This is a genomic window from Halanaerobium salsuginis, assembly GCF_900114545.1.
Lineage (GTDB): Bacteria > Bacillota > Halanaerobiia > Halanaerobiales > Halanaerobiaceae > Halanaerobium > Halanaerobium salsuginis.
The window spans coordinates 1-57,671 of the sequence record NZ_FOTI01000016.1 but is presented as its reverse complement, the minus strand read 5'-3'; the positions used below and the strand labels follow the sequence as shown (position 1 = coordinate 57,671).

Sequence of the window (57,671 nt, the reverse complement as noted above, 5' to 3'; positions counted from 1 at the left end):
TTCCAGGCACGTACCTTATCTTGCTGCCAACCTAGAGCAAAATTTTTATAATCACTGTGAATTAAATTATTTTCAGAATCATAAACTGCTAGCGAAAATCTATTCCTATTAATTACTAGTTTTAATTTACTACTTTTAATCGTAATTAATTTTTTATTTACTACCATTTCTAATTGTTTATACTTATTATTATGTGCAACTATTGCTGGTGTAGTTGTTAAATTAAAATTCTTTTTATCTGGAGTCATAGTTAACCTAAATAGATCTGTCTTTAAAAAACTAATAACTATCTGAGCTTGTTTAAAATAAAGTTTTAATTGATGCTCAACTAATTCAAAATCTATAACTTTAGCTAATTTATGATATTTTGAACTATCATCTTCATTGAGATTATTTAATAATGTTTCACTATTTTCCAAATTTATCATCCTCTCTTCTAATCAAAATTTATTCTAGTTTGTGCAAACGATTGCGCAAATAATAAAAAAATAATTATCTGTTAATTATATCTTAATATATCAACTTTATTATTGCAAGAAAATTTATTTTTTTCCTGAAATATAAATCTTTTTTTGTTATACTATTATACTATAAGAATAAATATCTAGTTAAGTAGTTAAGGAGTTGAGAAAATGAATAAAGAAAAAATTTATTTGTCATTAAGAGAAGTCAAGGAGCTTATTTTATTTAAAAAATTAAAAGAAAGTCCATTTGTAGGAGATCTTTTATTAAATATTGCTCAAAAAGATCGTTCTGCATTTAATAATCAGCTTTATCAATTAATTGATTTTGCTGAAGCTAATCAGCTAACTGGTGATATTTTACAGTCTTATTTAAAATTTCTACTGATCAGTGATGAAAATCCTTTCACTCAGGCAGCTGAAAAAAATGTTTTAACTGTTGAGAGCAGTCTTTATCAACTAGCTTATAAAGAACTTACTTTAATTAATAAATTGTTGAAAATTAAATTAGCTGATCTATTAGATTATTTCAATCAAAGTGAATTTAATTTCCTAACTAATTATTCTCCACAAAAAAGTAAGAATAATAGAATCGATTATAATGAAATAATTAAAGTTGACTCTTCAGTAACAGAACAGTTAATTCAGTTAAATCAATTCTTTTATCAGTCTGGAGTAGGTATTTTAAATCAAAGCTCTGCCTTCTACTGGCAAAATAATAATCTGCAAAAAATAAATAATCCTGATCAGATCAGCTTTAAGCAATTAATTTCTTATTCCAAGCAGCAGCAGCTTTTAATTGAAAATACCCAAAATTTTCTAAATGATAAAAGAGCTCACAATGTTTTATTATATGGTGATAGCGGTACTGGCAAGTCATCATCTGTTAAAGCTCTTTTAAATAAATTTGCCAGCCAGGGATTGCGATTGGTAGAAATTAATAATCAGCAAATTAAAGAGCTACCTGTTATTTTAAAACTGCTCAGTCAGCGAGGCCTTTATTTCATTATTTTTATGGATGATCTTTCTTTTGAAGAATTTGAAACTGATTATAAGTATTTGAAAGCTATTATGGAAGGTGGAATTGAAGCACGTCCCCAAAATGTCTTATTTTATGCAACTAGTAATCGTCGTCATTTAGTTAGAGAAAAATGGCAGGATCGCCAATCTGAAGTACATAAAAATGATATTTTAAATGAAAAGTTGTCTTTAGCTGAAAGATTTGGTTTAACTATTATGTTTAATACACCTGAACAGGAAAAATATCTAGAGATTGTGCATGAGCTTGCTCAACAGGAAGAAATTGAGTTAACAGCTGAACTTTTAGATAAAAAAGCACTTCGCTGGAGCAAATGGAATAATGGGCGCTCGGGCAGAAGTGCTCGTCAATTTATTGATCAACTTTTAGCAGAAAAAACTAATTAAATTATTTAGTCAGGAATTGGATATAACTGACCCCCATAGTCATTAATCATTTCTTTTAATTGGTCTAATTCACTCTGGCTAATCTGGAGTCTTTTTTGATTTTCTTTGTATAAAGAAAGAGCCAGTCTTAGCATTCGACTATCACCAGGACTAACAGCAGTTGCGACTGGTTGGGAAAGTGTAAATTTTAGAGCTAACTCAGCCAGTTCTGGATTATCATAGATTGGTTTATACCAGGTATGATAATTTTCTTTTTTTCCCTCCTGCCAGCGTCGTTGGGCTAGTGATTTAATTGCAATAATTCCCATTTCTTTAAGTTGAGCTTTTTTAATAACTTCTGCTCCTTGTTGATAACTAAGCCAGTAATTCCAATTGATTGGAAACATCACAGTAGCAAAATCATAACTATCCATCAACTGAAGAGCTGCCCATTCTTGATGAGCAGAAAATCCAATGTTTTTTATTAGTCCTTCCTGCTGTGCTTCTTGAATTGCTTCTAAGGCTCCTCCAGGTGAGAGAGCTTTGTTAAGAGATTTTCTGTCTGTTACTTCATGTAGTTGATAAAGGTCAAAGTAATCAGTTTTTAATAATTTGAGCGAATTTTCTATATCTTTTCTAACCTGTTTTTTGTTTTGCCCAGGTTCAGTTTTATTGGCCAAAATAATTTGCTTTCTATAGGGACTTAAGACAGATCCTAGAACTTGTTGAGCATTACCATAAGTTGGTCCAACATCGAAAAAGTTAATACCTGCTTCAATTGATTCTGCTACTATTTGTTCGGCTTGTTTACGTTCATTATCCATAAGCATAATTCCACCAAAAGCAAGTTCAGAAACTTTTAAACCTGTTTTACCAAGTTTTCTGTATCTCATAAAAATTCCTCCTTTTTAAAAGTCAGACCAACGATCAGTAGGCTAAAATTATCAGTATTTAATTAATTTTATTTTACTAAAATAATTATATAATTTATTCTGCTAATTGTATTTCTGCAGAAACTACTTTTCTATCATCGACTCTTAAACCTGGATAAGCAAAGTAAGGTTTACCATTTTTCTGCCAGAAGAGCTCCTGAATTCTACCATGACGATTAGGATCATAGAGTGGATTGCCTTCAATTTTTTTATATGGTCGAGCATGATATACTAAAAGATCTGTTATTCCATCCTCACTTTTGGTAAATGAGTTATGGCCCGGGCCATAAAGTGAAGTAAGCTCTGAACTACTAAAAACAGGTTGTTCTGATTTATGCCATGAGTTTTTATCAAGTAGATTACTTTCCTGATCAGCTTCCAATAATCCCATACAGTAGTTAGCACTTGTTTCACTAGCAGAAAAAGAAATAAATATTTTACCGTTACGTTTTAAAACTGCTGCCCCTTCATTTACATCAAAACCAATAGTTTCCCAGTCATATTCTGGCTTTGATAACAAAAATTGTTTATCCTTTAATTGCCAGGGATTTGCTAGTTCTCCAATATATAAATTCGAAATGGTATTATTATTAACTTTTTGTGCCCAGACTAAATATCTTTTATTCTGATGAGTAAAGGTAGTAGCATCAAGGCTAAAACTTTTAAAATTTAAATCTATTTCTCCTTTTTCTACCCATTTTCCCTGCAATGGATCAGCAGCTGAACACTCAAGAACATATGGCCTCAATGCCCAGATATCATCTGTTTTGCTGGCTGCAAAATAAATATACCATTTATCATTAATAAAATGTATTTCTGGTGCCCAAATATGCTGGCTCATTTTTCCAGCAGCATGTTTCTGCCAGATAACTGTTTCAGCAGCATCTTTCAGGCCAGCAATTGTTTGCGACCGCCGCAGTACAATTTGATCATAATCAGGATGTGAGCCAGTAAAATAATAATAACCATCCTGATGTCGATAAATATAAGGATCAGCTCTTTGCTCAACTAATGGTTCAGGATAATCAAGTTGATGTAAATCTCCCTTCAAACGATAATTACCAGTTTCTGTTAACTGTTGGTAATCAATTGCTTCCCAGTCAACACCACGATAACTATAAATTTCGTCAGTCAGATATATTTTTACTTTTTCTGGTAATTTAGCTCTTTCACCTGGTTTTAATTTAATTTTGATTTGATCTATTTTTTTGATTTCAGCATTATATTTTTTCTTTGCCATTAAAAATATAACCTCCTTTTAATTAAAATTAATTTTAACTAAGTGTAATTACAGAAACAGAAGCAGCTGGTAGTTCTACTATAAAATTATTTTCATTTAATATTAAATTTTGATAAGCAGCAGGCTTTATTTTTTCGGGTTCAGCAAATGTATTATGATCATCAAGCTGATCTGCGGTCAGATATCTGCCATTAATTTTAGTTAATTTTTCTTCCTGATCAAATAAATCAACCCTAATTTTAATTTTATCTTGATGATTTAAATTACAAATAGTTAAATTAATTTCTCCAGAATTATTTCTGGAAACTGAAGCATTTAAAGCTGGCATTTCACTATTTTTAAACTTATAATCCTCTGTTTCTAAATTAAATTCTAATAAATTGGCATTTTGATGTACTTTATACATCTCAAATACATGATAGCTAGGTGTTAAAATCATTTTTTCCTGATCAGTTAAGACCATTGCCTGGAGTACATTAGCAGTTTGAGCAATATTAGCCATTTTAACCCGCTCTGCATATTGATTAAATATATTTAAACTAACTCCAGCAACTAGAGCATCACGTAAAGTGTTCTGCTGATAAAGAAAGCCAGGATTGGTCCCTGGTTCAACGTCATACCAACTGCCCCATTCATCAACAATTAGAGCAACTCTTTTTTCAGGATCATACTGATCCATAATACTGCTGTGCCGTTTGATTAATTCTTCAATTCTTAGAGCTTTTTTTAAGGTGATTGCCCATTCTTCTGTTGGAAAACCAGTTGCTGCTCCTTTACCAGTATCAAAATCTCCCGGTATTGTATAATAGTGCAAACTTAAGCCATCCATTAAATCAGCTGCTTTTTTCATTAGTACTTCTGTCCAATTATAATCATCAATATTTGCTCCACAGGCAATTTTAAATATTTTATTTTCACCATGATTTCTTACATAAGTTTGATAATTTCGATACTGGTCAGCATAATATTCTGGTTCCATGTTACCACCACAACCCCAGTTTTCATTACCAACTCCAAAATATTTTAAATGCCATGGTTCAGTTTGGCCATTTTCTCGCCGCCAATCTGCCATAGGTGATTCTCCAGGAAAAGTTATATAATCAACCCAATCCTGCATTTCTTTAATTGTACCACTGCCTAGATTGCCAGAGATATATGGTTCAGCTTCTAAAAGTTCACATAACTGCATAAATTCATGGGTACCAAAATGATTATTTTCAGTTACCCCACCCCAATGAGTATTGACCATTTTCATTCTTTCAGAACGAGGTCCAACTCCATCCTGCCAGTGATATTCATCAGCAAAGCAACCTCCCGGCCAGCGTAAAACTGGAATTTTTATTTTACGTAGTGCATCTACTACATTTTTTCTAATTCCCTGATAATTAGGAATATCTGAGTTTTCTCCTACCCAGAAACCTCCGTAAATACATCTGCCTAAATGCTCAGCGAAATGTCCATATATTTCGGGATTTATTTTGGCTTTTTTTTGTTTAAGATTAATAGTTAAATTATTAATTTTAAATTCCTCCTCAAAAATATTATATTTAAGTAATAAATTTTTTATATTTCAAACTACACCATATTAAATTGATTATTTACTAAGGCGGATTACATTCCAGGATAGTTTAGGTAGTTCAGCAGTTAAGATATCATCTTCCAGACTAGCATTACCATTTGAATGAGGTTTAACATTTTCTGGATCATTTTCTGTATTAACTGCTTTAATATCTTCATGTTCCAGCACAATATGTTCAATAACTTTGTAGTCATTAAAGCCATTAAGTTTACTTTCCAGATTTAAATTTTCTTCTGAATTTCTATTTACTGCAAAAATTGTTATTTGAGCTTGATCCTGATTATAAACTACAACTGATTCTAAGTAATTAACATTTTTAAAATCTTTGCAGTCATATTGTGGTGATTCAATTTTGCAATCTAAAACAGTTCCTCTTCCAAAACGAGAAGCATGGTAATAGGGATAAAAAATAGTTTGTCTCCAGGCACCACCATTTTTGCTGGTCATTATGGGAGCAATAACATTAACCAGCTGAGCTTGATTAGCTATTTTAACTCGATCAGCATTCTTTAGAAGAGTAATCAAAGTTAAACCGACAACTAAAGCATCTTCGAAGTTATAAATATCCTCTAATTGGGGAGGGGCGACTGTCCAGGGTTCCAATTCTTTATCTGCCTGATCTGAATGATACCAGACATTCCATTCATCAAAAGAAAGATTGATAACTTTATTACTATTCTTTTTAGCTTTAATATAGTCACATATTGCGGCTACAGAATTGATAAAATCATTAAGACCATCAGTTTGAGCTAGAAAGTTAGCCAGATTATTGCTGTCATTTCTAAAATATTGGTGCAGAGAAACATAATCAACATATTCATAGCTTTCTTCTAAAACGGCAGCTTCCCATTCGGCAAAAGTTTTCATCTGACGATTTGAACTGCCAGAAACAACTAGTTCTATATCTGGATCAACAAGTTTCATTACTTTGGCAGTTTCCCGGGCTAGCCTTCCATATTCTGTAGCATCTTTATGACCAATTTGCCAGGGACCATCCATTTCATTTCCTAAACACCATGTTTTAATATTATAGGGCTCTTTGCGGCCGTGCTTCTTTCTTAAATCACTATAATAACTTCCACCTGGATGATTACAATATTCAATAAAATTACGTGCTGCATCAATGCCTCTACTGCCTAAATTTACTGCCATCATAACTTCTGTTCCTGCTTTTTCTGCCCACTGCATAAATTCGTTAGTACCAACTTCATTTGTTTCTATGGTGCGCCAGGCTAATTCAAGTCGATTTGGTCTTGCTTCAACTGGTCCGACTCCATCTTCCCAATTATAACCAGAAACAAAGTTCCCACCTGGATAACGAATTATAGGTGGATCAATTTCTTTAATTAATTCTAAAACATCTTTTCGAAATCCATTTTCATCAGCTGTAGGATGGTCAGGCTGATAAATCCCGGTATAAACAGCTCTGCCAAGATGTTCAATAAAAGAACCATAGATTCTCTTATCTACCTCACTAATAGTAAAATTTTTATCAATATATAATTTTGCTTTTCTGTTCATCTTTAAAAGCTCCTCTCTGCTTTCAAATTTATTTTTTAATTTCTTTATTTAATTAATATTTTATTTAATATCTAAACTATTTTAGTTAATATTAAAATAAAACTTAAAAAAACAGCAAAAATAAAACATTTATAAATTTAATAAAATTATATATGCTTTGAATAAATTAGTCAAATTATTTAATAAATTCTAGTTATTAGCTAATTTGCTGCCCCAGATGGCTTTATTACCACTTTTTGCTATTGCAGTAAATGAGATAACTTTTTTTTGCAAGCTGCTATCCCATGTTTTTATTAAAATACCATTATAATTATCTCCTGCAATTGTCAAATTTATTCCATATTGAGCAGTTTTCTGCCATGACCCGTTTAAAGAACCAGTAATACTGCCATCTGAATTAAGTTTAATTAAACTAGAATTTTTAATTTGCGAGCTGATTTTTTGACCATGATTGATAAAAGCATACTGACCAACAATATCTGCCTTAGAATATTTTTTAATAGTTTCTCCATGATAACGATGTGGCGCAATTACCGGCCATCCCTGCTGATTAAAAAACATTTGGTGTACCCGGAGTTCATGATATTCTCCCCGGCCAGGAAATCTTGTATGAAAAAAAATAAAATATTTATCTTTTTCTTTATCATAATAAACTGAATTGTGTCCAGGAGAGACATACCCAATCCCTGCTGCTTTTTTATTTTTATTATAAAATTGAAAATTACCAAGCAATTTAACTCCATATGGTTCGATAGCCTTATCATCAAAAAATTTTTCGGCTGAGCCATGGGCATTTATCATATTATGGCCAAGATTATCATAATAAGGACCAGTAACTTTTTTAGAACGAGCAACCCTGATATTATAACCTCCATTTGCACTAAGTCCTCCATAGCTTAAAAATAAATAATAATATTCTGTCTCAGGATTATAAATTATATAAGGTCCTTCAATACGACTGTGATTACCACCTAATAATTTTTTGCCATAACCTTGTCCAGGTTCTGGTTTTCCAGTTTGCGAATTCATTTTTAGTAGAAAAATGCCACCTGAATAAGAACCATATACCATCCATAATCTACTATTATGATCAAAAAATAGATTTGGATCAACTGTATTAGGATGTTTAGTAGCATCATAAATAGTCCCATCTTCACTTGCTTTATCCCACATACCAGATTTTAAGAACATTCCCTGGTTATGATATGGACCTTCAATTTTATCTGAAGTTGCGATTCCAATATCTGCTCTGGGAGAACTTCCCTCACAATTGCAGTAGTATAAATAAAATTTATTGTTTAACTTAATTATATCAGGTGCCCAGAAAGTATCGGTTTGCGCCCACTTTAATGCTTCAGAAAATTCTCGGGTTGGATTAGGAACTAATTTATTGCCTTTCGTTGGAGCGGTTGATATCTGAATCCAATTTATTAAGTCATTACTTTTGGCAGCTGCTAAATGTGAGCCAAAAACATAATATGTCTTATTGACTTTTATGACTGAAGGGTCATGAACACTAACATTATTGGGTTTTTGATCTACTTGACTGTATGTTATAGCTGGCTTAAATAAAATGCTGACTAATAATATTAAAAAAATATATTTTTTCACAAATACCACCCTCTTTTTAAATAAAATTTTAAAGAAGTTTTTATAAAATACTATTATTAAGTATTATTTTATTAGTTATTCAAGTTATTTAATCATAAATAAAATTATAGCATAAAAAAAATTAGGATTCAAATAAGTTTTCTTAATTTTTTGAATTAACTAAAGGCAGCTTATTAATAAATTACAGTCACTTATATTTTCTAATTATTATCTTGCTTTATTATTCAAAAATCGGTATTTGCTTTTTTAAAACTTTTGTTTTATAATTGACTAAAATAAAGTTTTCTTGTTAATTAAGGAGGAGCAGATTTGATCTTAATAGATGATCTCCGGGAAGGTCTTAAAACATTTAAAGCACTAAGTTCTGAATCCAGAATAAAAATTTTAGAATTATTATCTGTTTATCATAAATTAAATATGAATGAACTGGCAGAAAAGCTTGATTTAACCAATGGAGCAATTACTTCTCATGTTAAAAAACTAGAAGAATGCGGCTTAATTAAAGTCTCAACTGAAGCAGCCAGTCGGGGTAATCAAAAACTATGCTATTTACATGAAGATAAGTTGATTTTTAATTTAAAGAAAAAAACTGAAGAAAAATTTTATCAATCAGAAATCGCTGTTGGTCATTTTTCTGATTATGATATTTATCCTACCTGTGGTCTGGCAAATAAAGAACATATAATTGGTGAATTTGATGACCCTAGCTACTTTGCTGATCCAGCTAGAATAAATAGTCAAATTCTCTGGTTTAGCAAAGGATTTATCGAGTATAGATTGCCTAATTATTTAAAACCAGGTCAGGAATTAATTGAACTTCAGATTTCAATGGAAATTAGTTCAGAAGCACCAGGTGTTTGCAGTGAATGGCCTTCTGATATTTTCTTTTATTTAAATGAACTTAAATTAGGCAGTTGGACAAGCCCGGGAGATTTTGGTGAAACTAAAGGTATTTTTACTCCTAGTTGGTGGTACCCAAATTGGAATCAATATGGATTATTAAAACTTTTATCTGTTAATAAGTACGGAACTTTTATTGATGGTTCCAAAATTTCAGAAATGAATTTAACTGATCTAAATATTGATCATAAAAGCAAATTAAAGTTTAAATTAGTTGTTCCTGAAATGAAAGATCATCTGGGTGGCTTAACAATTTTTGGTAAAAACTTTGGTAATTATAATCAAAATATTTATATGCGTTTAATTTATAAATAAATTTTGAGGTGTTAAATTAATGCTATATAATCAAGATCAATATTTAATTAATTTAGGTCGCAAAGCAACTACTAGTGCTCTGATTGGATTATTATTAGCTGTCATTTTAACTTTTTATTTTAGCTTAAGTAAAATTATCACTTTTTTTATTATAATTTTATTTATCTATATTTTTGGAACAGCTTTTTGGGGAATTAATAAATTAAAAATGTGGTTTAATAAATATCGTTATCGTCTTCCCAGTTATATCTGGTATCCAGCTCATTTAATAATCTATCTAGTTGGTTTTTTGCTGGGGATTATCGGTTATGGATTTATTGAACACTTTTTATTATTATTGGCAATGGAACAAAATAAAAGAGGGGCTGGTTTTATTGGCTCTCAAATAATATTACTTCCTTATTTAGGTAATTTATATGCTAAAAAAATAAATTATTAAACTTCAGATATGTTTCAGCTAACTAAGTACTTATTATAGTAAAAAATCCCCTTCTAAATTAGAAGGGGATTTCATTATTTGCTATTTTTTTTATAATATAATTCTTTTGTAATCTGGTAAATAGAATCAAACTTAGTTAATTTACTTAACCATCTATCAGGAATATCTGAATAACCATAAAAAGCCCCTGCAAGCTGACCAGTTACAGCTGCAACTGTATCAGTATCTTCACCTAAATTAACTGCTTTAATTAGAGCTTCAGCAAAACTATCACTATTAGTAAATGCCCAAACAGCAGCTTCTAGAGTATGAATTACAAAACCATCAGATCTTATGTCGGCTCTTTCCCAATTCAGACCATTTTCAACTGCTTTTTTTACATCTGGCTCAAGTTTTAAATCAGCGGCAGTATCAAGCAAAACTTTTTCTTTAAATACAGGTAATTTAAGCCTTGCATTAATAAACTGCTGCAAAACTCCCCCCAGATAACGACAGCTATCTATAGAGAGCTGATTATTATGAGTAGTTAAAGAGCTTTTACCGGCATAATTAACTGCCCTTGCAAAATTATCTTTATAATAAATTGCCACTGGTGCCAATCTCATAAGAGCACCATTTCCCGCAGCTCTTACAGATTTTGGCGGCAATTCATTTTCAGCCGCAAAATATTGTAGTGATTTTAAAGTGTTTTGACCAACTCCAAAACTCTTTCCTGTTGAACTTAAATAACCAGTTTGGTACCAGTTAAGATATTTATTTAACTGATCTTTTAAATCAAAACCAGCTTCAATTAAGCTCTGAGCTAGACAGAGTGCCATTGCAGTATCATCAGTCCAGTCACCAGCTTTTAAGTTAAAAGGACCGCCAGCTTGCATTTCGGTTATCTTAGCAAAACTATCCCGCTTTTGCTGTTCTACTGAAGCACCTAAAGCATCTCCGATTGCAAGTCCAAAAATAGCAGCAAAAGCTTTGCCTTTGCTTCTTACTTCAATTTCCTGCATTAATTCTTGATCATCAGATGGAGTAGAACGCATTTTATTCACCTCTACAAAATTTAATTATTTATCAAGTATCTTTTTGATCTTATTTGTAGCATCTAAAAGTGGACTTACTGAATCATCATAGTTGACAGTATCAATTAAAAGTGAAACCATTTTAGACATATCAACTTCCTGGAACCATTCTGCCTGTTTGAATTTATCTGGAATATAAGTTAGATTAGTTGAGAATAATTTTTTAATATAGCCTTTTTGATAAAATTCATTCATCTTCTCAATCCCATTTGTAAAGAAAGTGAAAGTAACTGCAACATAAACATTTCTAGCATTTTTACTTTTTAATTCAGCAGCAATATCAAAAATAGAACCTCCAGAAGCAATCATATCATCAACAATTAAAATATCTTTGCCTTCTACATCTGCTCCCATATATTCATGCTGAATAATTGGGTTTTTCCCATCAACTATTTTTTTGTAATCACGCCTTTTATAAAATAAACCTACATCAAGGCCTAAAATACTGGCATAAAAAATTGCTCTATCCATAGCTCCTGTGTCAGGTGAGATAACCATTAGCTGTTCTTTATCAAAACAGATCTTATCTTCTACTTTATTGATAGCTTTTATGATTTGATAAGTAGAGTGCAGGCTCTCAAATCCTGTCTGGGGAATTGCATTTTGAACTCTTGTTTCATGAGCATCAAAAGTAAAAATGTTCTCTACTCCCATATTTTCTAGTTCCTGAAGAGCAATTGCACAATCAAGTGATTCTCTGCTATTACGTTTATCCTGACGGCTTTCGTAAAGCAGAGGCATAATTAAATGAATTCGCCGTGCCTTACCAGCAATAGCTGAAATAAGTCTTTTTACATCCTGAAAATGATCATCAGGGCTCATTCCATTTTCACGCCCAAACATATTATATGTAACACTATAATTTCCAATATCAGCTAAAACAAAAATATCTTTTCCCCTAATTGTTTCTTTCAAATGGCCCTTTGCTTCACCATTGGCAAATCTAATTATCTCGCTATCAATAATATAACTATCTTTTAGTTCTTCGACATGATATTCACTACAGTTTTTAGCAAACTCCTCTTTTCTCCTTTTTACAATATAGTCGTCTACTTTTTTCCCGAGATCTCTGCAGCTCTCATGAACGATGATTCCCAGTTTACCAAATGGTATTTTTGTGATTTTTTGTTCTTCCACTTTTATTATAGCACCTCATTTATTAAATTATTTAAATCCCTATTATTAATTCAAGGTTTATTTTTAAAATCCTTTTTAATTTGAGCAATAAATAGAATTCTTTATTTTTCTTCAATTCAAACATTTAATTTAAATTTCAAACAAAAGCGAAAAGCTAGATTAAAAATGGCAAAAATAATTTTGCCAGACCTAGAAAAACGAAAAAGCCAAAAACATCTGTTACTGTAGTTAAAAAGATTGCAGAAGCCAGGGCTGGATCAATACCAACTAATTTTAAGCCCAGAGGAATTAGAAAACCAAATAGCCCAGCTGCAAACAAATTCAATATCATAGCGAGAAAGATAATTAAGCCAAGATAATAATTCCCATACATTAAATATAAAATAATACCTGTTACTAAACCAGTTGCAGCTCCGTTAATAATTCCAATTAAAGCCTCTTTAAATAATAGTTTCCAATTGTCTTGAAAATCAATTTCTCCCAGAGCTATTCCCCGAATTACAATTGAGAGTGTTTGACTGCCAGCATTCCCCCCCATTCCAGATACAATTGGCATTGCTGCTGCTAAAGCAACTACTTTAGCAATTGTACTTTCGAATAAATTAACCGTAAAAGTAGCTAGAAAAGCAGTAGCTAAATTAATATACATCCAGGGTAATCTGCTTTTTATTGATTTCCAGAGAGGAGAGTCTATACTTTCTTCTTCGTGAACACCAACCATTTTAAACATATCTTCTGTATTTTCTGCTTCAATTACATCAATAATGTCATCAACTGTAATAATTCCAATTAAAATATCATTTTTATTTATAACTGGAATTACTGTTAAATCATATTTAGAAACAAGCTGAGCTACAATTTCCTGATCAACATCTGCTGCAACTTTAATTAAATTATCATCCATAATTTCTGCCAGCTTTATATTATCTGCTGAGCTCAAAATATTTCTGAGATCAACTATACCAACTAATTTTTTTTGATTATCTGAAACAAAGATTGTATCAATTATTTCAGTATCAGGAGCAATATTTTTTAATTTTGTTAAAGCTTCTGTAGTAGTCAAGTTTTTATTTAAAAGTAGATATTCGGTTGTCATAATACCTCCGGCTGAATCTTTATCATAACCGAGTAAATTTCTAACAATTAAAGCATCATCCTGCTTCATTTGCCGGAGCAGCTCTTTGCGCTTTTGAATCGGTAAAAGACCTAAAATATCTGTAATATCATCAGCTGCCATATGTGAAAAAATCTCAATAATTTCATGAGCAGATTTATATTTTAGGATATCTATTTGCAGTTCTTCTTCTGCCTCTTCAAAAATATCAGCTAATTCTTCTGTATCTAATAGATTAGTAAAATTATTAATTTCAACTGCCTCTAAATCTGAAAGAGCTTCTGCTATATCAATGGGATGGTTTTCTATTAACCACTTATCTTCTGGTGTTTTTTCCTGTTCTAGATATTTATCAATATCTAGTTTAATTTCATTAATATTTTTTTCCATAAACATCACCTCTTTACTAAAAATATAATATTCTATATTAATTAACTAAAAATAAGTTATTTGTTTAGTTAAATTAATCAAATAAACTCAGCTTTGAATTTTAAAATTGTTTATTTCAGGTAATCCTCTTTTATTATAACAATATTATCTACAAGATAAAAGCTAGTACTAAACAATTAGCACTATTTAACGCTTAATTGATGAATTGAGGATTAACCAGCTGTTGTGTTATAATTAATTTAAATAACTAATTAATCTGTGTAAATCTTATAAATTAGGAAGGGTTGTTTTTAGTGAAAGAAAAAATAAAATTGAAAGATTTGTTAGCTGAATACGGGGAATTAAAAGAATTTGCTGCTGGCAGTATGATTTTTAACTATAATGAACCAGCAGATAAAATTTACTTTATTTTAAAAGGGCTGGTTAGAATTTATTTAACAACACCAGCTGAGGAAATTGAAGTTTATCGTTCTCAGGCAGGCAGTTTTGTTGGCAAAACAGCTCTAGTTGCGGAAAATTATTCTTCTCAAGCTTTGGCACATTTTGACACTAAAGTACTTGCTTTTAAAATTAGTGATTTTAAATTAATAATAAAACAAGATAATAATTTTGCTAATAAATTAATTAACCAGCTTTGTCTTTATTTAAATAAGCTAGAAAATAGAGAGAACATAGTATTTCCTGAAATCCCAATTGTAAAAAATAATGCAGCAGCTAAACAAGCAAAAGATGAAGCCGCTCAAATACCTGAGAAAAAAATTATTACTCAAGCAATTAAAAATAATAAAACTGGCTTTTATTTGCCAGGTCATAAACAGTATTCAAAACAGGCTGAAAAAAATTATAATAATTATTTATACGAAAAAGAAATTAAATGTCCAGTTTGTTCTCATCAATTCAAGATTAAAAAACTTAGAAATTCAAGAATTAGAGTAGTAAAAGTTAGAACTGATTTAAGACCAATTTATCAAGAATTTGATATTTATTATTATAATATAGATTCCTGTCCCAATTGTTTGTTTTCAGCTAGAAAGAATGATTTTGAATTGTTTTCTAAATCTAAACGAAATAAAATTAAAGCTAATTTTAAAGAAATAGTTAGCAACACTCTGGGACAAGAATTTAAAATAAATTATAGTGAGCCAAGACAAATTAACGAAGTACTTGATGCTCACTACTTAGCAATTAAAATGTATAATTATATAGATTTTGATCTTGATAAAAAGGCTTTTCTCTGGCGTGAATTAAGCTGGATTTATGAAGATCTTGCTGAAAATGATCTCGCCTCTCGGGCAAGTCAAAAAGCCCTATCCTGTTTAGAAGAATTTTATTTCTTAACTAATAATTCTAATTCTAAAACAGAAGCAGCTAATTTAGAATTGCTGCTGGCTGTGTTATATTCTAAACATGGACAAAAAGATAAGGCTTTAACTTTACTTGATGATCTGGTTAGAGATCAGAACATTAATAATCGCCAGAAAAATAAAGCGCGAGATCTTTTTCTGGATCTTAAAACAGAATTAAAAAATAATTAATCTGAATAACTAAGATGCTTAATCAATGCTTCAGGCTTACTTAAATTAAATTGGCCTTTTTCTAACTGCCAGTACTGAACTTGATTAGTTATTTTTTGAATAAATTTTATTAAATGAGGATGACAGGTTAAAATAAATATTTGATGATCTACTGCTAATTCACTAATGATTTCCGCTGTGTGATAAAGGTGACTCCGGTCAAAGTTAACAAAAGAATCATCCAAGATTATTGGTAAAGCAGGGCTAATTTCTTTAATTCTGCTGATACGAACAGCTAGAAAAAGCTGTTCTAAAGTTCCCCGACTGAGATTATTAACACTTGCCTGGACTGTACCATCTGCTAGAGTAGTTTTAAACTCTGTTGCATCAAGCTCAGCTCCTGTGGCAATTGCCTGATATTCATTATCTGTAATTCGGGCCAGGATATTTGCAGCTGGTTCTAAAAGCTCTTTTTCTGCTTTAGTAATCATCTGAGAGCGTAATTTATTTAATAAAAAATAGATAGATTTATTGAGCGCATACTGTTCAGCTAATTTTTTTAAATGATTTCGAGCCTGATTCAATTCTTGCTGAGCTGTTTCAATTGCAGCAGAATCTGCTAGTTCGGTTAGTTTGTTTCTTAAAGTAGTTATTTTATCAGCTAACTCCTTTTTCTTTTGTTTACAGATAGCTAATTCTTGCGAACATTCTTCATATTTTTTATTTACAGCAGTAGCAGAAGAATAATTATAAAAAATAGCAATAAACTTTTGATATGCAGTTTCTTGACTAAATAAAAGATCTTCATCGGTTTCATTACTCTGACTGATTTGGATATCATTTAAAAAATCTTTTATTTTATCTGAAGCAGTTAGAGTATGCTCCAATTGCTGTTTTTTATGCTCATAATCAGTTTTTAGTTTAAGATATTGTTCTGTTAATTGCAAATTGAGCAGATAATTATCTAGATCTGCCTTAAGATTTTTTTTCGCTGTAGAATCGCCCAGGATTTTAACTATATCAGTAACTAAATTTTCTTTTCTAACTAAAAGCTGTTCATATTCTTCAGCCAGTAGAATTAAATCCTTACAGCTGACTGCAGCTTTATATAATTCTGTCTGCTCTTGACTTAAACTGGGCTTACGGCTGGCTGAGTAATTATCAAACAGTGAAAAATTAAGCTGCTGATCAATTTGACTAAGCTTTTTCGCAAAATCATTTAATTCAGCTGTAATTTCTGCTTTTTTTGTCCTGAGCTCCATTTTTTCTAATTTCAAATTTTTATTTTTATGTTTTAAATCCTGCAGCTGATTAAAATATTCTGGTAATAACGCAAAACTTTCGTTTTCTTTGAGTCCTAATTTTAAATTAAACTGTTCTAAATCTGCTTCAACTTTATTTATATTAGCAGTTATTTGATCAACTTCATGTTCAATCTTAGTTATGCGATGCTGTAAATCACTTTGTTCAAGTTTCCAATCAGAAATTATTTTCTCTTTATTAATAATTTCTTTATAATTGGAATTATAATAAATAAAGATTAAGAAAAATAATAGTAAAGAAAAATAACTTAACAAGTAAAAATTAGTCAAGAAGCCACCTGCTCCAATTAAAGTAGTTATTAATAAAAGCAAATAGGTATTTCTTAGAATTGATTTTTTATCCCCACCTGCAAAATCAAGCAGTTGTTTTTGCAGCACTTCCAATCTTTCTTGTTTTATGGAATTTTCTTGCTGTAGTTCTTGCAACTGGTCTGCTAAATTTTTGTGCAAAGTTAGCTTAGATTTTAACTGCTGCTGGTTTATTAAATCAAGTTCAATTTTTGTTAATTCTAAAAGTGGATCTGTCCAGTTAGTATTTAAATCCTGAAGTTTTATTTTTAAATCATTAAATTCTTGTTTTAATTTATTTTCGTTTTGTAAAATTTGACTCAACTTCTCTTCTCTTAATTCCTGTCTATTAAGAAATGATCTAACTGATGATTTATTAGTTAATAAAGTTGATTTTAATGCTGAAATATCTCCGGTAAAATTATTTAGCTGACTCTTTTTAGCAGTTAATTGCTTTTCTAAGTCAGTTAAATCTTCTTTGTAATTAATAGCTTTATTTAACTTTTCTGAACTGAAATCTTGGCTAACATCTTTTTCCTGTTGCTTTAATTTTAATTTAAGTTTTTCCAGTTCTTCTATTACTGGATAGTTATTCTTTAAAAGATCAAAAATAAATTCTTCTTTTTCAAGCTGATTAATATTTTTTTCTAAATTAATTAATTCAGTTTCATTATCAGTTAAAAGCTGCTGCTTTTCCTGAAAAGTATTTATTTCCTGTAAGGCTGTCTGCTTCTTTTTTTGAGCTGCTTTTATTGCATGGTAATACGGTTTAAAGTTGGCAACAGAAGGATCTCCCAATTTACCCCCGATGTTTTGAGCTGTTTTAAAATATTTATCAGCTAAACTAGGAACTTTTGTTAGTTCAGATAAACCAGCTCCCAGCAAAATAGAATAAAGGCGTTTACGTGTTTTTTTACCTTTAACAACTTTATCAAGCTGCTGCAGCTCATCTAAAGTAATTGTAAAGAGCTGTTGATAGCTCAATTGATCTAACCCATTATAAATATTTTCTAATTCAGCCTTTACTCCATTTTCAGTAAAAATTTCTGGTCTGGCAAAACCAGTTAAGTTTAAATTATATCCTTTACCTGTTTTAGTAACTAAATCTGCTTCTAGATAATATTGGTTTTTAGCTGGTGGGATAGAACCATCCTGTGGTAACCCATATGCTAAAAAGCGCAGCACTTTTAAAAAAGTACTTTTGCCAGCTCTGTTTTTGCCTCCAATTAAAACAATGTTTTTACTGAGTTGCTGGAGATGTTGATTATTAAAAATACCAAAATCTCTTATATATAAATTTTTTAAATACATTTAATCTCCATCCTCAAATAATTCAGAAATAATTATCTTTTCTGCCTCTGCTAATATTTCATTAATAAATTTTTCTTCTGGGTAAAAGCGATCTATTTCTCGGTCTTCTTGATCCTGGTCTCCCTGCCAGATTTTGCCCCATTCAGCCAGTAATTCATGTTTGAATTTAGTTTCATTGCCAAATTTAGCTAACATTAAATCGAGCTCTTGAAAAATATCATTATTTTGTTTTAACTTTGCTAAATTAGGTAGAGGATTAGCAGTTCTAATTGCTAATGAATCTGGCCAGATAGCTGTTTTACCATTAGAAAAATTCTTGCGCAGCTGTTCTAATAATTCTGCTTCAATTTCTAATTGATCATTTGCTAAAAATTTGTTGACAGCTGACCTACCCTTGATTAAATAACGAATAATATAAAGCTGTTCTTGATATTCATAATCTTGATCTGAACTAGTTAACTTAGTTAATAATTTTTCACTCTCATTATTTAAAAGCTGTTCTAGTTCTGATAAATTAGTTATTTGACCAGCTAATTTTTCTAAATCTAAATTAAGTTCTTGATAAACCACTGGAGCCAGCTGCCAGAACTTAGTTTTAATAGAAAAATTATCATCTACCTCGACCATAACTGCTCCTCTACTGCCGATTTCATTAGTATCTCTGCCCTGAATAGTCCCTGAATAACAAATATGAGGAGATTTATTTAACAGCTGAAAATAATGAATATGGCCTAGAGCCCAATAGTTTATCTCTTTTTTACTAATTAAATCACTCTGACTGACTGGAACATAACGTCTGCTTTCTGGATCAAGTGCTGTATGTAGTAAAGCCAGATTAAATACATTGTTATCAGCAGGAGTATAGAAATTATACATACTGCGTGATTCAAACTTCTGCCGATAAGATTGGCCAAGAATTCTGGCCAGTGTTTTACCATCTCTTTTATATTCTTTTATTTCTACCTCTTCGCTAGAAAAAAAACAAACATTTTCTGGCAGAGAAAAAGGCAGATTTATTTCAGCAGCTGGATCATGATTACCAGAAATAATATAGACTAAAATATCTTCTTCTGCCAATAATAGACACTGCTGGCGAAAAAAGCGGCTTGCCTTAATTGAATGTGTCTCTCTATCATAAAGATCACCCGCAATAACAATAAAGTCAACTTTTTCCTGAATTGCTAATTTAACTAATCTACTAAAAGCTGTCTCAACAGCAGTTGATAAGATATTACTTAATTCTGGCCCGGGCTCTCCATTATAGCTTAGCTTTTTTCCCAGATGAATATCCGCTGTATGAATAAATTTGATTAAATTAGGCATTTTAACCCCCTATTTAACTATAGTCACGTTCAGTTCTATTTTCCCATTTAACAAAAAACCAGCTAAAAACAAAAATTTGGATAGTAATTTTAACAGCAGCAATCAAATGCTGGCTTAAACTTAAATCTGTATAAATTAAGCCTTCAATTGAACCAGGAATAGGCGCAACTGAACCAATTAAAGAAAAACCCCAGATTAATAAAAATAGTTTTAGCCAGGCATAATTACTTTTAATAATTGTATTATAAAATGGAAAAAGAATTAGAGCAAAAAATGCGCCTCTAAAAATCTGAAATAAAGAAGCAAAACGTAGGATGTTTACATCTAAAAGCTGGTAATCAAGATATTTTTCAATTTGTGAAAAAGTATTAAAGTAGTTTTCTGCATTCATAAATACTACATTAATAAAAATATATGTTATTAGATGAACAATTGTAAATCTAATTAAAAAATAGGAAAATTTTTTTGACATTACACTACTCCTTAATTATTTATTCTAAATATTTACCAGATTTAAGCTTAGATTAGTTTAAAGACCTCTTTTAGTTTTATTCTCTATTTTTTAAGTTTTTCCTTTATTAAAAGAATAAAAACCCATTTATATCAAGATAAATGGGTTTTAGCTATTAAATAAAATTAAACTTACTTTAAATTTACTCTTTATTCTAGTTCTAAAATAAGTTCTCCTGCTTCTAGTTGCTGACCAGGAGTAGCAAAAATAGCAGCCACTTTACCAGCTACAGGAGCTGTTATGTTAGTTTCCATTTTCATAGCTTCCATAATTGCTAAACTTTGATTAGCAGCTACTTCTTCTCCTTCAGCAACTAAAATTTCAACAACATTTCCAGGGAGGCTGGCTCCAATTTCCAGTTCATTATCTGGATTAGCCATTTTTTTGACATTTTGATCAGCATTTTTAATGCTGGCTTTATCATAAATTTTTATTTCTCTTCTAAAGCCATTAACCTCAAAAGCTAATCTCCGATTACCCTGATCATCAACTTTAGAAACTTCAAGTAGTTTGACAACCATAGCTTTACCTTCCCCAATTTTTATTTCGCTTGTTTCTCCTTCAGCAAGAGCATGGAAGTAGACATCGCTTCCCATATAGCTAAGATCTCCATAATCCTTTTGATAATCTAGATAATCTTTAAACACTTTAGGATATAGAGCATAAGCAACTAATTCCTGCTCTGAAAAATCAAGTTCATATTCAGCTTTTAATTCTGCTTTAGCTGCTGAAAAATCATAATCTTTTAATAAGGTTCCTGGACGAACTGTAATTGCCTTTTCTCCTTTTAAAACTAACTGCTGCAATTCTTCTGGAAAGCCTCCGGGAGGCTGACCTAACATTCCTTTAAAGTAAGCTTCAACTGAATCAGGAAAAGCCATATTAGCAGCTTTACTAGTAATATTATCTGGATTTAAATCATTTTTAACCATAAATATTGCCAGATCACCTACTACTTTTGAAGAAGGAGTGACCTTAGGAATATCTCCCAGCATAAAATTAACTTTCCGATACATTTCTTTAAACTCTTTAAAGCGATGACCCAGACCAACACTTTCAACTTGAGGTTTTAAATTAGAATACTGACCACCAGGAATTTCATATTTATATATTTCAGCTGTGCCAGACTTTAATTCAGATTCAAATTGTGCATAAACCGGGCGCACTGCTCCCCAATAATTAGCTATTTGCTGAATATCAGCCAGATTAATGCCTGGATCACGATAAGTATGCTCAAGTGCAGCTACAATTGAATTTAATGGGGGCTGACTTGTTAAACCAGCCATTGTATTAAATGCTGTATCAATAATATCTACTCCTGCTTCTGCAGCCATGATTAAAGTTGCCGCACCATTACCACTTGTATCATGGGTATGCAGATGGATCGGGATAGAAATCTCTGCTTTTAAAGCTTTAATTAATTCATAAGCAGCATATGGTTTTAATAAACCTGCCATATCCTTAATGCCTAAAATATGAGCACCCATAGCTTCAATTTTTTTGGCTAAATTGAGATAATAATCAAGATCATATTTTGTTCTTTTTTGGTTAAGTATATCTCCAGTATAGCACATTGATACCTCTGCTACTTTATTTTCTTTAATTACCTGATCAAGCGCTATTTCCATACCCGGTAACCAGTTTAAGGAATCAAAAATACGAAAAATATCAATTCCTGCCCGGGCAGCTTCACTAACTAATTTTCTAATTACATTATCAGGATAATTTTTATAACCAACTCCATTAGAGCCCCGTAAAAGCATTTGAAACATAATATTTGGTATCTTTTCTCGTAAGCGCTTAAGCCTGTCCCAGGGAGATTCTTTTAAAAAACGATATGCTACATCAAAAGTAGCTCCTCCCCACATTTCCAGAGAAAATAGATCACTAGCTAAATTAGCAGTAGCTGCTGCTATTTTCTCCATATCAATAGTTCTCATTCTAGTTGCCATTAACGACTGGTGAGCATCTCTATAGGTAGTATCTGTTAATAATAATTTTTCTGTATCTTTAATCCAATCTACAACTGCTTCTGGCCCTCCGGCAGTTAAAATTTGTCTGCTGCCAGTTAAATTTTCAACTTCATTAAATTCCGGTATTTTAGGAACATCAAAATCTGGTTTTTTACCTTTAGTAGTATTAACAATTTTTTCACCCAGATAATTTAATATCTTTTGTTCCTGATTTGAACCGGGGATAATATTAAGTAAATCAGGATTATTAGCAATAAAACCAGTATCACAGCTACCTGCTTCAAACTCTTGATGATTAAGCACATTTATTAAGAAAGAAGCATTAGTTTTGACACCACGAACTTTCATTTCTTCTACAGAACGAATTGCTTTTCTAATTGCATCGGGAAAACTTCTTGACCAGGAAATTGTTTTAACAAGCAGGCTATCATAATAGGGATTAATTACAGCTCCAGTATAACCATTACCACCATCAAGTCTAATTCCAAACCCAGAACCTGTTCGATAATGATCAAGACGGCCTGTATCAGGAATAAAATTATTAGCTGGATCTTCAGTTGTTATTCTGCACTGAATTGAATAACCATTGACTTTAATACTCTGCTGGTCTGGTATATTAATTTCTGTTGAGTCAAGTCGATAACCTTCAGCAATTAAAATTTGACTCTGAACTATATCAATACCTGTTACCATTTCACTTATTGTATGTTCAACCTGAATTCTCGGATTAACTTCAATAAAATAGTGATTATTGTTTTTATCTACTAAAAATTCTACTGTCCCAGCATTTTTATAGCCAGCTCCCTTAGTCAACTTGAGTGCATCAGCTAATATCTGCTGCCTCTTTTCTTCACTTAGAGCAACTGCAGGCGTAAATTCAATTATTTTCTGATGACGTCTTTGAATAGAACAATCTCTTTCATAAAGATGAACCAAATTACCATGTTCATCTCCCAGAATCTGAACTTCAATATGTTTAGGATTTTCTAAATATCTTTCTACAAAAATATCATCATTACCAAAAGCTTTACGAGCTTCTTCACGAGCATCACGAAAAGCAGCTAGTAATTCCTTTTCTGAGCGGACAATTCTCATTCCTCTTCCGCCTCCACCAGCAGCAGCTTTAAGCATTAATGGATAGCCATTTTTAGCTGCAAATTCACTGATTTCTACTTCACTTTTAATTGGCTTTTCAAGGCCAGGAATTGTTGGAACAGAAAACTTTTGAGCTATTAATTTTGACTTTATTTTATCACCTAGTTTTGACATTACATCTGCATCTGGACCAATAAATTTAACTCCAGCTTCTTCACATTTGCGAACAAATTCTGGATTCTCTGATAAAAAACCATATCCAGGATGGATTGCATCAACATCCTTTTTTAAAGCAAGTTCTATAATTTCATTAATTGAAAGATAAGCAGCAATTGGCCCCTTGCTTTTTCCTATCTGATAAGCTTCGTCTGCTTTAGTTCTAAAAAGTGCGGTTTGGTCTTCTTCCGAATAAATTGCTACAGTCCTGATTCCTAATTCTTTGCAAGCTCTAATAACTCGAATTGCAATTTCGCCTCGATTAGCTATCAGGACACGTTTAAACTTTTTTGGCATACTCTAATCTCCCTTCTCAAAATTTTAACAATTTAATAACTTAAAGTATTTATATTTAATAAAATTCTACCCAAATTAGGTAGAAGTATTTGAATAACTTATTAGACTGCACTTATTAAGTATATCATAATTAACAGCTAATATCTAACCAGACATCTAATTGAGAATCTTTATAATTATTATACTTGCGCGAAATTATTTCTGATCAGAGCTAAAATAGAGTAAAATAATTCCTCCAATAATTAAAATAGCTGGGATCAGATAATTAAGATAGGCTAACTCTTGAAATAGGCTGCTATTCTCGAAGAATAAAAAAACTAAACCAAAAATAGCCAGAGCCAGACCAGGATAAAGTGGCCAATCCCATTTCTTGAATTTTTGTGTGTGCAGGAGTAATGATAAAAAGGCAACTCCTAACAAGATAAAAAAGATCCCTCCACCAAGTTGGTCAATCTTTTCAAATCTGTTTAAGTCATTGTTTAAAGCAATAGCAAGTAAAACTACTCCTGGTATTAAAAAGCCAATATTATGATAATGTCTGACAGAGCCTAAAATAAAGTAAACAGCAATAAAAGTAGCTGCTAATAAATATAAAAACAAATCATCATTTAGCAGATTAAGACTATTAAATAAAATAAATAATCCAGCAACAATTAAAATAATTCCTAGTTTTTTCTTAGGCATTTTTATCCTCCTTTACACTTAATTATAGCAGAAAAAAAGCCAGGAATAAATCAATAGAACAATTTCAGTGAAATTGAAGAAGGATAATTTTTTATTTTCTTGAATATAGAGTTAGGGAATATTTTTATTCTAACAGCTAAATACTTCATTAAGAAAATTTAAATTAGTTAAGGGTGACAGCAATGGAAAAGCTAGCCAACTATTTTCAGCAGCTGAAAAAGTATCCTCTACTTTATAAACTTCTTAAATTTATTGAGATTATTTATCGAGAGGCTAAGGCTAAAGAAATTTTTATTCAGGCAATGAGTATGGTCTACATTACTCTGCTTTCTTTAGTTCCTTTTCTTATTTTCTCTTTTTATATAATAACTCTTTTTAATTTTTTTGGTCGGATAGATAATATTATTAATGCTCTGGAATCTCTAATTTTAAATAATTTAGCAACTGGTGCTGGAGAAGCTCTAATTGCTTATTTGAGAATATTTATTTCTAATGTAAAACTTGAACAGTTGGGAATTATCAGTTTTGTTTCTCTGGTAATTACTATTGTTTTTCTTCTAGCTAGAATCGAAATTACTTTTAATAAGATTTGGGAAGTCAATAAAAATAGAGATTTGCTTAAAAGATTTATTTCTTTCTGGACTTTTATTACTTTAGGAACTTTTGTTATTACACTTTTTTTAACAATTATAATTTTATTTGCTGAACATTATTTTGGTAACTGGTTTAGTGGTGGACAGATTAAAGAGGAAAGTATTTTTATTAACTTTAGTTTTCTTTTTAACTTTATTGTCTTTATTCTGGCTTATTATTTTATACCAAATACAGATGTTGAATGGAAGTCTGCTTTACTGGGAGGATTTTTTAGTGGGACTCTTTTTATTTTAAGCAAAAGATTTTATGCTGTTTATACTTCTTATTTAGTTACTTACAATCAAATTTATGGTCCTTTATCAGTTATTCCAATTTTTTTAATCTGGCTGTACTTGATCTGGCTAATTATTTTATTGGGAGCTATCATAAGTTATGCTTTTCAAAACCGTCATAATTTAATTTATCTGGCCAACGCCAAAAAAGTTACTCCTGCTTTAGAAGAATTAATAGCCTTAGAAATATTATTTGAGTTAAATTCACAGCAAAAAAAAGATAATCTTTTAAGTTATTCAGAGTTAACTGATCAGATCAACCTGCCTTTTACAATTATAAATAAAAGTCTGGAATTTTTATTAAAGAATAACTTAATAGCTAAAACTGAAGGGGGTAATTATCTAGCTGTTAAAATGATTGATCAAATTAACTTTTGGGATCTATTTTCCAATAAATTTTATCAAGCTGAGCCAGCTGAACTTGATGAAAATTTGCATATTATATTTAATGATCAAAAATTAAAAACAACATATCAGAAATTAAAAGATCTCCGTCAACAGAACTTCAGTAAACTCAAATTAAGTGATTTAGCTGAATAATCGACTAAATGGCTTTAAATTTTACTTTTTTTATGTTACAATTAATGATTGTGTCAGGCATTATGTATTGAGGAGGAATTACAATGGTTAATAAAGAAAATAAGGCGAATAATTCTAACCAGACTGATAGTAATGAAGAAGAAGAGGAAGAATTAGACTTATCAATTCCCGCAGGTGCTGGTATTGATGACTCTGTTCGAGTTTATCTTAAGGAAATGGGTAAGGTTGATTTGCTTGATAAAGAAGAAGAAGTTGCTCTGGCCAAAAGAATTGAAAAAGGCGATCCAGAAGCAAGAAGAAAATTAACTGAAGCAAATTTACGCCTAGTTGTTAGTATAGCTAAAAAATATATCGGTCAAGGCATGTCTTTTCTGGACTTAATTCAAGAAGGTAACAAAGGCTTAATGAAAGCAGTTGGTAAATTTGATTATAGCAAGGGATATAAATTTAGTACTTACGCAACCTGGTGGATTAGACAGTCGATTACTAGAGCTTTAGCTGATCAGGCCAGGACAATCAGAATCCCTGTTCATATGGTAGAAACAATGAACAAGCTGCGTAGAATTGAAAAACGGCTTAAAAAAGATTTAGAAAGAGAACCAACTATAGAAGAAATTGGCCAGGAAATGAATCTTGAACCAGAAAAAGTTCTTGAAATCCAAAAACTAGCAATGAATCAGCAGCCCACCTCGCTTGATACACCGATTGGTGAAGAAAAAGATAGCCATCTTAAAGACTTTATTGAAGATCAGGATGCTCCTGCACCAGAAATTATTGCATCTTCTGAATTATTAAAAGATCAGTTAGAAACAGTTTTAAATACTTTAACTGAAAGAGAAAAAAGAATCATTAAATTACGTTATGGATTAGAAGATGGCAGACAGAGAACTCTTAAAGAAGTTGGCAGTCAGTTTGGAGTTACCAGAGAAAGAATTAGGCAAATCCAGGCAAAAGCACTGCGTAAATTACGCCATCCAACTAGAAGCAAAGAATTAAGAGGATATTTATAAAATAAAAAATTCTTAACTTATATTTAAATAAATTAAAAAACTGAGTCCTCTACTTGAGTGACTCAGCTTTTTTTTGTTTAATAATTTTTTCTTTTAAATAAGAATTAGTCAAATCATAGAGATACGTAATATTTTCCTGATCATTTTTATAATTTCTTTGTAAAATTGGGATATAAGTCTGCAGCATCGTAAATAATCTATTTAAATTAAGATCATCAATATCGAAATCAACTGCAAACTCTTTTTCAAGGTTAATAATAAATAATTTATGAATTTGATTAATTACTGTATCAGGAAATCTAATTCTATCTAATTTTTCTTTTTGTTCTTCTTCATTTAATTCTAAGTCATTCATTATATAACGAAATAATTCCCGGACTATTCCTTTCTTATCTTTCATTTCAAAATAAAAGATTTGTAAAAACCCTTTTAAATAATCTCCCTTAACATTTTTACAATTTTTTTTAAGCCGCTGATAAGTTTCCTGCCAGCTTTCTTCTAAAACTTCAATATACAATTTCCACTTATTGGGATAATAATTATAAAGAGTACCCACAGCTATCCCAACTTCTTCCGCAATTGTCCGCATTCCAACTTCTTTATAAGAATTTTTTCTAAATAGACTTAAGGATTTTTTTATAATTTTATCTTCTAAATTCTCAATTATCTTGGGCATATAAGATCTCTCCTCATCTCTTATTGATGGCTCAAAATAAAGCAATAACTATCTAAACTAATTATATATTAAATAATTGCATTAAGTAAAGATAAAAACCTGCTAATAGATTAAAATTAATTCTAATTGCAAGCTTTTTCTGCTTTATAGTCTAAATTTATTTTTTGAATTCTTTCTTCCCTCTCTAATTCTTTAATTTCTTTATAAACAAAGCTAAATAAAACTAAAGTTAAGATAAAAGTTAATAAATCAGCACTTGCCTGAGCCATAAATAATCCTTTCAAATCGAAAATACCTGGTAAAATGAAAATTGCTGGAATAAAAAATATCCCCTGTCTAGATAGAGAAAGAATTGTGGCAGGAACTCCATGTCCAAGCGCCTGAAATAAAGTATTAATTGTAATACTAAACCCAATTAAAGGTAAAACAAGGGCATAAATTTTTAAACCAAGCGCTGCAGTTTGAATAACATTTTCATCCTGAGAAAAAAACATAATTACTTCTCTATTTAAGAAGAAGAATATTATAAAAAGCGCAATTCCAAAAATAGTAGTTCGTTTTACAGTGATTTTAATCGAATCTTTTAATCTTTTAATTTGACGGGCTCCATAATTGAAACCAGCCACTGGTTGAAACCCCTGAGTAAAACCTGCTACTACAAAAAATCCCAGTGAATAAACTCTATTTATTATTCCTATTGAAGCTACGACTGTATCACCATAAGCCGCTGCAAAATTATTAAGTAGTGTCATGGCAATACTGCTCAAGAGCTGCCTGATTAAAGTTGGAACGCCAATTTTCATTATTTCACTATAAATTCCTAAATCAGGTCTAAATTTACTTAATCTAATATTGAGCACACTACGCCCAGTTTTGTAAAATCCAAATAGCATTACTGTAGAAATAGCCTGAGAAAATACAGTAGCAACTGCGGCTCCAGTAATCCCCATATTAAAAACAAAAATTAAAATTGGATCAAGAATTATATTAATTACTGCTCCAGTACTCATAGCAACCATACTCATTTTTGCACTACCTTCTGCCCTAATCATATTATTCATGTTCATATTACTCATTGTAAAAATTGAACCCATTACAATAATAGAGGTGTAGCTTATTGCATACGGCAAAATAGTATCAGTTGCGCCAAAAAGTCTGAGCAGTGGTTCTAAAAATACAATACCACTTATTGCCATGATAACACTAACTAAAAATGTTGTTACAATTGAAGTAGTAGCAACTTTGTTAGCCATCTTCTGATTATCTTCCCCTAAAAGTCGTGATATGTAAGAGGAAGAACCAATTCCAAAAGTTAATCCAATTGCTGCAATAATTGAAAACAAAGGAAAAGCAATAGTCACAGCTCCAATTGCTTCTGTTCCTATTCTACCGACGAAAACAGTATCAACTATATTATATACAGCTGAAACAATCATGCCAATTATTGCTGGAACAGACATTTCTGTCAATAATTTACCAATTGGCCAGGTAGCCAATTTTTCTGTTTTTTTATCTTTATACATATATATTCCTCCTAAAATAAAAATTCTAATCTGATTTTAATGAATGATGTTCATTAAAATATAAAAAAATAATTAATTATTTTTCTCTGTAATTTTGACCTTAATTTAAATTATAATGAATCATGTTCATAAAGTCAAGTTACTTTTTTACATTTATTATTATTTAAAAATTAAAACTGCTGTAAAAAAACAGCAGTTTTAATTAACTTCTTAAATTTAAAGATTTATAATTTATTAAATATTATTCTTAGTTTTGGGCCAGTGATCCCATAGGATCCCATGGTTTTAAGATTATAGCTTCTTTTTGATAGGCCGCTAAATCAGCTTCAGATAGATATTTCTTATTAATTACAACTTCGTAATTGAATTCTTCGAACCATTTATCACTCATTACAAAAAATCCTTCTTCTCCTACTTTATCTCCCCAACTATTTTGAACTTTCCAGCGATTAGCTGTTTCGCCATCAGTAATATTAACACCGGTAAATACCATAGCATGAGTTAAAATACTCTCAGCATACTGCAGTCTCTCTCCCTTAGTAAAAGAAATCTCTGTTTCCAGTAATTCTTGATATTTATATAGTTCAGAATCCATAATTCCAAGATTTCTGTCAGAATATTGACCTACATCACAGCCAAACCAAACTGGTTCACCATCTTTGAGCTGCATTTGAGTATATTTTTTTAATTTTTCAATAGGAAGATTTAAATAATGAATTTGCTGTCCTTCTTTAACATTACCGAGAAACTCAACTGTATAAGTTTTTTCAAAAGGTTTATCTTTAGTTGGAGCATTAATCAAACTTACATAATCAGTCATCTTTACTTTAGAATATTTTTGATAAAATTCTACCGGAGTAAGTCCACTATCGCGAGTAAAATTGCCTTCTTTATCCCGATACTCAAAATCAAATTTCTGAGGTGGCTCTCCCAGAAAATAAGCTAAAACAGCATAAATTTCAGCTAACATATCCTCTTTTTCTTCACGTAAGCTTTCTTTATCTGCTCCAAATTTAAAATCATTTCGCAATGTTTTAGCCTGATAGCGCAACTTCATATTTAAAATTTTATTTAAGCCGCTTGAATTACTACTATGATAACTTTCTGGCATAACATATTTAGGAACTATACCATACTTTTCAATTAAAGCAGTAAACATATCCCACTGACCACCATCATTAGTGGGTTCATTTAAAAGCCACATTACTTTTCTGCTGTCAATATCAAGTTCAACTGTTTCAATAATATTTTCCAGAAAAAAGTTAGCCTTTTCTAGTTTATCCCAGAACATAGTATATGATTGGGATAATTCAAAATCATGATCTTTTATATTTAGATCTTTAGAAATACTATAGCGAATATTATTTAAGGCAGCAAACATCCAGCAGCGTCCACTTTTTTTCTGATTGGTAACTTTACCAACATCAATTTCTTCGGAAAAATCATAGTGCATTTTTTTAACTGCTTCATTGTTTAAAGCTGTATTATCAATACCATTTTTAATAACTGCATTTGCAATGAGCTGACTACTATCTCTTTTTTTAAAGTCTTCTGCAAATTCGGCAAGATTACTTACTTCAATTACCTTTCTATTCATTCTTTTTCCTCCTAAATCTTTATTTTATAAACTAATTTAATTTTACCAAAAAATATTTAGTCCTGCAAAAATATTTAAATAATAGTACATTTCTCTTCGTTTTTAATTGATTTATAAGCTGGTCTGATTATTTTAGTATCACTAACTAATTGTTCTATCCGGTGAGCACACCAGCTAGCAACCCGAGCAGTAGCAAATAAAGGGGTAAAAAGTTCTTCTGGAATATTTAGTAATTGATAAACAAATCCAGAATAAAGATCAACATTTGCACAAATATTTACATCTGCTCCACGACGCTCTTTAAAAATTTCTTTAGTTAATTTTTCTATGTTATTATATAATTCAAATTCTTGCATTCTTCCTTTAGCTAAAGCTAGTTCTTTTGATTTAGACTTTAAAATAACTGCCCGGGGATCACTAATTGTATAAACAGCATGTCCCATACCATAGATTAATCCTTTTTGATCGAATACCTTTTTATCTAATATCTTTTCTAAATAAAGTTTTAATTCACTCTGATCAGAATAATCAGCTAAATTTTCTTTAATATTATCGACCATTGCTTTTACTCGTAAATTTGCTCCTCCATGCTTTGGACCTTTTAAGCTGCCTACAGCAGCTCCTACAGCTGAGTAAGTATCAGTACCACTTGAAGAAACAACATGAGTAGTAAAAGCTGAATTATTTCCTCCTCCATGTTCAGCATGTAGAATTAATAGTAAATCTAAAGTATCTCTTTCTAGATTAGTGTATTCATTATTTGATCTAATCATATGTAAAATATTAGCTGCTGTTCCAGCGCCTGGTTTTGGATTATGCAAGTATAAACTCTGGTCATCAAAATAATGTGCTTTTGCTTGATATCCATAAGAAATAATTGTTGGGAATCTAGCAATCAATTTTAAGCTCTGCAGTAAAATCCTATCTATTTCTAAACAATCAGGTTTTTCATCATATGAATATAAGACAAGAATTGCCCTTTGCAATTTATTCATAACATCCTTGCTAGGGCTTTTTAAAATAGTATTTTCAGTAAAATGAGTCGGTAATTTGCGAAATCCATCTAAAATAGAAATAAATTGCTTTAATTCTTTATCACCAGGTAATTCACCGAATAATAATAAATAAACTATTTTTTCAAAGCCAAATTCACCAGTATTTTTAACTAGAGTATCAATTTCTATATCACGATAAAATAGTTTACCTTCTATAGGAGTCTTTATACCATCACAATATGTATATCCGTGTACAGAGCCAATCTTAGTAAACCCAACTACCACTCCAGTACCATCAGAATTCCTTAAACCCTGTTTAATATCATACTGATGATAATACTCTTTATCTATTTTACCTACCTGAGCAACTTTTTTAGCTCTTTCTGCCAACCAACTTTGTTTTAAATCTCTAATTAACCATTCCCTATTTTCCATATTATCACTCCTCAATTCTACATTCATAATGGAAAACTAACTAAATAAAATTAAATATTATTTTCCACCCTAATTATGTTATTAATTTTTACCACATCTTTTAAACTTTCAATTGCTTTAAGTGACTTATTTAAATCTTTTTCTTTAACCTGATGGGTGATAAAAACAAGTGGAACAATTGGGTTATCTTTTTGTTTTTGTAGTACTGAAGCAAGACTAACATTATTGTCCCCAAATATCTTGGCTATATGAGCCATTACTCCTGGTTGATCATAAACTTCTAATCGCAAATAAAAGCTGTTTTCTATTTCATTAATATCAACCACTTGGCTATCCAAAAACTTATCAATTCTCTGAACTTCTCGTTGATTGAAATTAATATCTTTACTAACCTGCATAATATCGGAAACAACAGCACTACCGGTTGGCATTTGTCCTGCTCCCCTTGCAGTAGACATAACCTGCCCAACTGCATCGCCATGAAGATAAACACAGTTATATGTACCATTAATCATGGCTAATGGATGATCCTGAGGTACGAAAGCAGGATGTACCCTAATATCAAGTCCCTGATCAGAATTTTTAGCAATTGCTAAAAGTTTAATTATATATCCCATTTCTGCTGCTAATTTAATATCTTCACTAGCTATATTAGTAATTCCTTCAACATAAACAGAATTAACATCAACAAAGCGCTCAAATGCAAGCAGTGATAAAATAGTTATTTTATAAGCAGCATCTGCCCCCTCAATATCTGAGGCAGGATCTGCTTCAGCAAAACCAAATTTTTGAGCTTGAGCAAGGGAGTCAGCAAATTCTTTATTTTTTTTACTCATGTCAGTTAAAATGTAATTTGTGGTTCCATTTAAAATACCATATATTTTTTTGATTTTATTAGCTGCTAAAGAATTTTGTAGCGGTCTAATAATTGGTAAACCACCGGCTACACTACCTTCATAACAGACTTGCACATTATTTTCATCAGCTTTTTTAAAAATAACTTTACCATGTTTTGCAATTACTAGCTTATTAGCAGTTACGATATTTTTACCATTTTCTATTGCTTTAATGATATAATCATAAGCTGGATATTCACCACCAATTAATTCTACTACAATATCAATTTCTGGATTATCAATAATTTCTGCTGCATCATTAGTTAGTATGCCTTGAGCAAAGTTAAGTTCTCGTTTTTTATTTAAATTATTAACTAATATTTTTTCTATCTTTAATTTTGCTCCAACTTTGTTTTTAATGTTTTCCTCGTTTTTTTCTAAAATTTTAACTACTCCACTACCCACAGTACCTAATCCTAAAATTCCAATTTTAAGCAAATTTATGACCTCCTAAGTTAAATTAAACTCCTGGCTACTCTATTATTATGTATTATATCAAGGAGTTGCTAGCTTGTCGACTAGTTAATTTGTTTTTATTTAATCATTACTGCTAAGAATTTAATTACAAAGTTTACTTTAATCAATATCATATAGAAAAACTCTCCCCAGATAAATATGAGCAGAGCCTTCCCTCAAGACCAATTACAAATTGAATTTTAAATTTAGAAATTAAATAAGTTGAAAAAGGTTCTAAGTAAACTTGCTCCTCCAACAGCGGTTCCAATCATACTACCTAGATTAGCTAAAATAACTATCAAAAGAACATGGGTAACTTTATTTGTATAGATATCCTTAATGGTAATTCCTTCCGAAAGTTTTTGAAAGTCCTTAACCTGAGGCTTTTTAAAATAGGCTTCTGCTAGTCCAGCAAACCACCCAGCAGCTATGGCAGGGTTAAGAGAACTAAGTGGTGCAACAATAAAAGCTATTAAGATAGTTAAAATGTGACCTCTTCCTAATAAAACACCCAGAGCAGCTAAAGAACCATTCCAGATTATCCAGGTCTTTGTGACATCAATCCCAGTACTTAAATTATTAAAAAAACTATATAAAATAATAAATAAAATTACAATTGGAATTCCCCAAGTTATCAGTTTAGTCCACTTTGCTTTAGGAGGAAGTTTAGTTATTTCATTTAGATTTTGAGTTTTAAAAATTTCTTCTTTTACTCCTGGAACATGAGCTGCTCCAAGAACAGCAACTATTTTTTGCCCAGAAGCATTTTTTATTTTATAAGCCAGATATTGATCTCTTTCATCAAGCAAATATTTTTTTATTCCAGGAAAAGATTTACCCATTTCAGTTAACATAACATTCAGTGCATCTCCACTTTTTAATTGATCCATATCTTCCTCTGTTATTTCTTCATCAACAAAAAGCATTGAAATAATCTGGAAAATAAGTTTTAATTTCTCCCAGAGACCTAAACCGCGCCAGACTCTTTTAAATGTTATCTGAATATTTCTGTCTGCCAAAACCAATTCTGCTCCAATTTCCTGAGCAGAGGCAATTCCCTGTCTCATTTCCTGCCCTGCATTTATTCCCAGCTTTTCTGCCATTCTACTTTGAAATGAACTAATAATTAGGTTAACCAATAACAAAAGAGATTTTTTCTTTTTTATAACTTCAAAAATATTCATTTCTTCCCATTTATTTTGATCATTGATAGACTCAAATCTTTCTTGATCTAATTCAACACAAACACTATCAGGCTGTTCAGAATTAATTACTGTTTCAACTTGCTCTGCACTTTTTTTAGAAACATGAGCAGTAGGAATTAAAATTATTTCTTTGTCCTGATAATGCAATCGTTGAATATTGTCCTCGTCCATAAAAACAACTCCTTTTACAAAATCTATTACATTTATAAATTATATTATATCATTTATTATTTAATTATCAAAATTGTAAAGTTAAATTTAATCAGGAATTAATCTAACTCTGCTTCTGTTTTAATAAAAGAATTATTATCAAGTTCCCGAGAGGCAATTACCAGTTCTTCCCGACTGTTCATAACTATTGGACCTCCCCAGGCAACTGGTTCAGCTAATTTTTGCCCGGCGATTAAGAAAAAGCGTGCTTTTTCTTCAGCAGTTTTAACTTTTATTTCTGTGCCAGATTCATAAAGCACAATTGTAGGTTTTTCAACAAACTTTTCCGAATTCACTTCAAAATTTGCTTTACCTCTAATTAAAAAAGCAAAAACTTGTTGTTCAGCTGGCAGTTGATAATTAAATTCTGACTCAGCAGTTAATTCAACATCTAGAAAAGTAGGATTTGTTTTTTCTCGCTGGATAGGACCTTTCTGATTAGCAAATTCTCCTGCCAAGATATGGACTGTTTTTTTGCTATCTTGATAAGTAGTTATTTTATCTGCGCTTAAATCTCCATATTCTGGTTTAGACATTTTGTCATCTGCTGCTAAGTTAAGCCAGACTTGAACTCCCAGCATTAAGTTTGACTCTTGTGGTAATTCCTGATGAATAATTCCTGAGCCAGCCTTCATCCACTGACATTGTCCAGATTTAATGGCTCCTTTATTGCCTAAACTGTCACCATGATCTATTTCACCCTCTATTAAATAAGTAATAGTTTCTATGCCACGATGAGGATGCCAGGGAAATCCTTTTAAATAGTCAGCTGGATCTGTACTGTCGAAAAAATCAAGTAACAAAAAAGGATCAAATTCATTTAGATCATGATAACCAAACATTCTTCTTAACTTTACTCCTGCTCCATCCTGGCTTAAATTACCTTTTAAATATTTTTTTACCTTTCTTAACATTATTTATTTCCTCCTGATTATAATAAATTATTAATCATTATTAAAATATTTAATTTGTCTAATTATTAATTTAGCTTATATATAATTATTTCTTTAGTAGACAAGGTAATTCCTTTATTTATATAAAAAAACCTGGCAGCACTGCCAGGTTTGCTTTTGTTTTTATATAAATTATTTATGACCAAATGTGAACCAATAGACTTCCATACGCAGTAGCGGCACCAACAACTGCACCTGCTCCAGCAACTTTTTTCATTACTTTTCTCATAATTATCATCCCTCTCTTATTTGCTTATAAAATTATTAGATGTTTTATGTTATAATTTAATTATACAAAAGGAATGATTATTGTCAAGTAAAATATTATACAATATTTCTGGATACAGAAATTAATTTAAATATAATTAAACTGCTTTAATTGAGCAGACGAAAGATCTGTAAGAATAGATTTAGCCCATTTAATTGTGTTTTTATAATCAGGCAAAGAGGAAATACAGTAATGGGTATGAGCATAACGAACTGGAACTCCAAGCACAGCTGTGGGTACTGAATAGTTACTAAGTAAGATTCGGGCTCCGTCATTACCTCCTCCAATTCTAACTGCTTCTTGAAAAGGAATTTTATTTAGTCTGGCCGAATTTTTAGCAAATTTAACCAGAGCTGGGTTTGAAATAATTGAAATATCACGGTGCCTAATTTGTGGTCCTTTATTTAAAGCTGACTGAGAATCATAGTGGTCTCTAAAATTATCATCAGCTGGTGTCCCCTCAAATACTAAAGCAAGATCTGGCCTGATTTTGCGGGCAGTAACTTCTGCTCCTCTAGTCCCAACTTCTTCTTGAGCTGAAAGGCTCCCTACTAGATTGAAATCTAAATTTTGATTAGCAAAATAAAGCATTAATTCAATCACAATTGCAGTTCCTAGCCGATTATCAAAGGCTTTTCCAATCATAATCTGGTTAGAATCATCATATTCAAATTCTACATCTGGAATAATAGGAGCTCCAACTTCAATTCCATAATTATCAATTGTTTGCTGATAAGAAGTTGAGCCAAGATCAATAATCAATTTTTCAACTGGCAGCAGCTGTTCTCTTTCAGCTTGGCTTAAAAAATGAGGAGGAGTTGAAGCCACAATACCTTTTACATAATTACCATATCTATTTTTTATCCTAACTTTATGGGCTGGAATATTCTGAGGGGCCCAATTACCAATGGTTACAAATTTCAAACTGCCATTTTTATTGATTGATTTAACCATAAAGCCAACTTCGTCAGAATGACTATCCAGCATAACTGTAGGTTTATCTGAATTGTAATTTTTAGTATATAAATACAAATTTTGCATTGCGTCTTGTTCAAAATTTAAATTTGCAGCTGTTTCATTTTTAGCTACATCCAGAACTTCGTTTTCAAAACCAGAGATTCCATTTGCATTCGACAATTTTTTTATTAATTTAATTGATTTATCTGGCAAGTTGTTAGCTCCTTTAATAATCTAGATTTAATTAACATAATAAATTATTTAATTATATTATCATATTTAGCAAACTTTTTTTAGTCTTATTTTAAATTTAATTTAATTTAATAAAGGCCCGACCAGTCTTTTTTGAGCAGTGCCAGAGCTTCTTCTTTATTTACAGGTCTGCTGATATAATAGCCCTGAATGAGATCACAGTTATTACTTAGTAAATAATCTAGCTGAGCTTTAGTTTCTACCCCTTCTGCTACTACTTCTAAACCAAGTCTATGAATCATTTCAATAATAGAAGCAATAACCATATTATCTTGCTGACTTTTGGAAATTTTATTTAAAAAATAACGGTCAATCTTAATTAAATCAAGACTCAACTCATCTAAATGATAAAATGAAGAGTAGCCAGTTCCAAAATCATCTAAAGCAATTTTTATTTTATTTTTTCTTAACTTTTCTAATTTATTATTAAGTAAATTAAAATTATTTAATAAAACTGACTCAGTTATTTCTAATTTTATATTTTGGGGACTAGCTCCAGTAAGTACTAAATTATTATTGATCATTTCAATAAAATTATCCTGCATAAGATCTATTCCAGAAATATTTACTGAAACTCTGATCTCAGTAGAATTAGCCTTAGTAATTAAGTTTGAAAAATAAAAGGCTTTCTTTAAAATCAAATTAGTTAGGGGAAAGATAAGCTGATTTTTTTCAGCTATATTAATAAACTCTACTGGAGAAACTTCTCCATAAAATTTTGATTTCATTCTCGCTAGTGCTTCAAAAGCAATTATTTTTTTCTTTTTTAAAGAAAATATTGGCTGATATTTTAAGTGAATTGCATCTATATTTTCATTATCTATTGCCAGCCTAAGCTCTCTTTTTAATATACTTTCTCTAGTTATTTCTCCTGCAATATAGTCATCATAGAATAAAAAATCCACTTTTTTTTCTCGAGCTTTTTCTAAAGTAAGATTTGCCTTTTTTAAAACTTCTTCAACATTATCTTCACTTTTATCAATTTTAACTACAGCAATTTGTGGCTGTAGAATCTCTTCCACCTGGCATTTTTCAAAAACATTTTTACTAAATTCTTTAATTTTTTTACTTAAATGTAAAATTTCATTAAAATCATAGTTTTCAATATAAAAAATAAACTGCTTAGAACTAAAATGATAAACAGTTGCTTCTTTATTTAGTTTTACTAACTCCAGAGTTAACTTTTTAACTAAATCATCTGCATATTTATAACCAAAATTAAGAGTAATTGTTTTGAAGTTATTAAAATCAACCATTAAAATATTTTTTTCCTGCGAAGAATCTGATAATTTATCAGTAAGAAATTCCTCAAAAAATTTGCGATTTGGTAACTTAGTTTTTTGATTATAATATACTAATTGTAATAAATTTTTATTTTTATGATAAAATAGATAAAAAATATAAGCAAAAACCAAATATAAAAAAACTAGAAAAATAACACCATAAAATGTTATTTGTTTAATTAATGCATCATTTTCTGCTAAAGGATAACGCAAAGCAAGATAACCAGAATTTTGATGTTGGTGCTGATAGTTTTCATTAATAAAAGTATGATCAAAATCTTTAATTGGATTAATTACTTCATAAAATCTTTTTTGCCCAATTTCAATTATTCGTGAATACTGATTTTTTTGAGCAAGCTGATTGATAATTTCATTATTATCAATTTTATTACCTAAAATACTGGTGTCAGTACTGGCTATAATCTGATAGCTGGCATTTAAATAATAAATTTTATCTATTGACTCAATCTTTTTAATTTCAGCTAATAAATTATTAGGCGAAAAACTAACTAAAAATTTATGAATTTTTTCAGTTTTGATACCTATTTCAATTAAACTATCATCAGCAAGTTTTAAATATGCATATTTGTAATAATCATCATTAAATTTATTTTTAACAAATTCTCCTATCTTTTTTTTATTATTACTTTTTAAAAAATTAATAGATTGATTATTTTTTACTGTAAAATTTTCTGAATGATTAACAGTAGAGGAATTAATAATTTCCCCTTCTTTGTTGTAATGATAAATGAAATCAATCTGCAGTAAATTAGCTAGATTTTCTAGATCAGCGTCAGTATTTAATTCTTTAGCTCTAATTATAATATCACTGGCAATTTTTAAGCGTTCTGTAATAAGATTATCAATTATTGTTTCAGCATCTGCCGATTTATGAAAAGCATAAGCATAGCTATTCGTAATCTGGTTTGATCTTGCAATTTTACTTTGATAAAAATAATCTCTAGTATTAGTTATACCATAATAAGCTAAGGCAGTAAAAATTATAGTAATAATTAGTAAAGGTATAATAAATGCATCAAATTTAACAGAGTTATAGGACATTTTATTCACAAGATCATCCTTTCTTATAATATTAAGTCATTAGTTAAGTACTACAGCTATTTTCTGCCTTTATTAATATACATATTTTGATCAGCAATATTATAAACTAAAAAGGGATCAATTTCTTTATTCTTCATTGTTGAATGACCAAGTGAAATTTTAAACTCAGCTGGAAATTCACTCTGCTTATTATATTTAGCAAAATTATTCTGTATCCTTTGACAAATCTGTTTTACATCTTCATGATCAGTTTCTGGCAGTAAAATTGCAAATTCATCTCCCCCAGTTCGAGCCGCTATATCTTCACTGCGCAAAACTTCCTCAAAAACATGAGATGATTTTACAATATACTCATCTCCCATTTGATGACCATAATTGTCATTAACTGCTTTTAAATTATCTAAATCACCTACTATAATACTAATCGGATATTTACGTGATTCACTAAGTCTTCTCATTTCATTTTCAAGATAACGTCTATTATAAAGACCAGTCAAGTCATCATGAAACGAAAGATACTCAATTCGTTTCTCTCTTTTTTTATATTCATTAATATTAATGTGAATCCCAATTGCTCGTTCTGGATTATCTTTATTATCTCTAGTGATTACCTTTCCCACATCTCTAATCCAGATTAAATCACCATTCTTACTTTCTAAACGATATTCACATTTATATAAATCAGTCTCACCTGATAAATGTGCTTGTAAATTTTCTTTAATTTTTAATTCATCTTTTGCATAAATTAAATCAAACCAGGTATAAATAGTTTGCGCTAATTCATCTTCTTGATAACCAATCATCTCTGTCCAGAACCTATTATAATAGGTCTGATTATTTTTAATATTCCAGTCCCAAATTCCTATTTCAGCAGCATCTACTGCTAATTCTAACCTGTTCTTAATTGTTGCAATTTCTTTTTCTCTGCTTTTTCTTTTACTAACATCAATTATGTTTACCATTAATTTTTTATTATTAAGTTCTTTTACTCTAAATTCTATATATTTATAACCACTATTTTTCGTTTTAATTTTAAAAACATCTTTATAACTACCTTTTTTTATTTTAGTAAAAAAATCATCTTGAACTTCATTCCTTAAAGCAGAATCAGGATAGGCTGCTTCAAACCATTCTTGCAGAGTGCTAATATCATTTAAGGTATAACCAGTAATCTCTGTAATTAAATTATTAGTATAAAAAATATTAAATTCCTGATCAATTAAAGCAACTCCTACAGTTAAATTTTCTAATATATCTTTAGCTGAAAAATTTTCTACCATACCAGCACCCCTTATTAAAATAGATAATTCTCTAAATATTTTGTATAAAAATGTAAAACTTATTTTAATAATTCTAGAGAAAAGTTAAAAAACCTCTTTGCTAACATATTTTTCTTTATTTTATTAAAATAACCTGATAATTAAAAACTGATTTGTAATCAGCAATATTTATACCTATAATTAATTTAGAGGTGATTTAAATGCTGTTAAGCCTAACTTATAGTTTATTAATCTTTTTAAGTATTTATTTACTTATCTTTTTTACAGCTCGAGTTTTAGCTAATAACTTTTATGAAACTATTTTTAGAGAATTAATTACTAAATTTAAACTGCCAGTCTTTCTATTATTTTTAAATATTGCTTTAATTATACCACTTATTTTGCATAAAAAAAGTAAATTTCTTTACTCAGCTTTGACTCAATTTTTAGAAATTAGTATAATTTTTATTTTTAGTTGGATTATTATTAAATCAATGCATCAATTTAGACTTTATCTTGCTCAAAAGCACCGGATTGATGTTGAAGATAATTTAAAAGCACGTAAAATTCATACGCAGTATCGTATTTTAGAAAGGGTTATCAGGATTTTAATTCTATTTTTTGCAGTTGCAGCAGCCTTAATGACTTTTAAGCCAATCAGAAGTATTGGAGTTAGTCTTTTTGCTTCAGCTGGAGTTGCCAGTATTATAATAGGTTTTTCTGCTCAAAAGATCATCGCATCTATTATTGCTGGTATTCAGCTGGCAATTGCTCAGCCCATTAGGGTAAATGATGTAGTTATTGTTGATGGTGAATGGGGTTCTATTGAAGAAATCAACTTAACTTATGTAGTAGTTAAGGTCTGGGATCGCAGAAGATTAGTTGTTCCAACAACATATTTTATTGACAATATATTTCAGAATTGGACCAGAAAGTCATCATTTATTCTAGGAACTGTATTTTTATATACTGATTATAGTATTCCAGTTGATGAAGTTAGAGAAGAATTAGATAATTTACTGCAAGATAATAAGCTCTGGGATAAAAAAGTAAAGGTTGTTCAAGTAACCGATACCACAGAAAAAGTAATGGAATTAAGAATTTTAGTTAGTGCTAAAGATTCTCCCACTTCCTGGGAGCTAAGAGTTTTTTTAAGAGAAAATTTAATAAAATTTATTCAGCAAAACTATCCTGAAGCCCTGCCTAAAAGTAGAGTTGAAATTAAAAAATAAAATTGTTCCCCTGACTATAAAAGTGTAGGGGAACAATTTAAATTAGGCAATATTTAAATTGTATTGCTCCAAAATACTGTTTAATTCTTGCATTAATTGAGTTGAAGGCTCTGCTACATCAGTAAGCTGATAATCAAGGCCTAACTCTTCCCACTTATATTCACCTAATTTATGATATGGTAATAACTCAACTTTTGCGAGATGTTTTTTATTTTTTAAAAAGCGACCTAAACTTGCTATATTTGACTTATTAGCAGTATAACCAGGTACAACTACATGTCGAATCCAGTAAGGCTGCTTTTCTTTTTCCATAATCTTTACAACCTCTAGAGTTTTGTCATTACTAACACCTGTTAAAGCTAAATGACGTTCTTTATTTAATTCTTTAATGTCAAGTAAAACAAGATCAAGATAAGGGATTAACTGGCGAAACTTATCTGGATCTGTACAGCCTGAGGTATCAAGTACAGTATGGATATTTTCTTCTTTGCACTTTTTTAATAATTCAAGTGTAAAAGCAAATTGTAAAGTTGGTTCTCCACCAGAAACTGTAACTCCTCCCCCTGAACGTTCAAAATAGGGACGTGATCTAATTATTTTTTTAATTAGCTGTTCAACTGTAATTTTCTGACCATCTTTAAGCTGCCAGGTATCAGGATTATGACAATATTTACAGCGCAGCGGGCAGCCCTGCAGAAAAACAACAAATCTTACTCCTGGCCCATCTCTTGTTCCTAATGTTTCAATTGAATGAATATATCCTACTGTCATAATATCCTGTTCCCCCTTTAATCATTTTTTTAAATAAACTTGAAGATGGCAGTCTTTTAAAAGACTGCCACCAGCTAAAGTTAAATTTAAATAGACTTATGAAAGGTTCTAGCGATAACTTCTTGCTGTTGTTCGGGAGTTAATTTTATAAAGTTAACTGCATATCCAGAAACTCTAATTGTCAACTGAGGATATTTTTCGGGATGATCAACTGCATCAAGTAGTGTTTCTCTTTCCATAACATTAACATTTAAATGATGAGCATCTTGAGAGAAATAACCATCTAAAATTGAACTTAGATTGTCAACTTGTTCAGTTTCACCTTTACCAAGTGCATTAGGAATAATTGAGAAGGTATTAGAAATACCATCCTGGCAATATTCATAAGGTATTTTAGCAACAGAATTAAGAGAAGCAATTGCACCTGATTTATCACGTCCATGCATTGGATTAGCGCCAGGAGCGAATGGTTCTCCAGCTGGACGTCCATCTGGAGTTGCACCTGTCTTTTTACCATAAACAACATTCGAAGTTATAGTCAAAATAGACATTGAATGGACAGCATCACGATATAGCTCATGTTGTTTTAATTTATTCATAAATAATTTAACGACTTCAACAGCTATTTGATCAACACGATCATCATCATTACCATATTTAGGAAAGTCTCCATTAATTTCAAAATCAATAATTAGACCTTCATCATTGCGAATAGGTTTAACTTCTGCATATTTAATAGCACTTAAAGAGTCTGCAATAATTGATAATCCAGCAATCCCAAAGCCCATAATTCTGCGAACTTCAGTATCATGTAGAGCCATTTGAACAGCTTCATAAGCATACTTATCATGCATATAGTGAATAATATTTAGTGCATCAACATAACGTTCAGTTAACCAGTCCAGGAAAAGTTCAAAATTTTCCATTACTTGCTTATACTCCAATAAATCCCCCTGATAAGCTTTAAATTCAGGGCCTACCTGAGTACCTGATTTTTCGTCACGCCCTCCATTTAAAGAATAAAGCAATGTTTTGGGCAGATTGCAGCGAGCTCCAAAATATTGAATATCTTTACCAGGAGTCATTGCTGAAACGCAGCAAGCAATACCATAGTCATCAGAAAATTTCAACCTCATTAAATCATCATTCTCGTATTGTAATGAGCTGGTATCTTTTGATACTTTTGTGCAGAACTTTTTAAATGAATCTGGTAATAATTCTGACCAGAGAATTGTTAAGTTAGGTTCTGGTGCTGGTCCTAAATTATAAAGTGTATTTAAGATACGAAAACTTGTTTTACTAACCAGAGGACGACCATCTATTCCAATCCCACCTAACACAATAGTAACCCAGAGTGGATCACCACTAAATAATTCATTATAAGCAGGAGTTCTTAATTGACGGGCAAGCCGTAATTTAATTACAAAGTCATCAATTAATTCCTGCGCTTCCTGTTCAGTCAAAGTTCCCTCAGCTAATTCTTGTTCAATATATACATCAAAAAATTCGGCAACTCTACCAAAGGACATTGCTGCACCATTATTTTCCTGAATTGCAGCCAAATAACCTAAGTAAGTCCACTGGATAGCTTCCCTGGCATTTTCAGCGGGTCTGCTTAAATCAAACCCATATGTTTCGCCAAGTCCTTTTAATTTTTTCAAAGCTTTAATTTGCTCACTAACTTCTTCACGCAGCCGAATTGTTTCTTCAGTCATTGGACTAGTTAAATTACTTTTATCTTTCTTCTTAGCTTCAATTAAACGATCAATTCCATACAAAGCAATCCTCCGATAATCACCAATTATTCTACCTCGTCCATAAGCATCTGGTAAACCAGTTATAACTCCTGAACGTCTAATTTCTCTAATCTCTGGTGTATAAACATCATAAACACCATCATTATGTGTTTTTCTATATTTAGTAAAAATTTCATCTATTTCAGGATCAAGCTTTTTGCCATAAGCTTCTGTAGCCTGTCTGGCCATTCTAATACCACCATAAGTATTAACTGTTCTTTTTAAAGGCGCATCAGTCTGTAAACCAAAAATTTTTTCATTTTCCTGATCAATATAACCAGCATCATAAGCATTAATATCAGATACAGTATTAGTATCAATATCAAGTACACCATCATTTTCTCTTTCCTGTTTCAATAAAGCCAGGCATTTTTCCCACAGCTTTTCTGTTCTTTCAGTAGCCGGAGCTAAAAAACTTGCATCATCAAGATATTCTTGATAATTATGCTGCACAAAATCGCGAACATCAATCTCTGACTTCCACTTATTTCCTGCCAGTGAATCTAATTGCATATAAATTTCCTCCTTTTGAGCTTATAAGATTATTTTGGAATTTAAAATAATTAGATAACAAAGCTTTATGATACTGATTATCATTATCTAATTCGCACATTAATATTACCAAAATTAAAGATTGCTGTCAAATCTTGAGTTAATAACTATGATTTATCCTGACCTAGTTATTCGTAGCTAATTATCTTTTATATTATTAATTGCTTATTTAAACAGAAAAATCGCCTCCTGGATAAATTTTAGTAACATCCAGGCAGGCGATTTAAAAACAAAGATTATATTTCCCTATGGTTAATTCCATATTATCTGCCAGTTATATAATCTCAAATTTTAAATTTTAGTAATTACATTATTAAGTTTAGCAGATAACCTGCTAGCTGTCAAATTATTTAATCAAGTTGAGCTGCTACTCTGCAGGGGGCTGCTTCTGCTGTAACTTTAAGCGGAAATACTAGCAGTTTAAAGCTACTGTACTGAATTAGTTTATCTAAATTACAGAGATTTTCTAGAATATAAATTCCAGTTTGAAAAAGCTGCTTATGAACTGGAAAAGGAAAATAATCTGGAGATGGAAAATCAATTCCTAATAAAGTAATTTTTTTATCAGCTAAATGTCTGGTCAAATCAAGATCTAAAGCAGGATGTTCCTGATAATACTCATTACTTCCATATTTTTGGTCAAAACCTGTATAAATTAAAACTCTATCTCCAGCTCTAATTAAACTGTCATATTGAGACTGCCAGCTAATTACTTTTTGTTCAGTTGCGTTAATTATTACAGCTCGACCGCTGAGTTGGTTAAGGGAAATATCAGCCGCAGTTAATTTACTTGCTAACATATGAGCAGGTAAGTCAAGATGCGTGCCACTATGAACTCCCATAGTTAAATTATGGTTAACATATCCATCTTCAGTCAAATTATGATCTTGTTCCACTTTTGTGCTAATATCACCTGGATAAACAGGCATGTTTTGATCAATTATCTGACTTAAATCTATTAATTTTTTTTGTTTAATTTTACTAAGATCATTTTTAGCTGATTGAATTAATTTTTTTATTTGACTCAAGCTAATCATCCTCTTTTTTAAATAAATATTTAAACTTTCCATAACCGTTTTCTTCTAACTTAGCTGCCGGGATAAATTTAAGCGCAGCAGAGTTTATACAATAGCGAAGCCCGGTTGGTTCTGGTCCATCAGCAAAAACATGGCCTAAATGTGAACCTGATTTTTTGCTTTTAACTTCAGTTCGTTGCATCCAGAGTGAATTATCTGTTTCTTCTATCAAGTTGTCTGTAACAAGCGGCTTAGTAAAACTGGGCCACCCTGATCCTGACTGAAATTTATCTGTTGAAGCAAAAAGAGCTTCTCCAGAAACAACGTCAACATAAATACCAGCTTCTTTATGATTCCAATAGCGATTATTAAATGCTGGTTCTGTAGCACCAAGCTGAGTAACTTTATATTCTAAATCATTTAATTTAGTTTTTAAATCACTTTTTTTAGAATAATCTTTTTGTTCTAACTTAACTTCAGCAGCTGGTTTAGTCTGACAGAGATTGGTACAGGCAGCTGGATCAATCTTATTTATTTTCAGAAGCTGTTCAGCTAAATGATTAGTTAAAGCTAAGTCATTTAAATTTTGCAGCAGCCATTCTTCTTTACCTTTACCAGCTAAATAGGCATTTAGTTTAGTAATGGTTGGAGAGTTTAAAAATTCATTAAAACTCATCTGGGTTAAATAATATTTTTTAAATTCTTTATGCTGCTGTAATCTGAATTTTTGATGATAGTTTTCAGCTAAATAAAATTTTTTTAGCGGTTTTATCTCTGTTTTAATTTCTTGACCAGTCTTTGTTTCCAGTTTTTCTTTAAAAGCCAGAGCTGCTTTTTGCTGACTTTGATTATGATACAAAATTTTTGAAGCATATTGCGAAGAATAAGGTTCAGCATAAGCATTATGAGAAACAAAAAATTTTTCTAATAATTCTTGATAAGAAATTTTAGCAGGATCATAATCAATCTGAATAGTTTCAGTCTGGTCACCAATTATTTGATAATTGGGATCAGTAGTTGTTCCTCCTGCATAGCCAACTCTAGTTTTAATTACACCTGGCAAAGCGCCAAAAGAAGCATCTGGCCCCCAAAAACAACCTAAAGAGAAGGTAGCTGTTTTAAATTCTTTATTTGCTAATCGCTTATCATAATTGGGATAATCAAAAGCAGATACTGGATTTATATAAATAAAAATAATAAAAGATAAGGTTAAAAAAGTTAAAAAATAATTCAATTAAAAAACCTCCTTTAGCTTATTTAAATTAAATAAAATAAAGCAATTTAAATACAATCATTTTCAATCACATCCTAACTATATCTATAATACAAATATTAACAGTTTATTAATAGTAACTAGATTACTCAAATTTGATTTGACTTTTAGTGAAATAACTAGATATTATAGTAATGGTGTGAATATAATTTCAAAATCATTTTACTTGAATAAGGTGGCGATTTTAATGAATAAATCTGGAGTTAAAAAACCAGATGTAAAACAGGCTGTAATTATCTTATTGACTGTAATTGCAGTAATTTTGATTTCAATTAGAACAGCTTTAGTTTTAGAAACAGCACTAATTTTAGGCACAATGACTGCAGCAATTTTTGCTATTTATCTTGGCTATAGCTGGCAAAAAATAGAATTAGCAATTATTGAAGGGATTAAAAATTCTTTAGGAGCAATTATTATTTTAATTATTATCGGAATGGTAATTGGAACCTGGATTTTAGCAGGAACTATCCCTACTTTAATTTTTTATGGATTGAAATTGCTTTCTCCAAAAATATTTCTTCCTTCTGCTTTTATTCTGGCTGCCATAACCTCAATTTTAATCGGTAGTTCTTTTGGAACGATAGCTACTATGGGATTAGTTTTAGTAGGAGTTGCTCAGGGCCTGAATATCCCTGAAGCAGTTACAATTGGGGCAATTGTTTCTGGAGCTATGTTAGGTGACAAACTATCTCCAATGTCTGATTCTACTAATTTAACAGCTGCTATGAGTAATACAGATTTATTTAGCCATATTAAATCAATGCTGTATGTTTCTATTCCAGCTGCTTTAATTAGTCTAGTAGCTTATACAATAATTGGCAAATATTATCTGACAGCACAAGCAGATTTGGCAACTATTAATCGGATACTTAATAATCTTAATCATAATTTTAATATTAGTCTGCTAACTTTAATCCCACCATTTATTATGCTGACTCTATCTTTTAAAAAGACTCCAGCCATTGCTTCTCTAGCTGTTAGTTTTCTGACAGCATCTTTATTGGCCATCTTAACTCAAGGAGTAAGTTTAGCTGAAATTATAACTACAGCTGCTAATGGATACCAGGCTAATACAGGCTTTACGCTAATTGATCAATTATTAACTCAAGGTGGAATTAATAATATGATGAGTACTGTAGCAATTATCATGGCAGGGACTGCTATGGGAGGTATTTTAGAAGAAACTGGTGTTTTAAGTGCTATTTTGACAGAAATGACTAAATATATCAAAAAGCCGCGAGATTTGGTCTTTATTTCACTTGGCTCAGCCTATCTAATGCTACTGGCAACAGGAGAAATGATGGTCTCAATTATTATTCCTGGACGAACACTTGCACCTGCTTATCAAAAATTAGGTATTAAAAAAAATGTATTATCTAGAACTCTAGAAACAGCTTCTACACTAGGTTGCTCTATTCTTCCCTGGGGAGTAGTTTCTGTTTATATTCAACATGTTTTAAATATAGATTTCAGCTATATTCCCTATACTTTCCTGGCTTTTATTGCGCCCATAATTGCAATAATTTATGCTATTAATGGTAAATTTGTTTTTAGAGAAGAATAAATTCTGGAGCTTAATTTATAATTTTTAGATAAAAATATTAAATCTTTAATTTTAATTAACCAGCTAACTGCAGACTTAACAAAATCTGCAGTTAGCTGGTTATATATTTAATCTGAACTATATCTATGCTGAATAAATTTAGTAAAATTAACAGTTAAATTCCATTTATCTGCTTTAAGCTGATTCAAATCAATTAATTTATTAGGATTAGTTTTAGCCGAAGTATTATTAACTTGAGCTTTATGATGACCAGCAGCTAATAAAGCGCTGGAAAAATTATAATTTAATTCGGATAATTTGCCTTGAAAGATAACTAAATTATTAAATTCAGCAGTTTTTATCTGAGCTGTTCCTGCATCATAGAGAAGTGCAATTAAAACTTCTAATTGTGAATTACTTAAAACAGAGCAAAAACGATTTAAAAAATCAACTTCACTATCTCTCTGTCGAGCTTTTTTTACTGCCTTAAATAATTCTGTTTTAACTACTGTCTCCAGTTTGAAATTTTTAATTATCCGCTTAATTTTACTTAGAGAAATATCTTTCTTTTTTAGCAAACCACTTTGATTAGTTAAAACAACTTCGTATCTACTTGTTGGTTGATAATCAATCTCTAAGCATAGACAATTGTTTTGCAGGTTATAATCACCTTTAATTTTAGTTGCTTTGCCATCAGTGTATAATTTAACTTCTGCATTTTTTACTGCTTTAAATTTAAGCTTGATCCTTCTTTCAGCTGGAATAACATCTGCATTACCAGATAATTTTTCAATAGTAAATTTTAACTGTTTAGGTTTCCAATTACTATTAAATTTAGTCCGGGCAGCAGCTGGATTTATTGCTGCTCCATCATCTTCGTATAATTCAAAACTATTATCTGCCCCTGGAAAAATATTAAGCTCCAGTTCAACTGGATTATCTGTACTTCCAAACTTGCTTGCTGCTCCCAGAGGAACAATAGCTCCTGCTTTAGCTATTACTGGAACTTCTGCTAGAGATCCGTAAACATTATGCCAACTTGCTCCTTTATAACTCTGGCCATCAAAAAAATTAAACCAGTCTCCAGCAGGCAGCCAGATAGTTTGTTTGCTTAAACTTGTTGTCTGATCAGTTGGCTCAAGAAATGGTGCTACAATAAGTTCACTACCCAGAAAATACTGATCAGGAACTGCAAAAGCAGCTGGTGATTGATCCTCATAATAAATTGGTCTAAGTAGAGAGACAGCAGTTTGATTAGCTAAATAGCTGTGTGTATAAAGATAAGGAATTAGCTGATGTCTTAACTGCAGATAAAAGCGAGCAATTTTTAATATCTCAGCTCCATGAGCCCAGGGACGCCGATCCAAAAAATCATCTTTGGTAGAATGTAAGCGCATAATTGGACTAAAAACTCCAAATTGTAACCAGCGCAGATATAATTCAGGGTCTTCTGTTCCCATACAGTGACCACCTATATCATGACTCCACCAGCTATAAAGTACATTAGCTGCTGTCGTAGTAAAATAAGGTTGAAATTTAAGCGAATCCCAGCTAACTACAGTATCTCCAGAAAAACCAATAGGATAGCGATGACTGCCTAATCCACTCCAACGTGAAAATATAAAACTGCGTTTCTTATTCTCCCGCCCCAGATCATAGTAATGTAGATGGTTTAGTCCCCAGAGAGGATCGAGTCCAGTTAAACCGCTTTGATCTCCCTGCTGCCAATCTAGCCACCAGAAATCTATTCCATCTTGTTCTTCTAATGGATGGTGTAAAAATTTAAAATAAGCATTAATAAAATCAATTTTGCTTAAATCAAAATTAATTGCCTGTTTAGATGCAGGATTGATTCCTAATGACTTAGCCATTGCAGAATATTGTTTTTCATGCGGATATACTCCATCAGCAGGATGTAAATTTAATGCAGTCTTTAAACCTTGCTGATGAAGCCAATTAATAAACTTAATCGGCTGAGGAAATAAATTTTTATTCCAGGTATAACCTGTCCAGCCAGTTGTATAATCATTTTTCACTTGATGCCAATCCATATCAATAACACAAACTGAGAGAGGTAATTTCCTTTTTTTAAATTCAAGCATTAACTCTTTTAAATCCTGAGCTGAGTATTCCCAGTATCTGCTCCACCAGTTACCGAGTGCCCACCGGGGGATCAAAGGTATTTCTCCAGTCAATTTACTAAAATCCTGCAAAATACTTTTATATTGAGTGCCATAAGCCAGAAAATACAAATCGCAATAGTCCGAATTGTTAGAACGTTTCTCAAGCCAACCTGATTCTGTAAATAGCAAACTATTACTATCATCAATTATTGTCCAGCCAGATTTAGATAAGAGTCCTTCTTCTAAACTTATTGCACCATCAATTCCATCAAGTGTTCGATGAGTTCCTTTAAAATTTTGCTGATTGCCTTCCCCATAATGCCAAATTTCCGCAGAGTCTTTTACTTTAATAGTTAAATTTTTAGAATTTAGTGTTTTTTTATTTCGTAAATAATTAAGTTTAAGTTGATTTGTTTCAATAATTAACTTTTCTTTAGTTTTTTTTATTTTAAAGTCAACTTCTGCTAAATTACGATACCAGACCAACTGACTAGCTTGATCAACAAAATTTAAATCGGTATCATATTCAATTCTGATAATTTTTTCTGTTAAAATAGTAAATCTCAAATTATCACAATAAACCAAATTTTCACTTTTAGCCCTGGGCGCTGTTTTTATTTTTAAGTATTCTGCTAATTTTTCCATCCAGTTAGCTCCTCTAAGTAAATATTTACAAACTAATAATCTATAAAAATAGTATCATAAAAGCGCTTCCAATAGCAATTATTTTCATTAAAAAAGTTAGTGTTTTTAATTTAAATTAAAAACACCAGGAAAAAATAAAAATCTAAATATTTATTCTATTTAATTAGCCAACTCAAAGTTACTATTTACTAAGTTTAATAGAGCATTAACCGCCTCTTTTTCATCATTGCCATTAGCAATAATTGTAATTGTATCACCTTTTACTGCTGCCATTGTCATAATTGAAATAATGCTTTTAGGATTATATTCTTTATTTTGATTATTATTTTTAAGTAAAATAAGTTTAGCTTCAAATTGACTGGCTAATTTGGAAAATATGCCTGCTGGTCGCGCATGAAACCCTGCTTCTGTTCGTAAAGTGAACTCTCCTTTTTTCAATTTTTTCACTCCTGTCTTAATTTTTTTTAGCAAAATTATTTAATAAATATTTTTCTGCTCCGGCAGACCAGAGTCCATTGTTTTCGGCAATAATTTTTGCTAATTTTGTAAATCTGGGATCATTTTCACCCTTTTTGGCAAAATCTTTAAGTGGAGTTAGTGCTAAATCAATCCCGGTATAAATTAATTTTTTACCACCAGGTATATCTGGTAAATTCTGAATTGTATTTGCTGCACTATTAAGTCCTCCTACATGAGTAATCATTGTAGCAGGATTTAGTTTACCTGCTGCTGACATTTTAAGAGATTCACGCATATCCTGATCATTACCACCGGTTGATCCCATAATATGAGTTGGAGAGTAATGAATATTATAAAAATTAACTTGAGCTGAGAATTGTTTATCAGTTGGACCTGCAAAGAAATTAAGACAGCCATCTTTGCCCAATATTTGATCTCCCTGCTCAGCAAGCTCTTGAACTGGAGCATAAACAAAGACATCATCAAAGCCAGTTCCATCAGTTAATTCTTTCAACCCCTGGACTACATCATCCAGCTTTGCTGTATTAACAAAATGTAATTCTACTCCCTGGCGAGCTGCTTCTTCTTCACTAAACAGACAGGCAGCTCTATCTAATCTAGGCTGATTAATATCAGTTACAACTAAAACAGCAGGTTTACGATCTGCATGTAATGCATAATCAATTGCTCCTAGTCCCATTGGACCAGCGGCACCGAGCAGGGCAGTTTTTCCTCCAGATACAATTCCCATTTTGTGAACATAATTATTACTTTCCGTATGATAAATTGCATTATAACCACCAATTATACAGGACATTGGTTCTGCTAAAGATGCTTCATAAAAGGCTTCACCTTCATATTTTAGTAAATAGCCAAGTTCCATAACTTCAGGTGGAATAATTGTATATTCGGTATTACCACCAAAATAGTGATATGAATAACCAGGTGCATAGGGACTACCTTTATAATTTAAAGCAGGCTGAACAGCAAATTTTTCACCTGAACTAAACTGATCCTGCCATTTTGCACCCACTTTAATTATTTCTCCTGCAAATTCATGACCAGTTATTGTAGGATTTGCAGCAACATCATCTGGTACTCTTTTGTGCTTTGCCCCCTGAATAACCGCTTTATATGTTGACATACAAATACTATTTGATACTATTCGAGCCAGAATTTCATCTTCTTTAATTTCTGGTAGTTCAAAATCTTCTAATCTAAGATCATTTTCACCATATATTCTAACTGCTCTTGTTTTCATTTTTATCACCTTTCTAATTAACTTTAATAAATAAACCACTAGTACCAGCAATAAAACCTGCAACTATACTTACCTGTTTTAAATAATATCCTGTCTCTTTTTAGAGAGTAAACTGACGATAAAAATAATTCAAATCAGAAGTTGTTCTTAACTTTTCAGCAGTATTTTTTTCCTCAATTACTTCTGATAGGTTAGCTAATATTTTAAGATGTTCATTGCCAACTCCTGCAATCGCAATAATAAGATAGGCTGTTTTACCATCAAAATCTATTCCATCAGGAAATTGCAAAATAGCAATACCAGTCTGCTTTATTTTCTTTTTCGCACTTCCTACTCCATGAGGAATGGCAACACCTTCCCCGATATAGGTTGACATTTCCTTTTCTCTGTCTAACATAGCATCTATATAATCAGGATCTACATAATCACTTTTAACTAATAGTTCTCCAGCCATTTTTATTGCTTCAGTTTTTTGAACACTTTTTAAACCAAGTTTGATATTTTCTTTTTTAAGAATTTCTGTGTTTAAACTGGTCTGTTGTCTAGATTTTTTTTCTGCAGATCGGCTTTGTTTATTTTTATCAGAAGTAAATCTTTCTACTAGAAGGTCATAAGCTGGTGTTTGTAAAAAATCTTGAATCGAAACATGTTCTGCCTGAGGGGCTTGATTTTTAGCTCTTTTTGTTAAATTATGATGAGTAATTACCAATTTAGCGTCAGCCGGTATTTCATCAATTGCTTTATTTATCACTTTTATTTGTGAGCCAGCTGCCCTCAGTTTTTTTCTAAGTTTACCAGCTCCCATAGCACTTGACCCCATACCAGCATCACAGGCAAAAATAATTTCATTTATTTCATCCACAGTATATTTTTTATCTGTTTTATCTATGTGTAAATCTTTACCTTTTAAATCTCTAACTTGAGATTGAGCTGATTCAAATTCCATTGTATCTCCTTTTAAGACAGATCTTTTAATTAAAATTGAAGCAATTAAAAATGAAACTAAAGTTGCTATAATTACTCCAGCTAAAACACCTAAGTAATTTCCCCGGGGTGTCATTGCTAAATAAGCAAAAATACTACCAGGAGAGGGCGTTGCTACCAGACCAACATTAAAAAGTCTAAAAGTAAAAATTCCACTTGCTCCACCCCCAATTACTGCCAAAAGCAAAGCCGGTTTCATTAAAATATAAGGAAAGTATATTTCATGAATTCCACCAAAAAAGTGAATAATTACAGCACCGGGTGCTGATTGTTTAACCATCCCCTTCGCAAAAACCCAGTAAGCTAATAAAACTCCTAAACCTGGACCAGGATTAGTTTCAAGCATAAAGAAGATAGATTTACCTGTTTCAGCTGATTGTTGAATGCCAAGTGGACTTAAAACACCATGATTAATAGCATTGTTTAAAAATAATATTTTAGCTGGTTCAATAAAAATAGCTGCTAATGGTAATAAACCATGATTAACAAAAGTATGAACTCCCATTCTCAAAACTTCATTTAAAGCTAAAACTACTGGTCCAATAACCTGAAAAGCTAAAATTGCCAGAATCCCACCAACTATACCAGCAGAGAAATTATTAACCAGCATTTCAAAGCCAGATTTTATTTTGTCTGCAAAAAGGCTATCCACTTTTTTAATTAAAAATCCACCAAGTGGTCCCATAATCATTGCTCCAATAAACATTGGGATATTAGAACCAACAATAACTCCCATTGTAGCAATTGCTCCAATTACTCCGCCTCTAATTCCTGCAACTAGGCGACCTCCCGAAAAAGCAATTAACAAAGGCAGTAAATAATTAATCATTGGTCCAACTAAGGTTGCTAGATCTTCATTTGGTGACCAACCAGTTGGAATAAATAAAGCAGTTATTAAACCCCAGGCAATAAATGCCCCTATATTAGGCATTACCATTCCACTTAAAAACCTGCCAAAGCTCTGAATGTTATTTTGAAAACTACTTTTTTTCATCTATTTTCCTCCTTATAATAGTTAACCATACTTTTTTGCTGTAAAAAATAGTCAAAATGAACAGCTAATTCAGCATAGATTTTTTCTTGATCCGTATTCTTTACAGCTGCTATAAAGTTAGAATTTTCAATTAATAAACGGCTTATTTCACTTAACACTTCTCTTCCCTGAATACTTCCTTTTAACGGTGCTGCCATTAAAATAACAACTTCAATTTCATTTTTTTCTCCCTGTTTATTTTTAAGTTCAAATTTGTATTGAGGTTTGATAATAGCTATCTTTAATTCAGTAATTGCTTTACTTTGACAGTGGAGTAACATTATTTTATTTTTTTTTAGTACAGTACTGCCTTTTTCTTCTCGTAATTGCAAATCTTTAGCTAATTGACTTATAGATTCAATTTCTGTAGTCAAAAAATAAGCAGCATCATTAATTAATTCGGCTAAATTTCTAAACTGATAGTCATTATAAATCATAAAATTGTTTAATACTTCTAAAATACCTTGATTATACTTATTAATTATTTCTAATTTTTCTGCTAAAGTTATTTTATTTCGTGGCGATATCTGGCGTGCCTGATGACTAGATAAAAAATCATTTATTTTTTGCTGCTGTATTTCTGTTAAAAGAGGACTAACTACGATTACTGGAACTTTACTTTGAGGAATATCAACTGTAGAGACTATTAAATCAAGCTTCAAATCTTCAACTAATTTATTGTCAAAAGTAAGAGCAGAAATAAGTGAACTTATTTCTATATTCTTAAACTCTTTGCTTAAACGTGATGCCAGTAAGCGAGAAGCACCAATTCCACTAGTACAGGCAACTGCGGCTCTAAATTTTTGCTGAGGCTGTCTTTTCCGTTCAACAGCAGAGCCAAGGTGCATTGCAATATAAGCTGCTTCTGACTCAGGAACAGCTATATTTTCTTCTCGAGCTAGAATTGCAGCACATTTTTGAGCAGCATTAAATAAAGCTTGATATTTAAGTTTGATATCTTCTAAAAGAGGATTTCTAATTTCAAGTTTAAGTTTTATTCTTTTAATACTTGGTTCAAGATGACGAACAAGCCCAATTAAAAGTTCTTCATCATCTTCCAGATATACACCAAGTTCAAGTTCAGCTGTTTCAATCATTTTTCTAGTTAAATAAACTAAGCGATAGTCATCAAGTAAAGAAATTTCATCATTATAAATACTACCCCTACCTTTACTTCCCATTAAGTGCATTGTAATATAAGCTATTTCTGCTTCGGGAATTTCTAGTGAAGATTGAGCAGCCATTGCTGCTACTAATTCAGCAGCAAGCGTAAATTCTCTGCTGCTTTTTATTTCTAGTAATAATCTGGAATCAATTGTAATCTGGTCTCCATCTTTAATTCTTTTAAGCGCAATCGCCAGATGAACCATTAAGGCAGCATAAGCATCATCAGCTAATTTATAAGTCAACTTATCTTCTAATTCTTTAATAAAAGTATCTAATAAGTTTATTGTATCCAGTCCGATTAAATTAAGTAATTTTTCTTGGTTGTATAATTAATGTTGTGAAGAAAAAACTGTAAATCTAAAAATATCTAAATAAAAAAGGCATTTGCCTGGCTCCGTTGAATTAAATAGTTACAACACCAAAAATTCAATAAAGGAGTCAAGCAAATGCATAATAATCTTATCACAGATTTAATGGATTTACCAGACCTAGTTGCAACAGATTTAATTAAAACGGAGGAATATTTAGTTTTTGTAGCTGACTATAAAATAGATCATGTTAAATGTCCTGTCTGCGGCAAAAAAGCAGAAAAGATTCATGATAGAAAAACTCAAATGATTCAGGATACTTCTCTTCGAGATAAAAAAACAGTTATTAGACTTG

Annotated in this window: 42 protein-coding genes and 1 riboswitch (1 of these 43 running past the window's edge); of the genes, 9 read left to right on the top strand and 33 right to left on the bottom strand. The window is 31.0% G+C overall.

From position 1 onward, the window contains the following. Positions 1-419 carry the 5' portion of a glycoside hydrolase family 31 protein gene (locus tag BMZ74_RS06925; protein WP_089861394.1) on the bottom strand. It extends 1,990 nt beyond the left edge of the window, so 419 of the gene's 2,409 nt are visible here — the first part of the coding sequence; it begins with the start codon at positions 417-419; its stop codon lies beyond the left edge, outside the window. A 213-nt stretch (positions 420-632) separates the two neighbouring features. Between BMZ74_RS06925 and BMZ74_RS06920 the strand changes: the two genes are divergently transcribed. Then, on the top strand, positions 633-1,886 hold the full coding sequence (locus tag BMZ74_RS06920; protein ID WP_089861392.1) for an ATP-binding protein: 1,254 nt from the start codon (positions 633-635) through the stop codon (positions 1,884-1,886). A 5-nt stretch (positions 1,887-1,891) separates the two neighbouring features. On the opposite strand, the gene BMZ74_RS06915 is transcribed toward BMZ74_RS06920, so the two are convergent. From BMZ74_RS06915 to BMZ74_RS06895, 5 genes are all read right to left on the bottom strand, one after another. Beyond that, positions 1,892-2,758 carry an aldo/keto reductase gene (locus BMZ74_RS06915; RefSeq protein WP_089861390.1) on the bottom strand — a complete coding sequence of 289 codons (867 nt, stop codon included), beginning with the start codon at positions 2,756-2,758 and terminating at the stop codon, positions 1,892-1,894. Positions 2,759-2,852: 94 nt separating this feature from the next. Further along, positions 2,853-4,037, bottom strand: coding sequence for a family 43 glycosylhydrolase (locus tag BMZ74_RS06910; protein ID WP_089861388.1), 1,185 nt, complete (start codon positions 4,035-4,037; stop codon positions 2,853-2,855). Between the two features lie 34 nt (positions 4,038-4,071). After that, entirely contained in the window at positions 4,072-5,556 is a 1,485-nt protein-coding gene (locus BMZ74_RS06905) for an alpha-N-arabinofuranosidase (RefSeq protein WP_089861386.1), read from the bottom strand. 75 nt (positions 5,557-5,631) lie between these two features. Continuing rightward, positions 5,632-7,137 carry an arabinosylfuranosidase ArfA gene (arfA, locus tag BMZ74_RS06900; RefSeq protein WP_089861384.1) on the bottom strand — a complete coding sequence of 502 codons (1,506 nt, stop codon included), beginning with the start codon at positions 7,135-7,137 and terminating at the stop codon, positions 5,632-5,634. A 189-nt stretch (positions 7,138-7,326) separates the two neighbouring features. Continuing rightward, positions 7,327-8,748: a glycoside hydrolase family 43 protein gene (locus tag BMZ74_RS06895; protein WP_218142055.1), complete on the bottom strand. Its 1,422-nt coding sequence runs from the start codon at positions 8,746-8,748 to the stop codon at positions 7,327-7,329. A gap of 309 nt (positions 8,749-9,057) precedes the next feature. Here BMZ74_RS06895 and BMZ74_RS06890 point away from each other — a divergent pair, with 309 nt between their 5' ends. Continuing rightward, positions 9,058-9,963 carry an ArsR/SmtB family transcription factor gene (locus tag BMZ74_RS06890; protein ID WP_089861380.1) on the top strand — a complete coding sequence of 302 codons (906 nt, stop codon included), beginning with the start codon at positions 9,058-9,060 and terminating at the stop codon, positions 9,961-9,963. A 19-nt stretch (positions 9,964-9,982) separates the two neighbouring features. Then, positions 9,983-10,402, top strand: a complete 420-nt coding sequence (locus BMZ74_RS06885; RefSeq protein WP_089861379.1) for a hypothetical protein — start codon at positions 9,983-9,985, stop codon at positions 10,400-10,402. Between the two features lie 74 nt (positions 10,403-10,476). On the opposite strand, the gene BMZ74_RS06880 is transcribed toward BMZ74_RS06885, so the two are convergent. The 3 genes from BMZ74_RS06880 to mgtE form a co-directional block, all read right to left on the bottom strand. Further along, positions 10,477-11,436, bottom strand: coding sequence for an ADP-ribosylglycohydrolase family protein (locus BMZ74_RS06880; protein ID WP_089861377.1), 960 nt, complete (start codon positions 11,434-11,436; stop codon positions 10,477-10,479). Positions 11,437-11,460: 24 nt separating this feature from the next. Further along, complete coding sequence (locus tag BMZ74_RS06875) at positions 11,461-12,612, bottom strand: ribose-phosphate pyrophosphokinase (RefSeq protein WP_089861375.1); 1,152 nt, start codon at positions 12,610-12,612, stop codon at positions 11,461-11,463. 154 nt (positions 12,613-12,766) lie between these two features. Beyond that, on the bottom strand, positions 12,767-14,116 hold the full coding sequence (gene mgtE, locus BMZ74_RS06870; RefSeq protein WP_089861373.1) for a magnesium transporter: 1,350 nt from the start codon (positions 14,114-14,116) through the stop codon (positions 12,767-12,769). A 293-nt stretch (positions 14,117-14,409) separates the two neighbouring features. On the opposite strand from mgtE, the gene BMZ74_RS06865 reads away from it, so the two are divergent. Next, entirely contained in the window at positions 14,410-15,651 is a 1,242-nt protein-coding gene (locus tag BMZ74_RS06865; RefSeq protein ID WP_089861371.1) for a DUF2225 domain-containing protein, read from the top strand. On the opposite strand, the gene BMZ74_RS06860 is transcribed toward BMZ74_RS06865, so the two are convergent. From BMZ74_RS06860 to BMZ74_RS06840, 5 genes are all read right to left on the bottom strand, one after another. Then, positions 15,648-18,551: an AAA family ATPase gene (locus BMZ74_RS06860; protein WP_089861369.1), complete on the bottom strand. Its 2,904-nt coding sequence runs from the start codon at positions 18,549-18,551 to the stop codon at positions 15,648-15,650. The genes BMZ74_RS06865 and BMZ74_RS06860 overlap by 4 nt on opposite strands. Next, positions 18,552-19,874 carry a metallophosphoesterase family protein gene (locus tag BMZ74_RS06855; protein ID WP_089861367.1) on the bottom strand — a complete coding sequence of 441 codons (1,323 nt, stop codon included), beginning with the start codon at positions 19,872-19,874 and terminating at the stop codon, positions 18,552-18,554. 13 nt (positions 19,875-19,887) lie between these two features. Next, positions 19,888-20,346, bottom strand: coding sequence for a hypothetical protein (locus tag BMZ74_RS06850; protein WP_089861365.1), 459 nt, complete (start codon positions 20,344-20,346; stop codon positions 19,888-19,890). Between the two features lie 188 nt (positions 20,347-20,534). Continuing rightward, positions 20,535-23,966 (bottom strand): pyruvate carboxylase, encoded by a 3,432-nt coding sequence (locus tag BMZ74_RS06845; protein ID WP_089861363.1) that lies wholly within the window; start codon positions 23,964-23,966, stop codon positions 20,535-20,537. A gap of 195 nt (positions 23,967-24,161) precedes the next feature. Next, positions 24,162-24,650 carry a hypothetical protein gene (locus BMZ74_RS06840; RefSeq protein WP_089861361.1) on the bottom strand — a complete coding sequence of 163 codons (489 nt, stop codon included), beginning with the start codon at positions 24,648-24,650 and terminating at the stop codon, positions 24,162-24,164. A gap of 182 nt (positions 24,651-24,832) precedes the next feature. Between BMZ74_RS06840 and BMZ74_RS06835 the strand changes: the two genes are divergently transcribed. Together BMZ74_RS06835 and rpoD are read left to right on the top strand one after the other, a co-directional pair. Further along, positions 24,833-26,116, top strand: coding sequence for a YihY/virulence factor BrkB family protein (locus tag BMZ74_RS06835; RefSeq protein ID WP_089861359.1), 1,284 nt, complete (start codon positions 24,833-24,835; stop codon positions 26,114-26,116). Positions 26,117-26,199: 83 nt separating this feature from the next. After that, a complete protein-coding gene (gene rpoD / locus BMZ74_RS06830) occupies positions 26,200-27,126 on the top strand; it encodes an RNA polymerase sigma factor RpoD (RefSeq protein ID WP_089861356.1) in 927 nt (308 codons plus the stop codon). A 49-nt stretch (positions 27,127-27,175) separates the two neighbouring features. On the opposite strand, the gene BMZ74_RS06825 is transcribed toward rpoD, so the two are convergent. The 10 genes from BMZ74_RS06825 to BMZ74_RS06780 all read right to left on the bottom strand — a co-directional run bounded on the left by BMZ74_RS06825 (position 27,176) and on the right by BMZ74_RS06780 (position 41,174). After that, positions 27,176-27,802, bottom strand: a complete 627-nt coding sequence (locus BMZ74_RS06825) for a TetR/AcrR family transcriptional regulator (protein ID WP_089861355.1) — start codon at positions 27,800-27,802, stop codon at positions 27,176-27,178. Between the two features lie 122 nt (positions 27,803-27,924). After that, positions 27,925-29,325, bottom strand: a complete 1,401-nt coding sequence (locus BMZ74_RS06820; protein WP_089861353.1) for an MATE family efflux transporter — start codon at positions 29,323-29,325, stop codon at positions 27,925-27,927. Positions 29,326-29,572: 247 nt separating this feature from the next. Beyond that, positions 29,573-30,922 carry a C1 family peptidase gene (locus BMZ74_RS06815; RefSeq protein ID WP_089861351.1) on the bottom strand — a complete coding sequence of 450 codons (1,350 nt, stop codon included), beginning with the start codon at positions 30,920-30,922 and terminating at the stop codon, positions 29,573-29,575. Positions 30,923-30,996: 74 nt separating this feature from the next. Further along, complete coding sequence (locus tag BMZ74_RS06810; protein ID WP_089861349.1) at positions 30,997-32,352, bottom strand: citrate/2-methylcitrate synthase; 1,356 nt, start codon at positions 32,350-32,352, stop codon at positions 30,997-30,999. Positions 32,353-32,402: 50 nt separating this feature from the next. Next, positions 32,403-33,686 (bottom strand): homoserine dehydrogenase, encoded by a 1,284-nt coding sequence (locus tag BMZ74_RS06805; RefSeq protein ID WP_089861347.1) that lies wholly within the window; start codon positions 33,684-33,686, stop codon positions 32,403-32,405. 224 nt (positions 33,687-33,910) lie between these two features. Next, positions 33,911-35,080, bottom strand: coding sequence for a TraB/GumN family protein (locus BMZ74_RS06800; protein WP_089861346.1), 1,170 nt, complete (start codon positions 35,078-35,080; stop codon positions 33,911-33,913). 98 nt (positions 35,081-35,178) lie between these two features. Continuing rightward, entirely contained in the window at positions 35,179-36,033 is an 855-nt protein-coding gene (locus BMZ74_RS06795) for a pirin family protein (protein ID WP_089861344.1), read from the bottom strand. Between the two features lie 394 nt (positions 36,034-36,427). After that, the gene (locus BMZ74_RS06790; protein ID WP_089861342.1) at positions 36,428-37,510 is read right to left on the bottom strand and encodes a M42 family metallopeptidase; all 1,083 of its coding nucleotides are present in this window, start codon (positions 37,508-37,510) and stop codon (positions 36,428-36,430) included. Between the two features lie 107 nt (positions 37,511-37,617). Then, on the bottom strand, positions 37,618-39,894 hold the full coding sequence (locus tag BMZ74_RS06785) for a GGDEF domain-containing phosphodiesterase (protein WP_245750842.1): 2,277 nt from the start codon (positions 39,892-39,894) through the stop codon (positions 37,618-37,620). 56 nt (positions 39,895-39,950) lie between these two features. Further along, positions 39,951-41,174 (bottom strand): sensor domain-containing diguanylate cyclase, encoded by a 1,224-nt coding sequence (locus BMZ74_RS06780; RefSeq protein WP_089861338.1) that lies wholly within the window; start codon positions 41,172-41,174, stop codon positions 39,951-39,953. A 200-nt stretch (positions 41,175-41,374) separates the two neighbouring features. Here BMZ74_RS06780 and BMZ74_RS06775 point away from each other — a divergent pair, with 200 nt between their 5' ends. Next, positions 41,375-42,385: a mechanosensitive ion channel family protein gene (locus BMZ74_RS06775; protein ID WP_089861336.1), complete on the top strand. Its 1,011-nt coding sequence runs from the start codon at positions 41,375-41,377 to the stop codon at positions 42,383-42,385. Positions 42,386-42,427: 42 nt separating this feature from the next. Here the strand turns inward: BMZ74_RS06775 and pflA are convergent, their stop codons facing one another. The 4 genes from pflA to msrB all read right to left on the bottom strand — a co-directional run bounded on the left by pflA (position 42,428) and on the right by msrB (position 47,754). Further along, positions 42,428-43,156 (bottom strand): pyruvate formate-lyase-activating protein, encoded by a 729-nt coding sequence (gene pflA / locus BMZ74_RS06770; protein WP_089861334.1) that lies wholly within the window; start codon positions 43,154-43,156, stop codon positions 42,428-42,430. 86 nt (positions 43,157-43,242) lie between these two features. Further along, a complete protein-coding gene (gene pflB / locus BMZ74_RS06765) occupies positions 43,243-45,465 on the bottom strand; it encodes a formate C-acetyltransferase (RefSeq protein ID WP_089861332.1) in 2,223 nt (740 codons plus the stop codon). A gap of 240 nt (positions 45,466-45,705) precedes the next feature. After that, positions 45,706-45,792, bottom strand: a riboswitch (ZMP/ZTP riboswitch). Between the two features lie 62 nt (positions 45,793-45,854). Next, positions 45,855-46,532 carry a cyclase family protein gene (locus tag BMZ74_RS06760; RefSeq protein ID WP_245750841.1) on the bottom strand — a complete coding sequence of 226 codons (678 nt, stop codon included), beginning with the start codon at positions 46,530-46,532 and terminating at the stop codon, positions 45,855-45,857. 1 nt (position 46,533) lies between these two features. Next, positions 46,534-47,754, bottom strand: a complete 1,221-nt coding sequence (msrB, locus tag BMZ74_RS06755) for a peptide-methionine (R)-S-oxide reductase MsrB (protein ID WP_089861330.1) — start codon at positions 47,752-47,754, stop codon at positions 46,534-46,536. Between the two features lie 226 nt (positions 47,755-47,980). Between msrB and nhaC the strand changes: the two genes are divergently transcribed. Beyond that, positions 47,981-49,357 (top strand): Na+/H+ antiporter NhaC, encoded by a 1,377-nt coding sequence (nhaC, locus tag BMZ74_RS06750; protein WP_089861328.1) that lies wholly within the window; start codon positions 47,981-47,983, stop codon positions 49,355-49,357. A 107-nt stretch (positions 49,358-49,464) separates the two neighbouring features. Here the strand turns inward: nhaC and BMZ74_RS06745 are convergent, their stop codons facing one another. From BMZ74_RS06745 to BMZ74_RS06725, 5 genes are all read right to left on the bottom strand, one after another. Then, entirely contained in the window at positions 49,465-52,104 is a 2,640-nt protein-coding gene (locus BMZ74_RS06745; RefSeq protein WP_089861326.1) for a glycoside hydrolase family 31 protein, read from the bottom strand. A 159-nt stretch (positions 52,105-52,263) separates the two neighbouring features. After that, positions 52,264-52,551 carry an HPr family phosphocarrier protein gene (locus tag BMZ74_RS06740; RefSeq protein WP_425432340.1) on the bottom strand — a complete coding sequence of 96 codons (288 nt, stop codon included), beginning with the start codon at positions 52,549-52,551 and terminating at the stop codon, positions 52,264-52,266. 7 nt (positions 52,552-52,558) lie between these two features. Then, the gene (locus BMZ74_RS06735; RefSeq protein WP_089861322.1) at positions 52,559-53,824 is read right to left on the bottom strand and encodes a zinc-binding dehydrogenase; all 1,266 of its coding nucleotides are present in this window, start codon (positions 53,822-53,824) and stop codon (positions 52,559-52,561) included. Between the two features lie 100 nt (positions 53,825-53,924). Beyond that, positions 53,925-55,802, bottom strand: a complete 1,878-nt coding sequence (locus BMZ74_RS06730) for a PTS mannitol transporter subunit IICBA (RefSeq protein ID WP_089861320.1) — start codon at positions 55,800-55,802, stop codon at positions 53,925-53,927. Further along, positions 55,799-57,271 (bottom strand): BglG family transcription antiterminator, encoded by a 1,473-nt coding sequence (locus tag BMZ74_RS06725; RefSeq protein ID WP_281244080.1) that lies wholly within the window; start codon positions 57,269-57,271, stop codon positions 55,799-55,801. Before BMZ74_RS06725 ends, BMZ74_RS06730 begins: the two co-directional genes overlap by 4 nt. Before the next feature lie 183 nt (positions 57,272-57,454). Between BMZ74_RS06725 and BMZ74_RS06720 the strand changes: the two genes are divergently transcribed. Further along, on the top strand, positions 57,455-57,671 hold a 217-nt coding region (locus BMZ74_RS06720; RefSeq protein ID WP_177181383.1), incomplete at its 3' end, for a transposase family protein.

Bases quoted from the DNA above. Each gene is read 5' to 3' on its own strand.
- BMZ74_RS06920 (WP_089861392.1), top strand. From the start codon at position 633: ATGAATAAAGAAAAAATTTATTTGTCATTAAGAGAAGTCAAGGAGCTT.
- BMZ74_RS06915 (WP_089861390.1), bottom strand. From the start codon at position 2,758: ATGAGATACAGAAAACTTGGTAAAACAGGTTTAAAAGTTTCTGAACTT.
- BMZ74_RS06910 (WP_089861388.1), bottom strand. From the start codon at position 4,037: ATGGCAAAGAAAAAATATAATGCTGAAATCAAAAAAATAGATCAAATC.
- arfA (WP_089861384.1), bottom strand. From the start codon at position 7,137: ATGAACAGAAAAGCAAAATTATATATTGATAAAAATTTTACTATTAGT.
- BMZ74_RS06885 (WP_089861379.1), top strand. From the start codon at position 9,983: ATGCTATATAATCAAGATCAATATTTAATTAATTTAGGTCGCAAAGCA.
- BMZ74_RS06880 (WP_089861377.1), bottom strand. From the start codon at position 11,436: ATGCGTTCTACTCCATCTGATGATCAAGAATTAATGCAGGAAATTGAA.
- mgtE (WP_089861373.1), bottom strand. From the start codon at position 14,116: ATGGAAAAAAATATTAATGAAATTAAACTAGATATTGATAAATATCTA.
- BMZ74_RS06860 (WP_089861369.1), bottom strand. From the start codon at position 18,551: ATGTATTTAAAAAATTTATATATAAGAGATTTTGGTATTTTTAATAAT.
- BMZ74_RS06855 (WP_089861367.1), bottom strand. From the start codon at position 19,874: ATGCCTAATTTAATCAAATTTATTCATACAGCGGATATTCATCTGGGA.
- BMZ74_RS06850 (WP_089861365.1), bottom strand. From the start codon at position 20,346: ATGTCAAAAAAATTTTCCTATTTTTTAATTAGATTTACAATTGTTCAT.
- BMZ74_RS06845 (WP_089861363.1), bottom strand. From the start codon at position 23,966: ATGCCAAAAAAGTTTAAACGTGTCCTGATAGCTAATCGAGGCGAAATT.
- BMZ74_RS06840 (WP_089861361.1), bottom strand. From the start codon at position 24,650: ATGCCTAAGAAAAAACTAGGAATTATTTTAATTGTTGCTGGATTATTT.
- BMZ74_RS06835 (WP_089861359.1), top strand. From the start codon at position 24,833: ATGGAAAAGCTAGCCAACTATTTTCAGCAGCTGAAAAAGTATCCTCTA.
- rpoD (WP_089861356.1), top strand. From the start codon at position 26,200: ATGGTTAATAAAGAAAATAAGGCGAATAATTCTAACCAGACTGATAGT.
- BMZ74_RS06825 (WP_089861355.1), bottom strand. From the start codon at position 27,802: ATGCCCAAGATAATTGAGAATTTAGAAGATAAAATTATAAAAAAATCC.
- BMZ74_RS06820 (WP_089861353.1), bottom strand. From the start codon at position 29,325: ATGTATAAAGATAAAAAAACAGAAAAATTGGCTACCTGGCCAATTGGT.
- BMZ74_RS06815 (WP_089861351.1), bottom strand. From the start codon at position 30,922: ATGAATAGAAAGGTAATTGAAGTAAGTAATCTTGCCGAATTTGCAGAA.
- BMZ74_RS06810 (WP_089861349.1), bottom strand. From the start codon at position 32,352: ATGGAAAATAGGGAATGGTTAATTAGAGATTTAAAACAAAGTTGGTTG.
- BMZ74_RS06800 (WP_089861346.1), bottom strand. From the start codon at position 35,080: ATGGACGAGGACAATATTCAACGATTGCATTATCAGGACAAAGAAATA.
- BMZ74_RS06795 (WP_089861344.1), bottom strand. From the start codon at position 36,033: ATGTTAAGAAAGGTAAAAAAATATTTAAAAGGTAATTTAAGCCAGGAT.
- BMZ74_RS06785 (WP_245750842.1), bottom strand. From the start codon at position 39,894: ATGTCCTATAACTCTGTTAAATTTGATGCATTTATTATACCTTTACTA.
- BMZ74_RS06780 (WP_089861338.1), bottom strand. From the start codon at position 41,174: ATGGTAGAAAATTTTTCAGCTAAAGATATATTAGAAAATTTAACTGTA.
- BMZ74_RS06775 (WP_089861336.1), top strand. From the start codon at position 41,375: ATGCTGTTAAGCCTAACTTATAGTTTATTAATCTTTTTAAGTATTTAT.
- pflA (WP_089861334.1), bottom strand. From the start codon at position 43,156: ATGACAGTAGGATATATTCATTCAATTGAAACATTAGGAACAAGAGAT.
- pflB (WP_089861332.1), bottom strand. From the start codon at position 45,465: ATGCAATTAGATTCACTGGCAGGAAATAAGTGGAAGTCAGAGATTGAT.
- nhaC (WP_089861328.1), top strand. From the start codon at position 47,981: ATGAATAAATCTGGAGTTAAAAAACCAGATGTAAAACAGGCTGTAATT.
- BMZ74_RS06745 (WP_089861326.1), bottom strand. From the start codon at position 52,104: ATGGAAAAATTAGCAGAATACTTAAAAATAAAAACAGCGCCCAGGGCT.
- BMZ74_RS06735 (WP_089861322.1), bottom strand. From the start codon at position 53,824: ATGAAAACAAGAGCAGTTAGAATATATGGTGAAAATGATCTTAGATTA.
- BMZ74_RS06730 (WP_089861320.1), bottom strand. From the start codon at position 55,802: ATGAAAAAAAGTAGTTTTCAAAATAACATTCAGAGCTTTGGCAGGTTT.